Annotated in this window: 53 protein-coding genes and 2 tRNA genes (2 of these 55 running past the window's edge); 27 read left to right on the top strand and 28 right to left on the bottom strand. The window is 46.9% G+C overall.

What is annotated here, in order from left to right; translation table 11 throughout:
- From uvrA to fabF, 3 genes are all read right to left on the bottom strand, one after another.
- Positions 1–1230, bottom strand: partial view of an excinuclease ABC subunit UvrA gene (uvrA, locus tag BMZ54_RS01790; protein WP_089906434.1) — the start only. It extends 1641 nt beyond the left edge of the window; 1230 of the gene's 2871 nt are visible here — the first part of the coding sequence; it begins with the start codon at positions 1228–1230; the stop codon falls past the left edge of the window.
- Positions 1231–1319: 89 nt separating this feature from the next.
- Positions 1320–2591 (bottom strand): alpha/beta hydrolase family protein, encoded by a 1272-nt coding sequence (locus tag BMZ54_RS01785; protein ID WP_089908220.1) that lies wholly within the window; start codon positions 2589–2591, stop codon positions 1320–1322.
- Positions 2592–2722: 131 nt separating this feature from the next.
- The gene (fabF, locus tag BMZ54_RS01780) at positions 2723–3985 is read right to left on the bottom strand and encodes a beta-ketoacyl-ACP synthase II (protein WP_089906433.1); all 1263 of its coding nucleotides are present in this window, start codon (positions 3983–3985) and stop codon (positions 2723–2725) included.
- Positions 3986–4167: 182 nt separating this feature from the next.
- On the opposite strand from fabF, the gene BMZ54_RS01775 reads away from it, so the two are divergent.
- The 4 genes from BMZ54_RS01775 to BMZ54_RS01760 all read left to right on the top strand — a co-directional run bounded on the left by BMZ54_RS01775 (position 4168) and on the right by BMZ54_RS01760 (position 11314).
- On the top strand, positions 4168–4740 hold the full coding sequence (locus tag BMZ54_RS01775) for an RNA polymerase sigma factor (protein ID WP_089906432.1): 573 nt from the start codon (positions 4168–4170) through the stop codon (positions 4738–4740).
- Between the two features lie 190 nt (positions 4741–4930).
- Entirely contained in the window at positions 4931–6118 is a 1188-nt protein-coding gene (locus tag BMZ54_RS01770) for a FecR family protein (protein ID WP_089906431.1), read from the top strand.
- Between the two features lie 250 nt (positions 6119–6368).
- A complete protein-coding gene (locus BMZ54_RS01765) occupies positions 6369–9668 on the top strand; it encodes a SusC/RagA family TonB-linked outer membrane protein (RefSeq protein ID WP_089906430.1) in 3300 nt (1099 codons plus the stop codon).
- Between the two features lie 14 nt (positions 9669–9682).
- Entirely contained in the window at positions 9683–11314 is a 1632-nt protein-coding gene (locus tag BMZ54_RS01760; RefSeq protein WP_089906429.1) for a SusD/RagB family nutrient-binding outer membrane lipoprotein, read from the top strand.
- 94 nt (positions 11315–11408) lie between these two features.
- On the opposite strand, the gene BMZ54_RS01755 is transcribed toward BMZ54_RS01760, so the two are convergent.
- The gene (locus tag BMZ54_RS01755; RefSeq protein ID WP_089906428.1) at positions 11409–12485 is read right to left on the bottom strand and encodes a fatty acid desaturase family protein; all 1077 of its coding nucleotides are present in this window, start codon (positions 12483–12485) and stop codon (positions 11409–11411) included.
- Positions 12486–13031: 546 nt separating this feature from the next.
- A complete protein-coding gene (locus BMZ54_RS01750; protein ID WP_089906427.1) occupies positions 13032–14678 on the bottom strand; it encodes a M28 family metallopeptidase in 1647 nt (548 codons plus the stop codon).
- A gap of 147 nt (positions 14679–14825) precedes the next feature.
- On the opposite strand from BMZ54_RS01750, the gene BMZ54_RS01745 reads away from it, so the two are divergent.
- Positions 14826–14914 (top strand) — tRNA-Ser (locus BMZ54_RS01745).
- Positions 14915–14953: 39 nt separating this feature from the next.
- Positions 14954–15028 (top strand) — tRNA-Pro (locus BMZ54_RS01740).
- Between the two features lie 752 nt (positions 15029–15780).
- On the opposite strand, the gene BMZ54_RS01735 is transcribed toward BMZ54_RS01740, so the two are convergent.
- Complete coding sequence (locus BMZ54_RS01735) at positions 15781–16203, bottom strand: nuclear transport factor 2 family protein (RefSeq protein WP_143080877.1); 423 nt, start codon at positions 16201–16203, stop codon at positions 15781–15783.
- A gap of 655 nt (positions 16204–16858) precedes the next feature.
- On the opposite strand from BMZ54_RS01735, the gene BMZ54_RS01725 reads away from it, so the two are divergent.
- Entirely contained in the window at positions 16859–18337 is a 1479-nt protein-coding gene (locus tag BMZ54_RS01725; RefSeq protein WP_089906424.1) for an FAD-binding oxidoreductase, read from the top strand.
- 132 nt (positions 18338–18469) lie between these two features.
- On the opposite strand, the gene BMZ54_RS01720 is transcribed toward BMZ54_RS01725, so the two are convergent.
- The 6 genes from BMZ54_RS01720 to BMZ54_RS01700 form a co-directional block, all read right to left on the bottom strand.
- On the bottom strand, positions 18470–19168 hold the full coding sequence (locus BMZ54_RS01720; protein WP_089906423.1) for a DUF1826 domain-containing protein: 699 nt from the start codon (positions 19166–19168) through the stop codon (positions 18470–18472).
- A 212-nt stretch (positions 19169–19380) separates the two neighbouring features.
- The gene (locus tag BMZ54_RS01715) at positions 19381–19710 is read right to left on the bottom strand and encodes a hypothetical protein (RefSeq protein WP_089906422.1); all 330 of its coding nucleotides are present in this window, start codon (positions 19708–19710) and stop codon (positions 19381–19383) included.
- Positions 19711–19718: 8 nt separating this feature from the next.
- The gene (locus tag BMZ54_RS33450) at positions 19719–19847 is read right to left on the bottom strand and encodes a hypothetical protein (RefSeq protein WP_262487568.1); all 129 of its coding nucleotides are present in this window, start codon (positions 19845–19847) and stop codon (positions 19719–19721) included.
- Between the two features lie 4 nt (positions 19848–19851).
- Positions 19852–20268, bottom strand: a complete 417-nt coding sequence (locus BMZ54_RS01710; protein WP_089906421.1) for a DUF4267 domain-containing protein — start codon at positions 20266–20268, stop codon at positions 19852–19854.
- A gap of 228 nt (positions 20269–20496) precedes the next feature.
- Positions 20497–22038 carry an FAD-dependent monooxygenase gene (locus BMZ54_RS01705; protein ID WP_089908217.1) on the bottom strand — a complete coding sequence of 514 codons (1542 nt, stop codon included), beginning with the start codon at positions 22036–22038 and terminating at the stop codon, positions 20497–20499.
- A 40-nt stretch (positions 22039–22078) separates the two neighbouring features.
- Positions 22079–22897, bottom strand: coding sequence for a helix-turn-helix domain-containing protein (locus BMZ54_RS01700; protein WP_089906420.1), 819 nt, complete (start codon positions 22895–22897; stop codon positions 22079–22081).
- A gap of 126 nt (positions 22898–23023) precedes the next feature.
- On the opposite strand from BMZ54_RS01700, the gene BMZ54_RS01695 reads away from it, so the two are divergent.
- The 5 genes from BMZ54_RS01695 to BMZ54_RS01675 all read left to right on the top strand — a co-directional run bounded on the left by BMZ54_RS01695 (position 23024) and on the right by BMZ54_RS01675 (position 25582).
- Positions 23024–23404: a DoxX family membrane protein gene (locus tag BMZ54_RS01695; RefSeq protein ID WP_089908215.1), complete on the top strand. Its 381-nt coding sequence runs from the start codon at positions 23024–23026 to the stop codon at positions 23402–23404.
- 81 nt (positions 23405–23485) lie between these two features.
- On the top strand, positions 23486–23803 hold the full coding sequence (locus BMZ54_RS01690) for an ArsR/SmtB family transcription factor (protein ID WP_089906419.1): 318 nt from the start codon (positions 23486–23488) through the stop codon (positions 23801–23803).
- The gene (locus tag BMZ54_RS01685; RefSeq protein ID WP_317043230.1) at positions 23719–24306 is read left to right on the top strand and encodes an SRPBCC family protein; all 588 of its coding nucleotides are present in this window, start codon (positions 23719–23721) and stop codon (positions 24304–24306) included. The genes BMZ54_RS01690 and BMZ54_RS01685 overlap by 85 nt, the downstream gene beginning before the upstream one ends.
- Before the next feature lie 250 nt (positions 24307–24556).
- Positions 24557–25087: a methylated-DNA--[protein]-cysteine S-methyltransferase gene (locus BMZ54_RS01680; RefSeq protein ID WP_089906417.1), complete on the top strand. Its 531-nt coding sequence runs from the start codon at positions 24557–24559 to the stop codon at positions 25085–25087.
- A gap of 168 nt (positions 25088–25255) precedes the next feature.
- Positions 25256–25582 carry a S24/S26 family peptidase gene (locus BMZ54_RS01675; protein ID WP_089906416.1) on the top strand — a complete coding sequence of 109 codons (327 nt, stop codon included), beginning with the start codon at positions 25256–25258 and terminating at the stop codon, positions 25580–25582.
- Between the two features lie 108 nt (positions 25583–25690).
- On the opposite strand, the gene BMZ54_RS01670 is transcribed toward BMZ54_RS01675, so the two are convergent.
- Positions 25691–26170 (bottom strand): lipocalin-like domain-containing protein, encoded by a 480-nt coding sequence (locus tag BMZ54_RS01670; protein ID WP_089906415.1) that lies wholly within the window; start codon positions 26168–26170, stop codon positions 25691–25693.
- Between the two features lie 86 nt (positions 26171–26256).
- On the opposite strand from BMZ54_RS01670, the gene BMZ54_RS01665 reads away from it, so the two are divergent.
- Positions 26257–27120, top strand: coding sequence for an AraC family transcriptional regulator (locus BMZ54_RS01665; RefSeq protein WP_089906414.1), 864 nt, complete (start codon positions 26257–26259; stop codon positions 27118–27120).
- A 41-nt stretch (positions 27121–27161) separates the two neighbouring features.
- Here BMZ54_RS01665 and BMZ54_RS01660 read toward each other — a convergent pair whose 3' ends face one another.
- Entirely contained in the window at positions 27162–27533 is a 372-nt protein-coding gene (locus BMZ54_RS01660) for a winged helix-turn-helix transcriptional regulator (RefSeq protein WP_089906413.1), read from the bottom strand.
- Positions 27534–27662: 129 nt separating this feature from the next.
- Here BMZ54_RS01660 and BMZ54_RS01655 point away from each other — a divergent pair, with 129 nt between their 5' ends.
- Both BMZ54_RS01655 and BMZ54_RS01650 read left to right on the top strand, forming a co-directional pair.
- The gene (locus tag BMZ54_RS01655) at positions 27663–28307 is read left to right on the top strand and encodes a DUF2306 domain-containing protein (protein ID WP_238386456.1); all 645 of its coding nucleotides are present in this window, start codon (positions 27663–27665) and stop codon (positions 28305–28307) included.
- Between the two features lie 145 nt (positions 28308–28452).
- The gene (locus BMZ54_RS01650; protein ID WP_089906412.1) at positions 28453–29034 is read left to right on the top strand and encodes a pentapeptide repeat-containing protein; all 582 of its coding nucleotides are present in this window, start codon (positions 28453–28455) and stop codon (positions 29032–29034) included.
- A 7-nt stretch (positions 29035–29041) separates the two neighbouring features.
- On the opposite strand, the gene BMZ54_RS01645 is transcribed toward BMZ54_RS01650, so the two are convergent.
- Genes BMZ54_RS01645 through BMZ54_RS01635 form a run of 3 tightly spaced genes read right to left on the bottom strand, consistent with a single transcriptional unit; the run spans position 29042 to position 32631 of the window.
- Positions 29042–30073: a hypothetical protein gene (locus tag BMZ54_RS01645; protein WP_143080876.1), complete on the bottom strand. Its 1032-nt coding sequence runs from the start codon at positions 30071–30073 to the stop codon at positions 29042–29044.
- A 2-nt stretch (positions 30074–30075) separates the two neighbouring features.
- Positions 30076–30924 carry a class I SAM-dependent methyltransferase gene (locus tag BMZ54_RS01640; RefSeq protein WP_089906410.1) on the bottom strand — a complete coding sequence of 283 codons (849 nt, stop codon included), beginning with the start codon at positions 30922–30924 and terminating at the stop codon, positions 30076–30078.
- 6 nt (positions 30925–30930) lie between these two features.
- Positions 30931–32631: an FAD-binding protein gene (locus tag BMZ54_RS01635; protein WP_202909111.1), complete on the bottom strand. Its 1701-nt coding sequence runs from the start codon at positions 32629–32631 to the stop codon at positions 30931–30933.
- Between the two features lie 228 nt (positions 32632–32859).
- Here BMZ54_RS01635 and BMZ54_RS01630 point away from each other — a divergent pair, with 228 nt between their 5' ends.
- Positions 32860–34410: a carboxylesterase/lipase family protein gene (locus BMZ54_RS01630; RefSeq protein WP_089906408.1), complete on the top strand. Its 1551-nt coding sequence runs from the start codon at positions 32860–32862 to the stop codon at positions 34408–34410.
- A 10-nt stretch (positions 34411–34420) separates the two neighbouring features.
- Complete coding sequence (locus BMZ54_RS01625) at positions 34421–34819, top strand: GNAT family N-acetyltransferase (RefSeq protein WP_089906407.1); 399 nt, start codon at positions 34421–34423, stop codon at positions 34817–34819.
- 5 nt (positions 34820–34824) lie between these two features.
- Here the strand turns inward: BMZ54_RS01625 and BMZ54_RS01620 are convergent, their stop codons facing one another.
- Complete coding sequence (locus BMZ54_RS01620) at positions 34825–35226, bottom strand: winged helix-turn-helix transcriptional regulator (protein ID WP_089906406.1); 402 nt, start codon at positions 35224–35226, stop codon at positions 34825–34827.
- A 75-nt stretch (positions 35227–35301) separates the two neighbouring features.
- On the opposite strand from BMZ54_RS01620, the gene BMZ54_RS01615 reads away from it, so the two are divergent.
- Positions 35302–36195, top strand: a complete 894-nt coding sequence (locus BMZ54_RS01615; protein ID WP_089908205.1) for an NAD(P)H-binding protein — start codon at positions 35302–35304, stop codon at positions 36193–36195.
- A 46-nt stretch (positions 36196–36241) separates the two neighbouring features.
- On the top strand, positions 36242–37093 hold the full coding sequence (locus BMZ54_RS01610) for an NAD(P)-dependent oxidoreductase (protein ID WP_089906405.1): 852 nt from the start codon (positions 36242–36244) through the stop codon (positions 37091–37093).
- Between the two features lie 44 nt (positions 37094–37137).
- On the opposite strand, the gene BMZ54_RS01605 is transcribed toward BMZ54_RS01610, so the two are convergent.
- Positions 37138–37728 carry a dihydrofolate reductase family protein gene (locus BMZ54_RS01605; protein WP_089906404.1) on the bottom strand — a complete coding sequence of 197 codons (591 nt, stop codon included), beginning with the start codon at positions 37726–37728 and terminating at the stop codon, positions 37138–37140.
- Positions 37729–37880: 152 nt separating this feature from the next.
- Complete coding sequence (locus BMZ54_RS01600) at positions 37881–38867, bottom strand: NAD-dependent epimerase/dehydratase family protein (protein WP_089906403.1); 987 nt, start codon at positions 38865–38867, stop codon at positions 37881–37883.
- A gap of 360 nt (positions 38868–39227) precedes the next feature.
- Here BMZ54_RS01600 and BMZ54_RS01595 point away from each other — a divergent pair, with 360 nt between their 5' ends.
- The gene (locus tag BMZ54_RS01595; protein ID WP_089906402.1) at positions 39228–40391 is read left to right on the top strand and encodes an alginate lyase family protein; all 1164 of its coding nucleotides are present in this window, start codon (positions 39228–39230) and stop codon (positions 40389–40391) included.
- A 90-nt stretch (positions 40392–40481) separates the two neighbouring features.
- Here the strand turns inward: BMZ54_RS01595 and BMZ54_RS01590 are convergent, their stop codons facing one another.
- Positions 40482–41195 (bottom strand): hypothetical protein, encoded by a 714-nt coding sequence (locus BMZ54_RS01590; protein ID WP_089906401.1) that lies wholly within the window; start codon positions 41193–41195, stop codon positions 40482–40484.
- A gap of 90 nt (positions 41196–41285) precedes the next feature.
- Between BMZ54_RS01590 and BMZ54_RS01585 the strand changes: the two genes are divergently transcribed.
- Together BMZ54_RS01585 and BMZ54_RS01580 are read left to right on the top strand one after the other, a co-directional pair.
- A complete protein-coding gene (locus BMZ54_RS01585) occupies positions 41286–42104 on the top strand; it encodes a hypothetical protein (RefSeq protein WP_089906400.1) in 819 nt (272 codons plus the stop codon).
- Between the two features lie 224 nt (positions 42105–42328).
- Entirely contained in the window at positions 42329–44749 is a 2421-nt protein-coding gene (locus BMZ54_RS01580) for an ABC transporter permease (protein ID WP_089906399.1), read from the top strand.
- Positions 44750–44827: 78 nt separating this feature from the next.
- Here the strand turns inward: BMZ54_RS01580 and BMZ54_RS01575 are convergent, their stop codons facing one another.
- Complete coding sequence (locus BMZ54_RS01575) at positions 44828–45643, bottom strand: helix-turn-helix domain-containing protein (RefSeq protein WP_089906398.1); 816 nt, start codon at positions 45641–45643, stop codon at positions 44828–44830.
- Positions 45644–45810: 167 nt separating this feature from the next.
- Between BMZ54_RS01575 and BMZ54_RS01570 the strand changes: the two genes are divergently transcribed.
- A complete protein-coding gene (locus tag BMZ54_RS01570) occupies positions 45811–46215 on the top strand; it encodes a DoxX family protein (RefSeq protein WP_089906397.1) in 405 nt (134 codons plus the stop codon).
- A gap of 3 nt (positions 46216–46218) precedes the next feature.
- On the opposite strand, the gene BMZ54_RS33445 is transcribed toward BMZ54_RS01570, so the two are convergent.
- Positions 46219–46353 carry a hypothetical protein gene (locus tag BMZ54_RS33445; RefSeq protein WP_262487567.1) on the bottom strand — a complete coding sequence of 45 codons (135 nt, stop codon included), beginning with the start codon at positions 46351–46353 and terminating at the stop codon, positions 46219–46221.
- 469 nt (positions 46354–46822) lie between these two features.
- The gene (locus BMZ54_RS01565) at positions 46823–47158 is read right to left on the bottom strand and encodes an SWIB/MDM2 domain-containing protein (RefSeq protein WP_089906396.1); all 336 of its coding nucleotides are present in this window, start codon (positions 47156–47158) and stop codon (positions 46823–46825) included.
- A 440-nt stretch (positions 47159–47598) separates the two neighbouring features.
- Here BMZ54_RS01565 and BMZ54_RS01560 point away from each other — a divergent pair, with 440 nt between their 5' ends.
- From BMZ54_RS01560 to BMZ54_RS01545, 4 genes are all read left to right on the top strand, one after another.
- Positions 47599–48111 carry a DinB family protein gene (locus tag BMZ54_RS01560; protein ID WP_089906395.1) on the top strand — a complete coding sequence of 171 codons (513 nt, stop codon included), beginning with the start codon at positions 47599–47601 and terminating at the stop codon, positions 48109–48111.
- A 466-nt stretch (positions 48112–48577) separates the two neighbouring features.
- Entirely contained in the window at positions 48578–51583 is a 3006-nt protein-coding gene (locus BMZ54_RS01555; RefSeq protein ID WP_089906394.1) for a SusC/RagA family TonB-linked outer membrane protein, read from the top strand.
- A 41-nt stretch (positions 51584–51624) separates the two neighbouring features.
- Complete coding sequence (locus BMZ54_RS01550) at positions 51625–53223, top strand: RagB/SusD family nutrient uptake outer membrane protein (RefSeq protein ID WP_089906393.1); 1599 nt, start codon at positions 51625–51627, stop codon at positions 53221–53223.
- Between the two features lie 59 nt (positions 53224–53282).
- Positions 53283–54389 (top strand): phosphatidylinositol-specific phospholipase C1-like protein, encoded by a 1107-nt coding sequence (locus BMZ54_RS01545; protein WP_238386455.1) that lies wholly within the window; start codon positions 53283–53285, stop codon positions 54387–54389.
- A gap of 9 nt (positions 54390–54398) precedes the next feature.
- Here the strand turns inward: BMZ54_RS01545 and BMZ54_RS01540 are convergent, their stop codons facing one another.
- The 4 genes from BMZ54_RS01540 to BMZ54_RS01525 all read right to left on the bottom strand — a co-directional run.
- Positions 54399–55670 (bottom strand): FAD-binding protein, encoded by a 1272-nt coding sequence (locus BMZ54_RS01540; protein WP_089906392.1) that lies wholly within the window; start codon positions 55668–55670, stop codon positions 54399–54401.
- A 19-nt stretch (positions 55671–55689) separates the two neighbouring features.
- Positions 55690–56886 carry an acetyltransferase domain-containing protein gene (locus BMZ54_RS01535; RefSeq protein WP_089906391.1) on the bottom strand — a complete coding sequence of 399 codons (1197 nt, stop codon included), beginning with the start codon at positions 56884–56886 and terminating at the stop codon, positions 55690–55692.
- 271 nt (positions 56887–57157) lie between these two features.
- Entirely contained in the window at positions 57158–57352 is a 195-nt protein-coding gene (locus tag BMZ54_RS01530) for a hypothetical protein (protein WP_089906390.1), read from the bottom strand.
- 235 nt (positions 57353–57587) lie between these two features.
- Positions 57588–57671: the end of a hypothetical protein gene (locus tag BMZ54_RS01525; protein ID WP_089906389.1), read on the bottom strand. It continues 597 nt past the right edge of the window; only the last 84 of its 681 coding nucleotides appear in the window; the start codon falls outside the window, past its right edge; it ends in the stop codon at positions 57588–57590.

Below are 57671 nucleotides of genomic sequence, written 5' to 3'. Positions count from 1 at the left end.
GTTACGCACGTAGTCAGAGGAGGTATCATTGAAATAGCGGCGTACCATGTTCACTACGCCTTCATATTCGGTAGCGTATTCCCCGCTGCCGTTGGAGCCAAAGTCCATATCCACTTCCAGCTTGCCATTCTCATCGCCGAACAGCAGCACGTTCATGGCTTTTTGCGGAATATCGCTGATGGGTGCAGTGAGGGAGAATTTGTATTTGCGGGAAAGCTGCTGTACCTGTTTAAAGGTAAAGGTATCCCGCGCTTCGCCCAGGGGCGCCAGGCCGCCATCGTTAATTGATACGCTGTAGTCCGGGATCACCTCATCCATATTTATCTGGTAAATGGTGCCCAGGCCTTTACAGCGGGGACAGGCGCCGTAGGGGGAGTTAAAGGAGAATGTGTTGGGAGAAGGCTCTTCGTAGGAAAGGCCGGTATCCTCACACATCAGCTGCTTACTGTACTGGCTTACCTTTTCGGTGTCGTTGTCCATTACAAACAGCAGCCCTTTGCCCATTTGCAGGGCTTTTTGCACGCTCTGGCTAATGCGGGTGCGGGCATCTTCCTGTACCTGTATGCGGTCTATTACCAGCTCAATATCGTGTATCTTATAGCGGTCTACCTGCATGCGCTCTTTCAGGTCCTGGATCTCACCATCTACCCGCACTTTCAGGTAACCCTGCTTGCGCACCTGCTCAAACAGCTCGCGGTAATGGCCTTTACGGCCGCGTACCATGGGAGCCAGTATCACCAGCTTCTTTTTAGCGTAGTGCTTAAACAGGTGGGCCAGTATTTCCTCTTCCGAAAAACGCGTCATGCGCTTGCCGGTGTTATAGGAATAGGCTACACCTATACGGGCATACAGCAGGCGCAGGAAATCATAGATCTCTGTGATAGTGCCTACGGTAGAGCGGGGATTTTTGTTGGTGGTTTTCTGCTCTATGGAAATAACCGGCGAAAGGCCGGTGATCTTATCTACATCCGGCCTTTCCATATCGCCAATAAACTGGCGGGCGTAGGCGGAAAAGCTTTCCATATAACGGCGCTGACCTTCCGCGTAAATGGTATCAAAAGCCAGTGATGATTTGCCGCTGCCACTGATGCCGGTGATCACCACCAGCTTATTCTTGGGCAACTGCAGGTCCAGGTTCTTCAGGTTGTGTTCCCGGGCGCCAAACACTGCAATATTATCATCCGCAGCTACCGGTACAGCAGGAACCGTTGCATTCTTCTTTTTTGACATAAGCTAAAGTCCTCAAAAAGTTCTTGTCTGAACTTTTTCAAACTACTAAACTACGCCATAATTGGTTGCCAACCCTCAAATTTTTCTGATTAACGCATGGCCATATGTTTACCTACAAACTGCAGGTATTGCTCCCAATCGTAGGAGGTAACATCATGTTTGCCGGAGCGGATGTGATAGCGGATAAACTCCCCGGTAGGCTGCTGTACGTGCGGAAAGGTTTCAGTGCCAACGCCTTCTTTGCCAAACAGTTTGTACACCGGTTCGGCATTGCGGGCGCTCAGGAATTCGCCCCGGGGGTCGGACCATTGGTCGCCTTCGGCGCTGGCCACGTATAAGGGGCGGGGGGCAATCAGGGACAGCAGCATGTGCTGGTCAACCGGCAATGCGGCGGTATTATTCGCAAAGGTTTTATAATTGGCTACAAACCAGTGGGGGAAGTTGCGGGTAATGATCTCTATGTTCTCGCCATAGTCCCGTTTAGAGAGGGCGGCTCCGCCTTCGCCGGATTCATTGGAGATCACCATGGCAAAACGTGGATCGCTGGCGCCGGCCCACAGGGCGGCCTTGCCCAGGCGGGAGTGGCCCATCAGCAGCACCAGGTCCTCATTTACCCTGCGGTCCTGCCGCAGGTAATCCAGCGCGCGGCATAACGCCCATGCCCATACGCCCATGGCGCTCCACTCCTGCGGTTCTATATGCAATACATCTTTTAGCTGGGTGCGGAAGCCGGTTTGCCAGCCATCCGGCTTATCGGCTTCCACCTCTCCGTAAAAAAAGGTGGCTACGCCATACCCGCGGCTGATAATATCTTTAATAGGCCATTGGGATGCCTGTGCGCCCCGGGAGGCTTCTGTAGCATGGTTATCAACAATGCCGGGGCCTTTCACGGTATAATGCGGGGTAATGGGAATGGTGGTATCATCCACTACTGACTGGTTACCATAAAAGTTCATGCCCAGGAATACCGGTACCTGGCCCCGTACTTTATTGGGCAGGTATAATAACAGGTGGATCTGTGCATTGGTATCGGCCCGGTTAAAATACAGGGTGATCTGTTTGCAGGTGGCCAGGCTATCCAGCGCATAGGGGTTCAGGCTGGTCACTTTAAAGCTCATTTGCACCGGCGTGCGCGGAAAACGGCCATACACATTGGTTTCAAACAGATGATAGATATACGGGCGCTGCACCTTGTTCCATTGTTGTACGGTGGTAACGGTTTTACCGTCAGCCATTTGTAAAGGATCAGGGAGCGTATAGGCAGGTACGTTAGCTTCAGTGAGATTAGCTTCAGTTCTTTGTGCAAACGCCGTTATGCTGAAAAGGCAGCAAATAAAAAGCAGCGTGGATAAGCGGTGCATAGGCGACATATATGCAAAAGGTACCGAAATTCTGTGCCAAAAAAAAGGAACGGCCGTTAGTTAAACAGCCGTTCCTTTTTTTAAATATAAAGCAGTATGTGAGCCACCACGTTAGTGATAGCACGAAATTTTTATGCTTTTACTTTTGTAAATACTACAATGGCATTATGTCCGCCAAATCCAAAAGTATTACTCATAGCAACATCCACTTTACGCTGCTGCGCCTTACCAATGGTCAGGTTTACATCCGTAGGAATACCTTCACCCAATGCCGTTGTATTAATGGTGGGCGGTACAATATCCTCCTGGGTAGCCTTGATACAGGCAATGGCCTCAATAGCGCCGGCAGCACCCAGTAAGTGGCCGGTCATGGATTTGGTAGCGCTTACGTTCAGCTTTTTCACCTGCTCTCCAAACAGGCCGGTAATGGCTTTCAGCTCGCTGATATCGCCTACCGGGGTGGAGGTAGCGTGTGCATTAATATAATCTACATCTTCCAGGGTCAGCTCCGCATCTTCCAGGGCTTCTTTCATACCCAGCTTAGCGCCCAGCCCTTCCGGGTGGGTAGCGGTCAGGTGGTAAGCATCTGCCGTCATAGCGCCGCCTACCATTTCTCCATAAATAGTAGCACCTCTTTTTACCGCGTGCTCATATTCTTCCAGGATGATGGCGCCTGCGCCTTCGCCCATCACGAAACCATCACGGTCCGTATCAAAGGGGCGGGAGGCTGTTACCGGCTCCTCATTGCGGGTGCTCAGGGCTTTCAGCGCGTTAAAACCGGCAATACCTGCACGGGTAATAGGCGCTTCAGAGCCACCGGCTACAATTACATTGGCCTTGCCTAAACGTATGTAGTTAAAAGCATCTACCAGGGCGCTGCTGGAAGAAGCGCAGGCAGATACCGTACAATAGTTTATACCCATAAAGCCATATTTAATGGCTATTTGTCCTGCTGCAATGTCAGAGATCAGCTTGGGAATAAAGAAGGGATTGAACTTGGGAATAAAGCCACCCTGGGTAAATTCCACGATCTGGTCTTCGAAGGTTTGCATACCGCCGTTGCCGGAGGCCCAGATCACACCAATTTTTGTTTTGTCAATATCCCCGGTGTTGATACCGGCATTTTCAATAGCCTCCTGGGCGGCTACCATAGCATATTGTGTAAAGAGGTCCATTTTACGGGCCTCCTTCTTTTCCATGAACTTTTCTATATCAAAGTTTTTCAGCTCACAGGCAAACTTGGTCTTAAATTCTGTGGTATCAAACCGGGTGATCGGTGCCGCACCGCTGGTGCCGGCTTTGATATTTTTCCAAAAAGTGTTTACATCATTCCCGATAGGCGTTAATGCTCCCAACCCAGTAACTACAACCCTTTTTAGTGAAATAGTACGCATAAAAGTTTAATCAAATATTATAGTAGAGCGCAAATTTAGTTACTTATTCTTATAAAATGTAAAATGTAATATTTTAAATGTAAAATGTAAAGGAAGGGTACGCCCCAATTTTAAGCCGTTTTAAAGGATTACCCAAAAGTTTGCAAATCTATTTTAGTTACCTTCGCCTCCTCTCGTATAACATGTTATCAGGGGCTGCCGCAAATGAGAAGACAGTAATGGCCAATGTGGAGGACCTGCTGCTGAAAGCTTCAGCAGGGGACAGGCAGGCTTTTGCAGACCTGTACACGGCCTGTTTCCCGGCTTTATACCCCTTTGTGCACTTCAGTACCCGCTCCCAGGCCGACGCTGAGGAGATTATCCAGGACATTTTCCTGAAAATGTGGGAGCGCCGGGAAACCCTCACCGGGATCCGCTCCCTGGAAGATTACCTTTTCATTATGGCCAAAAACAAGCTGTTGGACCATTCCCGCCAACAGGCCACCCGTCTGAAAGCTGCACAGGACCTCAGTGCGGGCCAGGTGGAAGCCGGCAGTACCGTAGAAGGCGACCTTATTTATAAGGAATACGAGCGTGCTGCCATGGACGCCATCACAAAACTGCCCAAACGCAAGCAGCAGATCTTTTTTATGCGCACGCAGCAAAGTATGTCCCTCAATGAAATAGCTGCCGCCTTCCATATTTCCCGCTCAGCAGTGAAGAAACACCTGTACGCCTCCATCCATTTTATTAAGCAGCAGCTGCACCTGGAATAAAGCGCCTGCATTCTGCAGGATTGATCAATCCCTCAAACAAAGCTCTCTTAACCTTACGCTGTTGAGGGAATGATTTGTTCAGATTATTGCTGATAACCAATCGTTTAAAAAATTTTCAAAAAAACTTTCCCTTCCGGGTGTCCATTTGAGGCAGGAGTGCGTCTTTACTCCTGTATAGCAGAAACTACCCATGGACCAGCCGACAATCATATTATTACTGGAAAAGTATGCCCGGGGCGCTGCCTCGCCGGAAGAAGCCGCGCAGGTAAACGCCTGGCTGCAGCAAGCTACCCCGGCGGAGTTCGATGCTGTACTACAGCAGTGCGATGTGCCGGCGGAGTTTAAGGCGTTCCCGCCCGTTTCCCCGGAATTTGCATACAGGCTGGAAAACCAGCTGGATGCGCTGGAAGAAGGACCGGCGCCCATACGCCGCCGTGGCGTAGTATACCTGAAAAGATTAGCGGCCGCTGCTGCCGTGCTGGTACTGCTGGCCGCCGGCGCTTTATACTGGTTACGTAAGCCCGCCCCGCAACCGGTAGCGCAGGCAGTACCTAAAGTAGCCACGCCACAGGTACATGCCCCTGGCGGTAACCGGGCCATGCTTACCCTGGCAGACGGCAGCACCATTGTGCTAGACAGTGCACAGAATGGCGTACTGGCGCAGCAGGGCAGCACCCGCATTATAAAACTGAATAACGGACAACTGGCTTATACCCCGCCCGCTGCCGGCAATGGCAGCGAGGCGGTTTTTAACACCATTACCACCCCTGCAGGTGGCCAATACCAGCTTACCCTGCCGGACGGCAGCAAGGTATGGCTGAATGCCGCCTCCTCCTTACGCTTTCCCAACCACTTTAGCGGTGATGAGCGTAGCGTAGAGCTGCATGGGGAAGGATATTTCGAAATAGCGCATAATAAAACCCTTCCTTTCCGGGTGAAGGTGAATGAGGCCGTAGTAGAAGTATTAGGCACCCACTTTAACGTGAACGCCTATAGCGATGAAACAGACGTACGCACCACTTTACTGGAAGGCGCTGTGAAAATGAGCAAGGGTGCAGCTTCCGTATTACTGGCCCCCGGGCAGCAGGCCCGCCTGCAAAAGAACGGAAATATGAACCTGGTAAAGGAGGCGGATTTAGAGCAGGCCATGGCCTGGAAGAACGGTTATTTCCAGTTCAATAAAGCCGACCTGCCCACGCTGATGCGGCAGATAGCCCGCTGGTACGGCCTGGAAGTAGTGTATGAAGGACCGGTAAAAGATTATGAATTTGTAGGCAAAATAGCCCGGAACGTGTACCTGGCAGATGTTTTAAAAGCGCTGGAAGGCAGCGGGGTACATTACCGCATGGAAGGCAACCGCTTAATAATAATGAGTTAATTATAATAATCACAGATAAGGGACAATAACAACACATAGCAAACAAACACGTGTATTGAAAATTTAAATAAACAGGGTTTTCCAAAAAAAAACCGGAAGTGCAGCGAACACTCCCGGCGGGCGTTTGGAATAACTACAAAGATGCGTTGAACAACTTTAATTAACCAAACCAAACAAAGTTATGAAACTACGGGTACATTGTAAAGTGCCGCCCAGGCGACATTTTGCAGCCACCAACCTCATTCTTGTTATGAAATTGACCACACTATTTTTATTGGTTGGCATTTTACAGATCAGTGCTAAGGGATATTCGCAAAAGATAACCCTGGCCGCAAAGAACGTACCGCTCAGCAAGGTGTTTGCCGACATCCAGGCTCAGAGCGGCTTTTCCCTCCTGTACGACAATAACCTGATCAAGCAGACCAGGAACATTGATATTAATGTAAAAGAAGCGTCGGTAGATGAAGTGCTGACCACCTGCCTCAAAGGTTTACCACTCACCTATGAGGTAGCCGGCAAGATCATTATCATCCGCGCAAAGCCCGGCGGGGCCGCCGTTATACCACCGCCGCCCCAGACTGTACAGGGCACCGTAAAAGATGAAACCGGGCAACCCCTGTTCGGCGCCGTAGTATACCTGAAGGAGATAAAACGTGGTGCGCAAACCGGCGCAGACGGCTCCTTTACCATTGCCAATATAGCCCCCGGTACTTATACCCTGGCCATCTCCTTTTTAGGGTATGAGCCGCAGGAACAGCAGCTAACAGTGAACAATGAAACCGTAAACATCACCGTTACCCTTAAACAGGCGGTGAACAAGCTGAAAGATGTAGTAGTGGTAACAGCCCTGGGGGTTAAAAGATCCGAAAGGTCTGTTACCTATGCTACCCAGCAGGTAAATGGCAGTGAGCTTACCAAGGTAAAAACGTCTAACCTGGTAAATACCCTGAATGGTAAGGTAGCCGGGTTAAACATCTCCTCCAGCTCCTCTGGTGTGGGTGGTTCTGCCAAGGTAATTTTGCGCGGTAACAAATCCGGCCTGCAAAGTAACCAGGCATTGTATGTGATTGACGGGGTGCCTATGAACAATACCACCACTAACCAGCCTAACAGCTCTTATGGTGGCGGTACTTCCTATGATGGCGGGGATCCCATCTCTAACCTGAACCCGGAAGATATTGAAAGCATTTCCGTGCTGAAAGGTGCTTCTGCTGCTGCATTATACGGCAGCCAGGGTGCCAATGGTGTAATCCTCATTACCACTAAAAGCGGTAAGGCAGGCCGCCTGCAGGTGAATGTATCTTCTGTGTACACGATTGACAAGGTGGCCACTAAACCGGAGTTTCAGAACAGCTACGGGCAAACAGCCGGTACGCCTACCCAAAGCTGGGGCAATAAGATTTCCAACGGCGGCCACGATAACCTGGATGATTTTTACCAGACAGGCCAGAACTGGACCAACTCCGTGAACCTCTCTGTAGGTACGGATAAAGCACAAACGTATTTCTCTTACGCCAATACCAGCGCTAAAGGTATTGAGCCGGGCAATAAGCTGGGCCGTAATAATATTACGTTTAAGGAAACCGGTCACTTCTTCGATAATAAGCTGACGGTGGAAGGAGATGTGAACTATGTAACGCAAACCATAGACAACACACCTACTGCCGGTTTTTACACCAATCCTTTAACAGGCCTGTACCTGTTCCCACGCGGAGTGGATATACTGCCCTATAAAAATGGCTTTGAGCAGCTGAATGCCGCTACCAACCGGCCTACACAGAACTGGGCCTTCCCGGAAGATATACAGCAGAACCCCTGGTGGATCGTTAACCGTAACACCAACTCACTTACCCGTAACCGGGTGCTGATGAATGCCAGTGTAAAATATGATGTGAAACCCTGGCTGAACATACAGGCAAGAGGGAGCATAGACCGCATTAATGATATTTACGAGCAGAAGCTGTATGATGGTACCAGCACCGTAATTGCACCGGTTAACGGCGCTTACAATTACCGCAACGGCGTGAACACCCAGCAGTATGGTGACCTGATCGCCAACTTTAACTTCCCTGTTAATAAGTTCAAGGTAACAGGCCTGGTAGGTACCAGCGTACGGGATGTAAAAACTACCGGTAACTATTACGCTTCCGGCCAGGATGGCTTGTACCTGCCCAACGTATTTACCCTGCAGAACTTTAAGGTATTAAACCCGCTGAACTCTGCTACCATGCAGGAAAAGCACAGCCAGTGGCAATCCGTGTTCGCCAGCGCCAACATCTCTTATAATGACTGGGTGTACCTGGATCTGACGGCCCGTAACGACTGGGCTTCTAATCTTTCTTATACACCGGATCTGAGCTATTTCTATCCTTCTGTAGGTTTGAACTTTATACTAAGCCAGGTGCTTACCTTACCGCAGGCTATCAGCTATGCCAAGGTAAGAGGCTCGTTTGCACAGGTAGGTAATTCTCCCGACGCATACATGAGTAACCCTGCCGCCTATACGATTGGTGCCGGTGGCGGTGTAATTAACAACACCAAAGCGCCCTTTACTACGCTGAAGCCAGAGCTTACTAACTCGCTGGAACTGGGCACAGAGTGGCGTTTCTTCAACAACCGTTTGAATGTAGATGCTACCTATTATAAAACCAATACCAAGAACCAGACGCTGGAAATCTCTGCCAGCCAGGCCACTTACTACAACAGCTTTTACATTAATGCCGGTAACATCCAGAACAAAGGGGTAGAAGTATCCATAGGTTATGATGTGATCAGCAACAGTAAGCTGAAATGGAATACAGCGCTGAACTACTCTGTAAATGATAACAAAGTAATTTCCCTGGATGACCGCGTGCCTTACTTTACGCTGAGCGGTCAATCCGGCACCAGCTATGCATCACAGTTTGCCAAAGGCGGCTCTTACGGGGATATTTATGGCACCACCTTACAGCACGATGCGCAGGGACGTGTAATGATAGATGCAAGCGGCAAACCCATTGTGCAGGGCGGCGACCTGGTGTACCTGGGCAATGCCAACACCAAATGGCAGCTGGGCTGGAACAACAACATTACTTACGGTAATTTTTCGTTAGGTTTTCTGATAGATGGCAAATTTGGCGGGCAGGTATTATCTGTAACCCAGGCTATGATGGACCAGTATGGCGTGTCCAAAGCCAGTGGTGATGCACGGGATGCAGGTGGTGTGCAGGTGAACGGGGCAGACCCTACCGGTAAAGCGGTGAGCGTAGTAGATGCGCAGAGCTGGTATGCTGTAACAGGCGGCCGTACAGGCGTATCCAGCGAATACATTTACAGCGCCACCGTGGTGCGCCTGCGTGAAGTAGCGCTGAACTACGCAATCCCGGTAAAGCCCCATTTCGTCAAAGGCCTGAAAGTAGGGCTTGTAGGCCGTAACCTGGCTTACTTCTCCAAAAAGGCGCCGTTTGATCCTGAAGTAACTATGTCAACCGGTAACGGCCTGGCAGGTGTAGACATTTTTATGCCGCCGGCAACCCGCAGTTTTGGTCTGTCTTTAAATGCCTCTTTCTAAAAAACTGATTCAACATGAAACGTACTAATAACAATATATACAAGCCCTCCCGGTTATACCGGTTACTGTTTATGACCGGGGTGATCTTAACCGGCGCCAGTGCCTGTACCAAGAACTTTGAAAGGTATAATACGGATAATACCGGTGTAAATACCAACCTCACCTCCCTTATGACGCATGAGCAGATGGCGGTGATCAACTTCTCCGGCGGTGGTGATCCTAACTCTTACCAACTGCAGCAGAATCTGAATGCGGATTGTTTTTCGGGTTATATGATGTCGTCCAACGCCTTCGGCGGCAATACCAACATGAATTATTTCATGATGACCAGCTGGAATGGTGAACCGTTTAAAGTAGTGTACCTGGATGTATTGAGTTATGTAAGCAAGATGCAGGGCATGGGCGTGGATAAAGATTATCCGGCTGTATTTGCGGTAGCGCAGCTGGTAAAGATCATGGCCATGGGCCGGGCCACAGATATTTATGGTCCTTTACCCTACAGCCAGGCTGGCACCGCCAAATCCGGTGTGTCGTATGATAGCCAGCAAGCTATTTACAACAGTTTTTTCACAGAGCTGGATGCTGCTACTGCTACGCTGAGATCCTGGATCAGCAGCGGGCAAAAGCTGCCTTTTGATTTTGCACCCATGGACCTGGTGTATAACGGAGATTTTAACCGCTGGCTGCAGTTTGCCAACTCCCTGCGCCTGCGTTTAGCCATGCACATTGTAAAGATCGATCCTACTACGGCAAGGGCGCAGGCAGAAAAAGCCCTGAACCCTGCTGAAGGTGGCGTGATCACGAATAATGACGGCATTATGAAAGTGAAGGTTTCCGGCGCCGGTTTCAGCAACCCGCTGGTGTTTATAGCAATGAACTGGACGGATATTAATATTGGCGCATCTATCCAGAGTTATATGTCCGGTTACAACGATCCGCGAATTGGCCGTTATATGGACAAGTCTACTGACGCTAGTTTCCCGGTACAGTATAAAGGTATCCGTATAGGCAGCACCGTTAATAAGCCGGCTTACCAGACCTATTCTACCCTTAACTTTAAGGATGGCAGCGCCCCTTCTTTTAGCTTAACTACACCGGTACAGCTGATGACCGCTGCAGAAGTATATTTTCTACGTGCGGAGGCTGCCCTGCGCGGCTGGTCCAATACCGGTGGTACTGCACAGTCGTTGTATGAGCAGGGGATCAATACCTCCCTGGCACAGTGGGGTGTAACGGATGCCGAATATATAAATAACAATACTGCAAAACCAGCTGGTTATACAGACCCGAAGAATGCGGCTAACAATGCAGCTGCGCCTTCTGATATTACTATCCAGTGGAGTGAAGCCGCTACCAACGAACAAAAGCTGGAACGCATCATGACGCAGAAATGGATCGCGATGTTCCCTGAAGGGCAGGAAGCCTGGACAGAGTTCCGCCGTACGGGTTATCCTAAATTATTTACCGTAGTGCATAACAACAGCGGTGGTACTATTGATACCGATATACAGGTGCGCCGCTTGCCTTACCCGCAGAATGAGTACAATACCAACAGAACAGAGCTGAACAAGGGCATTCAGCTGCTGGGCGGCCAGGATAATGGCGGTACCCGGCTGTGGTGGGATGTGAACAAAGCAAATTTCTAATGTTCTTATAGGATCAATTGTTAAGAGGAAACCATGCAAAAAAAAGCACCCGGCTTGCCGGGTGCTTTTACGTTTATAGAAAGTTATGTTATGATCAGGCTACGGCTGCTTTGCTGGCTACTGCCATTGCCGGGAACCTGCGGGTGCGCTGTTTCAGGAAGGAGATCACTTCCGCATCAGAATTATAACGGTTACCGATATTCACAAAATGTTTAGCCAGCAGGTCGTAACGTTTCAGCATCAGGAAAAGAAAGATCTGCATATAGTCAATACCCTCAAACACCACGGCGTCGTTCGCCACATAAACATCCAGGTTCTGGCGGAAGTTGTGCGGGTAGTCTGTCCAGTGCATAGCGGGTTTCAGATGGTGGCCAATATGGTAACCATCATTCCAGCACTGGCGGTTGTAAGTGGAATTAATACAGGTAATACTGTTCTTATAAGGATTATCCGGCTCACTGGCGCAAATAAAAGCATGCTGTGCCCAGTTGCCCATCATCATCACCACACGGGAGAAGGTGAAGGGGATAATAAATACCACCAGGGTGGCTGGCCAGTCCACAAAGCATAGCCCAATACACATTGCAATGAACAGGATCTCGCCTCTTACCGCACGTTTCAGCAGGTTTTTGCGGTTCTTACGGATAAAATAGCTGGCCAGGTGAAAGATGCCGGCAAAAAAGAAGCTGCCGAAATATTTCGCAAAACCCCGCAGGGAATCCCGTTGGAAGAACATGGTACAGCTGTCATCATCCGGCATATTGTTTTCCGGGTGGTGCATGCCGATATGATGGCTATAATAAGTTTCCGGGCTTTGCCCAAAAAAGGGGCCTAGCACCCAGGGCAGGTAATGGTTCAGCCAGTTGTATTTGCGTTCAAAAAAAACGCGGTGGCTGGTGCAATGCAGCATCAGGATATAAGGGCCTTTCAGTATCAGGTTATTGAGCACCAGGTAGGCAACTGCAGCCGTCCACCAGATCCAGTTATTTACACCTGGTATGTACAATAAGATCGCCAGCGGTATTAAGGTGAGGGTAATGCGGATAGTGAGATAGACAAAAGGCATGTCACGCTCATCCTTAATAAGTGATCTGAAAAATTTTTGCAGGCGGGTGTACTCCCGATCCGGTTTTACATACACCGGATCTGTTAACAGTGTAAATGCTTTCATGCTGATTATTAAAACTGGTTTAATAAGGTATAGGCCAAGTTGTAGGTTCGCATATCTCCAACTCTTTAGTTCGCTTATCCCAAGTTCTAACCAAGATAACGTATTACACAGGATAAATTGCATAAAAAACGTTAAATCCGTGTTAGAGGTAGCTCCGGCCTCTTCCTTAGGAGTGTTTGAGCATTTGGCAGTATGGCTTAATAATTAGAAAACGTCTTTAAAGTATATTGATCATTATCCATCACCTACCGGCGATCATACTGTGATATGGGAGCATATTGTTTATAAGAACGGCGCTATCAAGTTTGGTGAATATGTTACACAGTCTACAACAAAACTGGTGGGCTATTCCATCTGGATACCGGTGTCGTTTACTCAGAATGCAAACCTGCGCCTGGATTAATTTCCGGAAAGTGGATCCAATAAAGAAGGGGCTGTATTAATACAGCCCCTTCTTTATTGGTACGTTCCTGGCAATAAAGGATCTTATTAAAAACGGAAACCTGCTTTAAACAGATCTCCGTTTTTTATTTAGCGTTTGTTCCGTTATTTCTTTTCCCTGGCGGCTTTAAATTCAGAGCCCTGTTTCCAGGCCGGGAAAGTAGTTTCATTACTTAAGGTATGGCCTACATCAAATAACAGCTGCGCATCTTCCACCATGCCGGAGTATTCCCAGGTGCTGTCTACCTGGTCAAAAGGGGAGTGGTAGCGGTCGCGACCATATTCCTCTATCTTCGTTTTGGCCCAGGCGGTATCATGTTCCAGCGACTGTGTTCCGCTGCCTGCATACAGGGCAGGGATACCCACTTTTGCAAAATTGAAATGATCTGAACGGAAGAAGTGGCCGGCAGAAGGATTTTCATCCAGGGAAATGGTTCGTCCCTGTTTGGCCGCAGCACGTTCCGCATAATCATCCAGCTCAGACTGACCTAATCCTACAATGGTGATATCTTTTGTGCGGCCATAAGTGTTCAGCACATCCATGTTAATATCAGCCACGGTGCTGTCTTTCGGAAATACCGGGTGTGTGGCATAATACTCCGATCCTAACAGCCCCTGCTCTTCGCCGGTAAGGCCAATGAACAAAATAGAACGGGCCGGGCGCTGTTGTAGTTTGGTAAAGGCTTTGGCAATTTCCAGCAGGGCCACGGTACCGGTAGCATTATCGGCTGCGCCATTGTAAATGGAATCGCCTTTGATGGCTTCTCCAATACCCAGGTGATCCCAGTGGGCAGAGTAAATAATGTATTCATTTGGTTTGGTAGCGCCGGGCCATACAGCCAGCACATTATGAGAGGTAGATTTTTTAAGCTTGTTATTGATCACCACAGAAGCGGTTACCGGCAGGTGCACTGGTTTAAAGCCCGGTTTACGTGCGCTTTGCATCAGTGTGTCGGATACGCCGGCCAGCTGGAATAATTTTTTAGCGGCATCCAGTGTAATCCAGCCTTCCATGCCAGCGCGCGACATATCATTATCTTCCGTTTGCAGGTACAGTTTGGCGCCGGACCAGCCGCTTCTTACCACAGCCCAGGGATAGCTGGCCGGGGCGGTATCATGTATAATAATGATGCCGGCAGCGCCCTGGCGGGCTGCTTCTTCGTATTTATATGTCCAGCGGCCGTAGTAGGTCATGGTGTGGCCTTTGAACAGTGCAGTATCAGCAAATCCCGGATCATTTACCAGCACTACCACGGTTTTGCCTTTTACATCCAGCCCGGCATAATCATTCCAGTTATATTCCGGCGCTACAATGCCATAACCGGCAAATATCAGCTCACTGTTATTCAGCTGCACTTTAGGTGTTACGCGGCGGGTAGTAGCTACATAATCGTCCAGGTATTTGAGGGAGAGCTGTCCGCCCTTGCCTTTAAATACCAGAGGGCCGGCTGGTTCGGAGGTGATCTCCACCATAGGTACTTCCTGCACATAGCTATTACCGTTACCGGGCTGCAGGCCCAGTTGTTTAAATTGCGTTTCGAGGTAGCGGATGGTTTTTTCTTCACCGGCGGTGAAGGGTTTTCTGCCTTCAAAGGAATCGGCTGCCAGCACGTTCAGGTGCTGACGGAAACCTTCTTCGGTAATAGCTTTGAATGCAGTAGAGTCTTCGAGGGCTGCCGCATTTTTGCCGGGCCGGTTACAGGCGCCGAGGGCAAGGGCAGCTATCAAAAGCAGACGATAGCAGGTTTGCATGAAAGGAGTATTTAGCTGCTAAAAATAAATAATTATAAGTGAATGGCCTTATTGTAGTGATTTTTGAGCGGTGTGATTGCAAAAAATGCAAATGCTTTTGGATAATTCTAAATAATTCCTATTTTTGCAACCCCCAACAAAGGGGATGGTGAGGTGCCTGAGTGGCCGAAAGGAACGGTTTGCTAAACCGTCGTACGGGTAACACTGTACCGAGGGTTCGAATCCCTCCCTCACCGCAGAAAGTTTGAGAGGGCTCTCAGGCTTTTTTAAGGGTTCGGGGCGTAGCGTAGCCCGGTTATCGCGCCTGCTTTGGGAGCAGGAGGTCGCAAGTTCGAATCTTGCCGCCCCGACGAAAAGAAAAAGCCGCATCAGAAATGGTGCGGCTTTTTTTGTGTTATTGCGTCCCGATTAGGATCGGGAAGGTTGTGAGTTCGAATCTTGCCGCCCCGACGAAAAGAAAAAGCCGCATCAGAAATGGTGCGGCTTTTTTTGTGTTATTGCGTCCCGATTAGGATCGGGAAGGTTGTGAGTTCGAATCTTGCCGCCCCGACGAGAAGAAAAAAGCCGCATCAGAAATGGTGCGGCTTTTTTGTGTGTTATTGCGTCCCGAATAGGATCGGGAAGGTTGTGAGTTCGAATCTTGCCGCCCCGACAGCTTTAAAGGTCGTTTCAGCAATGAGCGGCCTTTTTACTTTTAGATTAATCAGTAGCGCATCTCGACATTGATCGGGAGGGTCGCTAGTTCGAGTCTAGCCATCCCGACTATATTTTGAAGCCCGCTCTGGTAGCGGGTTTCATTTTTTATTAAATTTCGGCCCAGGTTAAAATATTCAATTTCAAGCCCCCAAAGTTCGAATCCTGCCATCTCATTCATGTTTCATTTAATTAGAGATCCGAAAAATGAGTTTCTCTTAATTGAAGTCAGAATTCCTTTTACTCGTTTATATGCCCTTGCTTGTACTAATGAATGTAGCGAAGACAAGATTAACAAGTCGTAGTAAAAAATATATTTGGATCTGATTTCAATAAGTTCTGCGATATTCTTCAATCCGATCAACTCTTTTTCATTTGCATTTGACCCGCAGGGTTCTTACAAATGCACCTAATTTTCGACAGGCTTGGCCTGACCTGCCTGTTCGATTAGTTTATGGATAGGCTGGCCGTCGTAATCATAAATATATAACCGCACCTCTACAATCTTTCCGCCCCTAAAAGTGAATTGCTCACAAAGAAGTATGTTTCCGTCACTGTGGGCGATCGCTGCCTTGCTGATCGCAAACACCTTATCTTCGTCAGCATAAACATTCAAAAGATGGAAGTGTTTGAAATCATAAAATGTTCTCACCTTGGGGTAGAACTGTTCAAATGCCTTCATTCCCCGATAAGTACCGCCGAAGGGCAGAGAAGAGGGTTCGTAAACCACCATAGAATCGCTTGCCCTATCCGGATAATCCGTCAACTGCTTCTTTTGGCCAATCATCTCCATCACAAATGCCTTGTTCCCGGCCGTATCTTCTTTTTGCATACTATCTGATTTGCAGCCGCTCACTATTCCTACCAGGATAGTGAAGAACAGCCAGATTTCTATTCGCATACAGAAAAGCCTCAAAGTATATGCCAGCGGTTCCGGTAACAGTCTGGCCATGCTGGAGCAACTGGCGGACAGTGACAATTGCGGTGCCAAGTGTGTCTCTACATTGAGGGTAAATCATATTATTGAAATTTATAAAATTATTCTGCGAAAGGCATTTGCTAAAAAGTATAAAATATTCATTTTCAAATCGCTAAGTTGGCCAAACGCCGCAAATCCATTAAGAATAAGTTCGAAAATTGTACAGGGAGACAGCTTTAAAGGTCGTTTCAGCAATGAGGCGGCCTTTTACTTTTAGACTTGATCAGTAGCGCATCCCGACATTGGTCGGGAGGGTCGCTAGTTCGAATCAAGTCTTAGCAATGATTTCTCGCCTGGTTTTATATTGGATTGAATTTCCTTCGATTTTTTATTTTATCACTATCTGGTGGTAAACAAACTGATTTTGAAGTCTGCTTAATTTTGGGATTTTGCGTAATAACAGTTCGCAGGCATATTTTTGCATTAACAAGGCCATGGTAAAAGATTATCTTGTTACGTCTTATGATAACTGAAATGCCTTGAAATTTAAGCATCTTCAAATTAACATATGGAAAAGATAACCTCTGACGACATTCGTTTTGCTGATCTTGCAGAAAAGCGCTTCAACAAACGCTTTACCGGAAAACCTGAATATTTCTACCTTCCGGAATCGACGCAAGATGTGGTAGCAGCCGTACAGGAAGCTGTCAATGCTCAAAAGAGAATAGTCGTCCGGAGTGGCGGCCACTGCCTGGAAGGATTTGTATCTGACCCTTCCGTACAAATACTTATTGATATGTCCCTCATGAATGGTATTTCCTACGATGCTGAAAGGTCAGCTTTTGAAGTGCAGGCTGGTGCAACTGTCGGTGAGACGTACCGCAGGCTCTTCTTAGGCTGGGGAGTAGTGCTACCCGCTGGTGAGCATCCCAACATAGGAATCGGTGGCCACGTACTTGGCGGGGCTTTTGGTTTTCTTTGCAGAGAGTATGGATTAGCTGCAGATCATCTCTATGCTATAGAATTGGTTGCAGTAAATGCATCCGGGAAAGCACACAGCATTATTGCTACACGGGAAGAAAATGATCCCAACCGGGATCTCTGGTGGGCGCATACCGGCGGCGGTGGCGGGAATTTCGGCATCGTTACCCGGTACTGGCTTCGATCTTTAAGAAGCAATGGTTCTGATCCTACTACTGCTCTTCCCCAAGCACCCAAATCTATTACGACGTTTAGAGTATCATGGGACTGGAATAACTTTGACAAAACACTGTTTTCACAGTTAGCTCAAAATTTCGGAACATGGGCGCAAAAGAATAGCGACCCGGAATCTCCCTATAAGAAGCTATTCAGTTTACTTTTTTTGAATCATCGCAACATAGGTAAACTAGAAATGAAAGGTGTTTGCACAGGGGCCAAAGCACTACAGCTTATAGATGAACATCTGGCCTCGATTGCCGATCCTTTAGGCTTATCTTATACGCGGGAAGTGGAAGAAACTGCATGGCTACAATTTGCACTCAATCCTTTTCCCGAACTTTTCCAGCCAGGGTTCGACAAAGTGAGAACTAAGATTAAAGACGCTTTTCTGCGCCGTCCTTTTACAGATGATCAAATTGCGACGATGTACAAATATTTGTCGAATAATGAGCCGGTAGGCGGAGGATTAGGTATGGCAACTTATGGCGGCCAGGTTAATGCCGTAATGCCGGGGGCAACAGCTTCTGCTCAACGAGATTGCATTCTTGATGTTGCTTGCAACACTGGCTGGGGTGATCCTGAAGATGAAACTGCCAGTCTTAACTGGGTTCGCAATTTTTATAAGGATTTGTTTGCCACTTCCGGCGGTGTCCCTGTACCAAATGAGCAGACCGGTGGATGTGTGATCAATCATCCCGATACTGACCTGACCGATCCGCAATGGAACCAATCTGGTATCCCATGGCAAACCTTGTATTACCGGGATAATTACCCACGATTGCAGCAGGTAAAACAAAAATGGGATCCTAAGAACGTGTTTCATCACGCCTTGTCAATTGGTTTGTAGTATTATCCAATTGGAAATTAGTTGTATTGCAATCCTGTGGGCACAATTGCTCAAAAATTGAAACCCTTCAGATCATTTGATTTGAAGGGTTTTTGCGTTTAGATTTATCGTCTTGCTATTAAGGATTTGTATTCAACAGATCAACAACAACCTCTTCTGCCCAGGTTTTTCCTTTGGTGCGCGGTGAAGACAAGGGGGAACCTGGCTTCCAGGATGATCAACTGCCAACCTGCACAGGTGGCCGGGGCCTAAACTTATTGGACGTGCATCCGGTTTAGCTTCATAGTGCAGATCAAAAAAATGTTCACTTAAAAATGATTCAAAACCTTCATCTGCTCCATGATATAGTTTTTTGAGTTCAGCACGTATTTCCGGAATCAGTACTTTCTTCTGACCTTGTGAATTTGGCAATATTTCACTGCACTCGCCATAGTAGGTGCATAAAAAGGTATCGACCGGTATAGGAGAGCGATCTACATGAAAAGAGTAAACATCGGTCGGAAAAAAAGGGTAGGTATTGTCCCGGTCATAATAGCTGATCACATTAAGGATTGGCGATGCACCATGAGCTTTCAATACCTTCAGATCATTTAAAAGAACTTCACGTGCAAGTTGCCCTTGTTCACTCAACTGAAGTTCATGAAGCTCCTCTGGTGTAATTTCCGTTATATTTTCGCTTAGCGCTACTTTTTCAACAATCTCAGAAAAATCACCTGTTAGTTTACGGGTCCAGCAAATCGCATTAATTGCTCCATTAAATGGTGTAGCAACAAGATCCTGAAAATTCGTGACGCATTGAATGTGTTTCTCCGGATAATATAAATCTATCATAATAGATAATGTGAATATAAATCATCTGATAGCGAAGTACGGCTATTTTCGTTTATAACCGAAACTTTCCAATAGGCGTTGAATCTCCATGAACTGGTTCGGAACTTTTCCAGTCATCCCGGCTGGAAAAGAAAAAACCGCATCAGGAATTGTGCGGTTTTTTGTGTTGTGTTATGCGGCACAATTCGTATCACCTCCGCTCATCGCTTTCATCAGAGATAGTTGATCAGGATCAGACTTGTAATCGCTATCAATAGCAATGCCGCCCGCAAGTTGATCACTTTATCCCAGCGCTGCTGCAATTGCCCGATATTATCCACTAACCTGCCGAATTTTATACCTTCCACCATGATGTTATTAACTGGTTTGGAGATGGTAAAGTAAATGAAGAGATGTATCAGCAATGCGGCTAAAGATACTATAGCTAATTGCCCTGAGATGGTTCGAACACCGGCAAAAATAACCTGCAACAAGGTTGTTACTATCGCCGTAATACCGATAACAGGCATGCGGGCGTCAGCCACTTCATGGAAATGGCCCATTAAATCGGCTATGGATGATTCTTTACTATAGCAGCGGCTTTTTTACCTACCAGTGCGAAAAATACATCGGTACCGAATACAACGGCTGTAGCAACTATTGCTAAGCCATTTAATATTTGCAATAATACAGTGTTCATAAGATTAGTTTTTAGATGCTGCTTTGAATAAAAAGATGGTCGTAACAATCATGTACAAGGCAGTAATGCCATGGATAAGTAAATGCGTTACATCTCTCGCGCCATTAACGGCCAGGACTGTAAGACAATCGGATATAGGGATAATTATCGCGGAACCGAATGCAAAGGCCGTAGCGCGGGGTTGCCGCAAGAGGAGGAATATGAGCACTACAATGCCTGCATAAATGTCCCTGATGCCTTTAATCCAGCCATAAGCAATAGCCTCCTTTGTATCTTGCAGTGGAATGCCAAATCCGTCGGCACCAGCGTTAGGCACCAGCATAAACCGCAAGCCCAGTAAAATAATACCCACTGCCACCAGCGCAGTGAGCCAGTACGAGGCTGAACGCGGTCCCCAAAAATTGATTTGTTGTGTTTTCATTTGCTTTAACTTTTTTGTTAAGCAAATTTCCCACAACCAGGTTTTTTATTCATTCACCCAGGTTAATTAATGCTGCCGGGTTGTTTTTTTTCGGATCCGGGATAAAGATTGCGGTTAATGCCTGCGTAAAATTCGATATAGTATGCTACACACACTGACTAATATCTGAGAATGTGTTCAGACAACGCTGATAGCGTGCCTCGGATGAATGTTGTACCTGCTCCTGCATTAAACAAACCAACGCGCAGCAGCCTTCCGTAATTCACTGCAATCAGGTTCGCTATCACAAGCCCAGGCAATAATCCCATCAGGACGGATCAGTACAGCACTCAGGCCTAATTGTTCTTTTGCCCGGCCTGAAACATATTTAATCTGATCTCCGTATTCACCCACCAAAGTTTTAAGTGAAGCATTCATATCAAAATCAAGCAGTATCCCTTTGCCATCATGCATTAATTCGCCAATGCCTGCACCATCTTCCAGCTCAAAGTTAGGAAGGCTGTATCCTGCCAGTGGGTGGCCGCTTCCAAGATCGTAATGTGTGAAAACACCCCATACTCTTCCTGCAAAATAAGTAGCGCCGTCGCGCGTATTCATCAGGTCGCGGATAATTGCATGCAGCGCACGAGCATGTGGATCTGGCCTCATGATCGCCACCTGGGCGCGTGACCAATCCAGCACCTGCACCCCAATTGGATGCCGTTCAGTTTGATAGCTGTCTAATAAGCCTTCCGGTGCTTTCTGCCGGATGGTTGCGGCGAGCTTCCAGCCTAGGTTCATCGCATCGCCCAGTCCAAGGTTAAGCCCCTGGCCTCCTAATGGCGAATGAATATGTGCGGCGTCGCCGGCTAAAAGTACCCGTCCGTTGCGGTAGGTGGTGGACTGCCTTGCACGGTCAGTCCATGTGGTTGCGAAATGCAGGGTGCTGATAGTTACATCGGAGTCCGAGATGCGGCGTAGCACCTCCTGTACGTGCTCACGCGTGACCGGCTTTTCTGAACCATGAAATGCCCCGCCATCAAAATCCTGTATTGCCAGGTAACCTGGCTGCGATTGGAGGTACATACCTCTGGGTGTCAGGTTGCGGCCAGGGTTCAGCTTTTCCGGGTTGGCGATGTCTACTTTAACAGAGTAACCGGTAAATTCCGGCTCCGTACCGGCGAAGTCAAAACCACCTGTCTTGCGAACAACACTACGGGCGCCATCGCAACCCACGAGCCATTTACTTTGAAAAGATTGTTCACCTGACAGCACGGTTACTCCGTCCGCTGTTTGATAAAAGCCGGTAATAGCAAGCCCACGCCTGATTGTTACACCCAGGGATGCTGCACGGCGTGACAGCACCGTTTCAAGCTCCTCCATTTCAGCAATTAAATTGGTGTTGGTGGATCCAGGCAGACGATACTTCCATTGTGTGGCGTCAATATCGCCGTCATGGAATGGAATGCCGGCGAAGTGTCCTGCCTGGCGGCGTGGCCCTTGTACGGCGTTTTGGTGGGGATTTTTAAGACGTTTTGGTACTTCAAGTTCATTTAGTAACCCACGGCGGTAAAGCGCTTCAACAGAAAGTGCATTCAGCCCCCGGATCCCAAAAGGAAGCTGCTTTAATGGTGAGTGCGGATGTGCTGCCTTTTCCAGTATCAGGACGGAACATTTGGCCAGGGCCAGCTCACAGGCGAGAAAAAGACCTACAGGGCCCGCGCCGGAAATAATTACATCGTAAATAGTATGATCTTGTGCGGGGTGCCTGCTTTCAGGTATTGTGTTCATATAAAATAATTGAAACACAAAATTCCGGAATGCTCCTGCATCAGGCTTGTACAAACGCGACAAAATCGTTGCTTACAGCCTGCTTGCCTTTCCTGGCTTTTCGCGCAAATGCCGCCGGCGTAGTGCCGCTGTAACGTTTGAATTCTCTGCTTAGGTGGGATTGGTCCGTATAGCCCAGCTCGTGAGCTAAGCCGGCAACATTGGAATCGGGATGAAGCCATAATTGGTTGCGTACCTGCTCAAAGCGTATCAGGGCTGATACGTCTTTAACAGTATGTCCGGAAGATTGCTTGAACTTTCTTTCCAGTGTACGAACCGTGGCATGAGCCGCCGCTGCTACCTGGCTTACCGGCATACTGCCGTTTGCTTCCCGCATAGCAACTCCTGCTTTGAATAACATACTGTCAGCAGGAACCTGCGACCGTGCATCCAGGAAATATTGTTTTACCTGGGCGATGGCTTCCTCTATTCTGCCGGCCTGAATACACTTGTTCAAGCTGGATTGAAGCTGGGCTACCGGATGCTCAAACACGTGTATGCCACCCTTGCCGGACGGAAGTCCCAGCAGATCGAACACGGTCCAGGGGAAGCACCTGATACCAATGATCTCTAAACGGTTCTTCGAGTAAAAAGTAACCGGCTGATTGAGGAGGCCCACCATGAACGGTGATGGCAACGCTTGCAAAACTCCGTCATAAGAAATGCTGCAGGCGCTTCCGAAATGAAAAATAATTTCAGCGTAACCATCAGGGATTACCTCAAAACCCGATGATTGTTCCCCGAAGTCTTTGGTGTTGTACCAAAAGCATTTTATGGTATCCTGTAGCTCTTCGGGAGCTTCAAATTCCTGGTGCTGCATGTTTGAAAGATAAGATATTTAGGGAGAATGGGCTTCCTGACAAGTTTCTTAAAAATAAATTTGATAAACCGAATGGTTGCGTTTATATTTGCAACCGAATGGTTTATTATAAAAATAACAACAACTATGAAAAGTAAGATCCTTTTTGTTTTATGTCTGCTGGCCGGCCTGATGTTTATAAATGCAGGTTTGGATAAATTCTTCCATTATATGCCAATCCCCAAAGATATGCCTGAAAAAATGGTGAAGGCAGGAATGGCATTTGCCGAAATCGGCTGGCTTATGCCACTGGTGGGGACCATAGAAATTCTGGGCGGTTTGTTATTGATCTTCAGCAGGACCAGGGCCCTTGGCGCCATTGTTATTTTACCTGTATTGACGGGTATTCTGCTTGCTAACATCAGCATGGCCCCAGCTGGTTTGCCCATCGTATTTGCGTTGATCGCAATCGTTCTTTGGGTAATTATTGACAACAGGGAAAAGTACCTGCCGATGATCAGGAAATAATTTAGCGGTTACAGCGCCTGGTTTTATATTCCCTGTGAATGGATCTGGTTAGAAAGCATCACAAATCAAAATGACATTGCCGTGAGAAGAGATATTTTTCAAGCTATTGCCGACCCGACACGAAGGGCCATCCTGGTTTTAATTGCATTACAGTCAATGACACCCAGTGCTATTGCAGAACATTTTGACATGACACGGCAAGCCATTTCAAAGCATATGAAAATTTTAACTGAATGCGAATTGGTGAAACAGGAATACCAGGGCAGGGAAATATATTATCAACTTGAAATTGACAAAATGAAAGAGATAGATAAATGGCTGGAACAATTCAGAAAGATCTGGGAAAGCCGATTTCAACAACTCGATCAACTTTTACTAACGATAAAAAAGAAAAAATAATGAAAAACAATTTGCAATTCGACTTCATCGCTGATAAGGAAAAAAACACACTCACAATCAGACGTGAGTTTTTAGGAGACCGGCCACTGGTTTGGGATTGTTATACTAAAAGTGAATTGCTTGACCAATGGTTTGCGCCCGCCCCCTTAACCACCAAAACGAAATCAATGGATTTTCGTGAAGGCGGCCACTGGCATTATGCAATGGTAGAACCCAACGGAACAGAATATTGGGGTTATACTGAGTACGTAAAAATCAAACCCATTGACTATTACACCTCTTTAGATGCTTTCAGTAATGAAGCAGGTGAAATAAATAAAGACCTGCCCCGCGCAGAGTGGCTGGTAACTTTTACCGACAAGGGAGAAAATGCTTTGGTAGAAACCATCGTTACCTATAAATCTCTTTCAGACCTGGAAACGGTTATTCAAATGGGTATGGAACAGGGGATGATGGCCACACTGGAAAAGCTGGATGCATTATTAATTACCCTGAAAAAGTAACAAACAAGCGGGAAATTACTGCTGTAGTCACAAAAAATACGGATATATACAGATCCTGAATGTATTACAATGAAGCCAGAGAGCTGCTATAAGAAAGCTCAATAATAGCCCGGTTAGCCCGGCAGAAATAAAAAGCCGCATCAGAAATGGTGCGGCTTTTGTATAACCAACGTTTTAACGTAATACCTCCAAAATATTTAACTTGCTATACATAAGCAAGGGCTGCTTGTAAAGTTTAAAACTCATCGCAATGGAACATCAGTATAAATACATGGATTCTCCCGTAGGCAGGTTAACACTTATCGGTAGTGACAAAGGCCTTGCTGCTATTCTTTGGGAAAATGATAACCCGAACCGGGTACATGCAAAAGCTGACGTTGAGGATAATAACCATCTCATATTGCTTGAAACAGAACGGCAGCTAAGAGAATATTTTGAAGGAAAGCGCAGCTCCTTTTCGCTGGAGCTGGACCCGATCGGGACAGCATTTCAGAAAGAAGTATGGAATGCATTGCTGACCATACCTTATGGGGAGACCCGGAGCTATACACAGATCGCTAACCAGCTAGGCAACCCTAAAGCTGTACGTGCCGTAGGTGCTGCCAATGGCCGTAACCCCATTTCAATTGTTGTTCCCTGCCACCGTGTTATTGGCGCATCCGGAGGACTAACTGGTTTTGCAGGTGGGCTTGAGGCAAAAGCCAGCCTGCTCTCGCTGGAGGGTGCAAAAAGTGCGCAAACTCAAATGACAATCCCCTGGCAGGAGCTGAATGTTCCATAAGCAGCCTGCTATTTCTTAAAAATATTTTGGCCCGCTAATCCTGGTATTGGCGGGCTTTTTCTTTCCTCTTCCATACTATTTTTCAAATAATATTCACCTGCGCAGCTAGGTTGCGCAGGTGAATAATTCCTTTGTGATCAAATAATAAACCAATGAAAATTTCAAAAAATGAACAAGTACGAAAGATTGAAATCCGACCTGGAATCAACAGGCAAGGGAAAAATGAAGGCATTTGGCAGCTCTATGTTGCCCATTCTGAAAAGCGGCAGCCAGCTAACCTTTGAAAAGGCGCCTGAATACAAGATCGGTGATATTGTATTCTGTAAAGTAAAAGGGCGATACATTGATGCGCATAAGATCATTAAAACAGATGCGCACAAAGGCTTCCTGATCGCCAATAATCATGGTTTTGAGAACGGCTGGACCAGGACCATTTACGGGAAAGTAACCGTAGGTGAATTTCAAAACCAGGTCATTTACGAAGCAAAACGATGAAACCTTCCCATTAAGTGGCAACGATTTTTTAACAGTTGCCCCACAAAATTTCTCCCGGTCCCCATTATATCCTTCTCTCTATCACCGCATTCCCCCATTAGCTGAAATCTACTTTCTTTTCCAGGTTACTATTGCGGATGCGCCTCCATTCGTGGTGTTGGCCGAGAAAATTCTGAGGACATCTCCGGTTAAGGTATAGGAAGATTTAAGCTCACGCCCTTCCCAGTTTGGGAAAAAGGCATGCTCCACCTGGTAAGTAATGGTATGGTTCTTTTCGTCAATAAGGAATTTACCGAAATGTGAATTGTTGCCTTGCACCAATGCCGCATTCTCTTCCGGTGTTGCCGTGTTTTTATTATTGGAAGCAACTTTCGGGCGGGCGGCTTTCATAATTTGTACGGCATAATCTCCATTCTGCTCAAAAACAAGCAGCCCCTGGGGAGCTTCTCCGTAGGGGAACGTTTTACTGTTGTCCGGATTGGTATTTTCTACAGATACCAATGACCACGCACCGGTGAACTTACTGGTTTGCGCCCATGTAGTAACGGATGCGATCAAAAGGCCTAATAATAAAACATGCTTTTTCATGGTGACGAAGTTTATAGATCAAAATTATACAACCCGGAGTGCCTGATCCTTGTACTATTTTTCATTAATACTGTACTTTTACAACCATGGCCAAACAAAATTTATATAAGCCTTTTGAGATTGAGTTCAAACAGCAGGAGCGGTTTCCGCCATCCGTTAAAAGCAATAATTTTTTTGAGCTGATCTATATTGTAGATGGTACCGGTGTACAATACGTTAATAAGAACAAGTTTAACTACCGGAAGGGGAACCTGTTCTTATTAACGCCTCATGACCAGTATTCATTTGATATTTTAACGGCTACGAGATTCTTCTTTCTCCGCTTCACTAAATTTTACCTGGAGACTAAAAAAGGAAAAGATAAAGAGGCCGTACAGCAGGTAGCCTACATTATTAAAAATGCAAGCCACCGGCCGGGCTGTATTTTAAAGAATAAAGCGGATAAGCCCTTTATAGCCTCCCTTATCGAGAATATTTTGCAGGAGCAAACGAACCAGCAGATCTACTTTGGCAAAATAACAGAGCAAATAGTAGATACTATCATTACAGTTGTAGCAAGAAATATTGCACTAAAGCTTCCCAAAAATGTGAAGGAAAGCACCGGCGAGCCCGTGCTGGAGATACTGCATTATATACAGGAGAACATCTTTGAGCCTAAAATGCTGAAGGCTGAAAACCTTAGCAAACACCTGGGCATTTCATTAAGTTACCTGGGCCGTTATTTTAAAAAACAAACCGGGGAAACACTACAGGACTACATTTTAAACTACAAGGTGCGTATGATAGAAATAAGGCTGCTGAATAGTGATATGCGCATTAATGAAATTGCCCATGAGCTGAATTTTACAGATGAAAGTCATTTAAACAGGATCTTTAAAAAACTAAAAGGAATGAACCCGTCGGAGTACAGGAAAAAGAATGCTTTACCCGGGAACACATTCATCGCATGAAGTTAGAGTTTCTCTAAGCAGTGCGATGTTTTAAAGATCAGTTAGATGCATATAACCCGGTTCTTCTTTTGATGCTGAAGATCATGTACCCCGCTTTTATTTTGTAATCCCCAGCTGTTCATTAAAGCAAGGATGGGCAAAATGCTTTCTCCTTTTTCAGTCAGGTAGTAAGCGGTGTACAGCGGAAAACCGCTGCCGGTTTCTTTATATACAATTCCCGCGGTCTCCAGTTCACGAAGCTGTAAGTCTATCACCCTGGGCGTTGCCTCTGTAATTACCTTGTGCAGCTCACTGGGCCGCCTGAAGCCCTTGTCTATGGCGTCTATAATACAGGGTTTCCATTTTCCGCCAAAGCTTCTCATGGTAATGGTGATGCCGCATTCCAGGTCTTCGGGTAGTTTCTTCTGGTACATTTTTTTTAGCAATTTAATGCTAAAACGGCAATGTATCCATACTGATAAATTTATCAGTATCCGAATAATTTATCAGTTATTGATCCTGGCAGCGCGGTAAAATATGTTTGCATAAAAATTATTATAGCAATGGCAATTCAGCATAAAGTAACCGGAGCGGTACGGGGGAAAAATACACAGGAGCTGTGGAGGCTACTTTCCGGAATCATAGTAATAGCGCTTTCAGCTTATTTTTTAATCAGTGCATCACACTTTTTTACACTGGACCCAGCTGAGCTGGGTAAATATGATAAAACTAAATGGATTTTATTACTGCATATTACCGGCGGTGGAATTGCATTGTTAACCGGCCCGCTGCAATTCTGGGAAAGGTTCAGGAACAAACGCTGGGTATTACACCGGCAAGTAGGAAAAGCCTATCTGCTGGCCATTTTGATCAGCGGTTCCTGCGCTGTTTATTTATCCTTAACAACGGCGTATGCCGTGGGGTGGTCCTATGCTTTTACACTGCAGGTTTGGGTGAGCGTATGGCTAACGGCCAGCTTCCTGGCTTATCGTACTGCGGTGAAGAAAAAATTCAAATTACATAAGGAGTGGATGACCAGGAGCTACCTGGTAACCGTTGCATTTGTTATTTCTGCGCTTTTAAACAAGCTGCCTTATATCCAGGATAAAGGCAGTTTTGCAGAAGTATCCCCCTCTTTATTCTGGTTTGGCTGGGCCGTGCCCTTGTATGTGTATGAAATAATATTGTCGCTGCAAAGAAAGCAATAGGCTTACCATCATCCATGTAAACACCCTTCCGGATAAAAGATGGGTCTTACCACCCTTTTTAACAGACAGAGGAATTCCGGCGAACAGGGATATTTTCGGATAGAACGGACAGGATGATTATCTTTAAGTACAAGCTGCTGCCGTCATGGAACTACCTGTAATAGTTGATATAACATACGACAAGGTTAACTTTACCGAAACACCTTTGGAAGTTGGTGAATATGAGAATTGCACTTTTGTAAGCTGCGATCTTTCCAATGCAAACCTGGCCGGAATAAAATTCCTGGATTGTACATTCACCGGTTGTAACCTGAGTTTGGCTAAACTAAAAGATACCGCTTTCCGGGATATTACCTTTAAGGATTGTAAAATGCTGGGGCTCCGGTTTGATGAGTGTAATAAATTCGGCCTGGCGTTTAGTGTTGATAACTGTACACTGAACCACGTTTCGTTCTTTGAGGTGAAGCTCAAAAAAATGATCTTTAAAAACTCGCAGCTGCAGGAAGCTGATTTTACAGGCTGCGATCTCACAAGCGCTGTTTTCGATAGTTGCGATCTTACCAGGGCTATCTTTGATAACACCCTGCTGGAAAAAACAGATCTCCACACAGCCTATAACTATTCCATTGATCCGGAAAAGAACCGGCTGAAAAAGACCCGTTTTTCTTTATCCGGTATTGCCGGACTGCTAGATAAGTATGATATTGATATTGACCTCAATGCCTAGCATAGCATCAGAAATCAAACACATGCTCTACCTGCACACCCGCTTTCTTCAGCTCCAGCAGCACCCCGCTTAACGCGCTCACCGGCGTAGCAATAGCTACCCGTTTCATAGTCGGGTATGAAGTAATGGGCTGTATAAACACGGTTTGCGCATTGGCAAAATCCGTTTTATGATCTGCAGGTACCCATACGGTTAGCAGGATGGCGGAGTTATTGCCTGCAATTTCTTTAAAGCTGTGTCCCTGCTGCGCCAGTTCCAGGGCGGCAGCGGCAAATTTATCGTAGCGGGGCAGGTAATGCAGGCTGTCATCATCCAGTACCACGGCGGTATTCAGCAATGCCACTTCATATACCTGTTTGGTACCAATGCCGATCAGCTTTCCGTATATAAATTTTACCGCAAGCTCAGTGGTGAGCATGTACCTGCGCTCCCATTTGCGGAAAAAGTGAGGGCCGGAAAGGGAGGTATTTTTCCAAAGGTCTTTTAACCGGCTTTTAAAATCAAACTGGTACCAGGGCAGGTCTTTAATAAAAGCTACATAGTCCTGCGTATATTTTGCATTAAACTGGTCTTCTGCTGTAGCGGGCTGCCCGGTATCCGTTAACCGGCCAACAATATTTTCATACAATGATTTGGCGGTGTATTCCACGGTAGTGCTTACGCCAATTACCCAGATCATAAAATGGTATCCCCAGTTGGTTGGGAAATTTCCTTTGATCTGTTTATTCACAATACGGTAGCTTTTCCATATCTGCGAAGTATGCCGCATGTACGGGAACGTAGTAGCTGTATGCTGCTTAAAATAATTAGCCTGCTCTTCCGGGCTAAAAACCAGGAACCATTCCGGGAAGGTCAGGAATGTCTGATCTGCCGGCCTTACATCCTTGGCAGGCGTTACCGGGTTTTTATTGGTCACCAGCCATTCCTTAGGGATCACCAAACCTTTGCCGGCCGCTATGGTTGATAGCTGCCGCTTAAAAAAGAAAATGCTCATAGATAAACACAGGGAACAAAAAGTGAGAATGTACAACCGTTTCATACTTACAGCTTGATGAATGATACCAGCGTATTATCCGAAGGATCTTTATCCTGCAATATTCTAGCGCCCAGGTCTTTGAAACCGTAAGAAGAAATGATCTTACTCCACTCGTCAATTGATTTAAACGATTTGTATTCGCCGTGATCTGTTTCCCAGCTTACTTTTAAGCCCAGGTTAAAAACAGTATGTACCAGCGATACAAAAGTAGCCATGGCCGGTGTTTTCACATCGTGATCACGGATAATGAACAATCCCCCTTTTCTTAATACACGGTAAATGGATTGCATGAAACCAGCTAACAGCGCATCAGGGCAGTGATGCAGCCCAATGTGGCAGGTTACCAGGTCCAGGCTTTCATCCGGGATCTCTGTTGCTTTAATGGGGGAATAGTCCAGCGGGATGAACGTACCCAGCTTACGCAGCTGCCCGCGTTCGAAAATGTCGCCCGGCGCATTGCTGGGCGCAATATCATTAGTTAAATAAATGTTGCCGCTAAGCGTAATATGCTTGCGCAGCTCACTGATATAGCGGCCGGTGGAACCGATCTCCAGGTAGCCATCAATTTTCCTGCGCTCACCCAGCAGCTGTAATACCTGCCGGGCCATTTCTTTCTTCTGCTTTTTCAGTGCGGGCAAGGCAAACGTAAATTCAGAAAGGAAAGGTTTTATACCCGGCAGCTTTTGCTGCACGGTTTTATAAATTTCTTCGTCGCTGGCTTTTTCCTTTGTGGTGGCAGCTATCAGGTGGTGAAACTTATCTTCCGGGTATAAATGAAAGATCACCTGGAGGAAACGGTAAAAATCATCACTCCATTTAGTGTCTGAAAATACAGCTTTGAATTCAGATTGCATATGAGGTTATTTATAGTAAGTGTCCCAGATCACGTTGCGGAATTTACCCGTGGGATCCAGTTCCTTTTTTAGTGTAAATAATTCTTTTGCTCTTGGGTAGGCGCGGTGAAATTGTTCGCTGGTAGCATGCGGCTGATAGGGAAGGTAATAAGCCCCATCCAGGGAAAGTGCAGCATCTATCAGCTCCCTGGTCCATACAGCTACGCGGCCTTTTTCCGCATCATCCGTATTTTGTTTGTAATACACTACAAAGGCAAATACCTCTTCCCGTGCCCAGGCCAGCAGCGAGCCGCTGTCGGCTTTTGCATGGCGGATGGATACATTTATAACATTCACATTATGCCGGATAAAGATCTCCGACATCAGCGCCAGGAATGCATCAAACTTTTGCACGGGTACAAAATATTCCTGCAGCACATAGGTGCTTTGTCTCCTGGAGGCCGGTTCCAGCTCCATCACATCATACCCCGCTTCGTAGTTGCGGTAATGCACTTTTTTGAATTTGTATAACAGCGGGTCAATGATGAACTCGCGGCGCCATTTACCAAAATGATTTTTGCTGAAGGCGCCCATGAAGTAGCGTTCCAGCGGGTAAGCAGCGGCCAGCGGCATCAGCCTGGTTTTTTCCGTGGGCTTTTCATCGGTGCGTACCCAGCTTACGGCGCGTATATTTTTATAGAACGGCGGATAGATATCACCGTTATGAAAGATCACATCTTTATTCTCCCGCACGTTTTCAAAGAAATACGGCTTATAGGCATGCCCTTTCATTTTCACCTGCTGCCGCTTAACAGCGATGTTATCTTCCAGGTCCAGCGTTACATTTACAATAATAGCAATGGCATTGTAGCATCCCACACAGGCATAAAAGATTTCGGATTTTTCTGTGGGCGATACCTGTATTATGTCACCGTTGGCCAGCAAAACATTCAGGCTACGTACGGACAGGATCAGGGGCCCCAGGCCAATATAACGTCCATGGCAGTTTACGCTGAGCGCCCCGCCCACGGTGAAGTTGGCGTAGGTTTGCATGATCTTGATGCTTAGCCCATGCGGATCAATATAATGTTGTATATCGCACCAGCGGGCGCCTGCCTGCACGGTAATGGTTTTTTGTTCTGCAGAAAATGCAAGCACCTTATTCAGCGCGCGCATATCAATATGAATACTTTGCGGGCTGGCAGTTTGCCCGCCCATGCTGAAACGCCCGCCGCCTACAGAAAGAGGCCTGGTTGCCGTACGTACCATCTGCTGCAGCTCCTCCACCGTTTGTGGTACTACTATCTGCGCTACCAGCACAGGATTCAGCTGTGTAACATCGTTGATCAGCCTTTCTTCCGTTTTCAAATGCGGTATCAGGGCGCCGGTATCATTTTTATAATAATCCGCAGCAGCGCCGGGCACCGTGCCAAAACGGTTCGGGTATATAGTGCCTTTCCGGAAACCTAATAACCACACCAGCCACAGGGGCCCGGCCACAGGTACTAACAGGCAGGCCAGCCACCAGGCGCTTTTATTGGTATCATGCAGCCGTTTAGCCGCTGTAGCAAATAATGCCCAGAATAATAACGGATAAATAATAAAAGTGGCGGCAGGGGTGAAAGCCGCGTTCAGCAGATTATATAACACGTAAAAAGTGCTCCATATAAATAAAGCTGCCACCCAGTAGGTCAGGCGGTTAATCCTTCCACGGGTTGTAAAAAGCAAATAGCTGACAGGCAATTTATCTTTGAATGTCATGGTGTTGTACCAATACTTGTAGAGGTCCCGTACAAATATATTATATTTAAAATAATATTTAAGTGTTGTTTTAAAGCCACTTGCTGTTTCATTCCGCCGTTACCGATTCCCGCTCTTTCTCATTATCTTTAATAAGGAAGCCAGGTGCACGATAGAATCACCTCAAAATATTCACGTATTGAAAAGTTACCCGTTATGAAGCGCTATACACGGTCTGCTTATTTTTTTGCCTTACTGCTTGCCCTGACTGTTTGTGCATTTACAACCGATGCTGCATTTGATAAGATCAAAGTAGAAGGTGGTTATATATCTGGCACAGTTAATACTGCCGGCGATATTCATATTTTTAAAGGCATTCCCTTTGCAGCCAAACCCATAGGCGCATTACGCTGGAAAGCGCCACAGCCGGTAGCTTCCTGGAAGGGTGTAAAAACCTGCGACCGGTTTGGCCCAAGCCCCATGCAAAATAAACCGGTGCCTTTTAGCATGTGGTCTGCAGAATTTCTGATACCGGAAACACCCATCAGTGAAGACTGTTTACACCTGAATGTATGGACGGGCGCAAAGGATGTTAAAGAAAAACGCCCGGTACTGGTATGGATCTATGGCGGCGGTTTTGTGAGCGGTGGCAGCGGGGTGCCGATCTATGACGGTGAGGCCATGGCAAAAAAGGGAATTGTGTTTGTAAGTATTAATTACCGCGTGGGCATTTTCGGTTTTTTAGCGCATCCTGCATTAACTAAAGAAGCCCCGTATCATGCTTCCGGTAATTACGGCCTGCTTGACCAGATAGCAGCGCTGAAATGGGTACGGAAAAATATTGCAAAGTTTGGCGGCGATCCCGCTAATGTAACTATTGCAGGACAGTCGGCCGGTTCTATGAGTGTGAATTGCCTGGTAGCATCGCCACTTGCAAAAGGCTTATTTCAAAAGGCCATTGCAGAAAGTGGTGGCAGCTTTACCAATGGGAATGCATCTTTGCAAAGAGGTGAAGAAGATGGAGAAAAGATCATGAAGCAGTTCCATGTTTCCACTATCAACGAGCTGCGGGCCGTGCCGGCAGAAGAGTTGCTGAAAAAAGCAGAAGGCTTCCGTGGCGCTGTTATTGACGGGTATGTATTGCCGGATGCGATCATAGATATATTTACAGCAGGTAAAGAAAATAAAGTAAGCCTGCTTACCGGTTGGAATGAGGATGAAGGATTGTTATTCAGCCCGGTGAAAAATGCGGCAGATTTTAAACAGCTGGCCGCTAACTGGTATGGCGCTGATGCGCAAACATTCCTGCAGTTTTATCCTGCAACAAATGATTCAGTAGCGGCGCTTTCACAGCTAAAACTTTCCCGCGACCAGATCTTTGGCGTGCAAAATTATACCTGGGCCAATATGCAAAGCAGTCATGGGAATAAAGTGTACGTGTACCGGTTTACCCGCAAACCGCCAGCTACCGGCGGGTATGTGAAGTATGGCGCTTTTCATACGGCAGAAGTACCCTATGCTTACGGCAACTTACAATTTGTGCAACGCCCCTGGGAACCGGCAGACCAGGAGCTGGCAAAGGTAATGTGTGCCTACTGGGCTAATTTTGCCAGCACCGGAAACCCCAATGGGAGCGGATTACCGGTATGGGAAGCCTATACGGTGAACGATAAAAAAATAATGATATTAGGGGAAAAGCAGGAAACCAAACCTATGACTGATCACGCGGCACTGGATTTCCTGTACAACAGATCAAAGGAAAAATGATGACCTATATATGGAATTAGCATACAGATATGATGTAATACCTACGCCGGAACAGGTAATTGAGCTTTATGGAAATGCAGGTTTGCCGCGGCCCATACATGACCGGGAAAGGATTAAAGTAATGTACGAAAGCTCGAACCTGGTAGTAACTGCATGGGATAATGATACGCTGGCTGGCGCAGCCCGTTGTATTACAGATTGGGTATGGAGCACGTACCTGGCCGACCTGGCAATAAGATCAGACTACCAGAAATTAGGTATTGGAAAAAAGCTGGTGGACCTGGTGCAGGAAAAGGTAGGTGAGCAAACGATGATCCTGTTACTGTCTGTACCTACTGCCATGGAATACTATCCCAAAATAGGCTTCACCAAAGAAGACCGGGGCTTTATGATCCCGCGTAAAAAATAATGTCCTCAATTCATTCCCGGGAAGTTTTTCAGGTTCCTGCGGAATGTTTTTGCATTTTCTTTACTGTCCTGCACAGCCCATACCGCCATTTCATAGAGTACCGGCTTTAAGGCCAGGCCCGATTTTGTAAGGCTGTAGGTAACGTGCGGAGGCACTACCGGCATGGCTTTTCGGGTTAGCAGCTGATCTGCTTCCAGCTGTTTCAGGTGCTGTATCAGCACTTTTTCTGTAATGGCGGGAATGGCTTTCCGCAGGTCGCTGTACCGCTTACTGCCGGATAATAGCTGGAATAAAATGATGGGTTTCCAATACCCGCCTATCTTTTCCATTACATAGGTAACCGGGCATTCCTCAAATGCACTCTTCTTATTTTCCTGGATGGTGGAGCTTTCTTTTACCTTGGTCATAGCTACATACTTTAGGGTAAGTACTTGTACAAAAGTAAGTACAAATTTACTTTTGATGCTGTAAAATTTAAAGCTATGAACATTACTATTACAGGATCGCTGGGCAATATAGGCCGGCGCCTTACGGAAACATTAACCGCAAAAGGACACCGGGTAAGGGTGGTAAGTCACGATCCGGCGAAAGCAGCCGCTATTGAGGCCCTGAACGCTATTCCGGTTATAGGCTCTATAGAAGATGCTGATCTTTTATTGCGCGCATTTGAAAAGGCAGATGCCGTATTTACCATGATACCGCCTAACTACACTTCCAAAGATCTCCGGGCTTATATGAAAGCAGCCGGTGAAAGGTATGCCAATGCCATTACGCAAACCGGCGTGCAGCACGTGGTGAACCTGAGCAGCATTGGCGCGCATATGCCTGATGGCCCCGGGCCTGCCGGCGCTAACCATTATGTGGAAGCCAGGTTGAATGCTTTAAAAGATACCCATGTATTACACCTGCGGCCCGGTATGTTCTATACCAACTTCTTTGGCGCAATGGGGATGATAAAACATCAGCATATTATCGGCAATAACTTTGATGCTACGGTAAATATGGTGTTATCGCACCCGGCAGATATTGCAGCTGCTGCTGCGGAGGCATTGGATACCCTGAATTTTAGTGGTAAGCAGGTACGTTATATAGCCGGTGATGAAAAGAATGGCGGTCAGATAGCAGCGGCATTAGGAGAAGCCATTGGTAAGCCAAACCTGCAATGGATAGGCTTTTCGGATGAAGATATGTTACAGGGCATGCTGCAGAACGGTTTGTCGGAGGAAATGGCAAGGGTATATATCCTTGAAATAGGTGTTGCTTTGCGCAGCGGTATTTTACTGGATGATTACCGCAAGCACCGGGATACTGCTTTTGGAAAAGTGCAGCTGGCAGATTTTGCACAGGAGTTTGCAGGCGTGTATAAAAACGTATAGCCATATACAATGCACATTTGCTATCTTTATTTCAAATCAAGGAACAATGGTAGCATTCTTAGGCATGGGCCTTTTAGGGGCCAATTTTGTAAGAGCAATGATCAGAAAAGGCGTACAGGTGCAGGTTTGGAACAGAACGGCATCTAAAGCCACTGCGCTGGAGGCAGACGGCGCCAAAGCATTTGCGGAGGTAGCTGATGCTGTACGCGGTGCAGATGTGATCCATATAGTTGTTAAGGATGATGCCGCTGTAAACGAAGTGCTGGCCAATGCCAGCGCAGGTTTTAAACCAGGCGCCATCATTATTGATCACACCACCACTTCTGCAGAAGGCGCTATACAAAGAACTAAAGACTGGAAGGCGCGCGGCTTTACCTACCTGCATGCGCCGGTATTTATGGGTCCGCAAAATGCGCTGGAAAGCACCGGTTATATGCTGGTATCCGGCGATCAGGAAGTAATTAAAAAGCTGGAGCCGGCTTTGTCACAAATGACCGGTAAGGTGATCAACTTTGGTGCGGAAGAGGGCAGAGCCGCCGGTATGAAGCTGATTGGCAATCTATTCCTGGTAAGCTTTACGGCAGGTATTGCAGATACGCTTTCACTGGCAAAAGCATTGAACATACCGCTGGGCGATATCTCTACATTGTTTGATTCCTGGAACCCTGCGGCTATGCTGCCTGCACGGCTGAAAAGAGTATCGAGCGGCCAGTACGATCAGCCTTCATGGGAATTGAATATGGCCCGGAAAGATACCGGCTTGTTCATGGAAGCAGCTGCAAAAGGCGGTACTCACTTAGCCGTGATACCCGCCATTGCTAAAGAAATGGACCGCTGGATTGAAAAAGGGCATGGAAATGACGACTGGACGGTGATCGGCAAAGATGCCGTTTCATGAAAATATGAAGAAAGCCGTATCTACATTAGATGCGGCTTTCTTCTTTAGGATGGTTTGCCGTATTTCAACAGCACCATACCGCTTTTATAACCTGTAGCAGCAATTAAAGAGAAAGGTAGCGGGCCTGCTAAGCTGCTGAAGACAGATAACCCATCTCCAATAGCGACTGGATTAACCACCAGGTGCAGCTCATCCACCAACCCGGCTTTTAATAGCGAGCCCGCAAAGCTGGCGCCGCCATAAGCAATAAGATTCTTACCTGGCGCCTGTTTGAGCTTATTAACTTCTTCGGAAAGATCTCCCTTGGCAAGTACTGTATTATCCCATTCAGCTCTTTGCAGCGTTTTAGTAAATACCACTTTTTGCGCTTTGGTGATATTACCGGCAAACCGTGCCTGTGAGTTACCGGTTTGTTTTGCCATGCCGGCCCAGTGGTGAATGAAACCTTCCGTTGCCATTTTCCGGCTAAGCAGTATGCAATCAACAGATGCGGTGAGATCCGTATGGTATTGCTGCAGATCCGCATCCCAGTTCCAGTCATTGCCCCAGTTCCATAACATCCAGCTGGCGCCGCCGTCTTTGCCGGCCATGTAGCCATCAACCGATGTTTGTACTTGCAGTATTAGCTTTCTCATGATCAATTTGTTTATGATACAAATGTAGGTTGCCTGCCGGTGTCCCTGGGCGGGTGAATCAGACATTAAAGGGGGGACTTTGTGCCATATATAAAATAGTAAAGCAGCGATAACTGATACCGCTGCTTTGCTTATCATGATGAAAAGAGTCCTTAATGCTGCACCGGGTAAGGCCCTTCAGAAAAAGCTTCTGCATGGTACCCTTTAGCGCCGATCAGCTTTGCCATAGGGCTTCGCAGATCGTCCGTTGTTTTTAAGCGTTCCATCAGGTAATGGAAATCATACTTTGGCTGCCAGCCCAGCTCCCTGCGCGCTTTTTCATTTACATATACACGGTCCAGGCTGGGATGCATGCGCCAGCCGTGTTGCTGGTATAAGGCCGCATACTCCGGCACATACTTTTCTACCACCTGCGGCGCATGATCGCGCAGCGCCTGCATATCGCCGGGCTGGAAAGGGGTAGTGGCGCTGATAATATATTTGCCGAAGCCAATATCCTTTGCACGCGGAGCTGCTGCAATGTGCGCGCTTACGGCATCTTCAATATCTACCCGGCGAAAAAGATATTCGTTTGTTTTCAGGTTAGCGTCCGCATAAGCATCACGCATGCCTTTATGATCATCTTCTTCCGGGAAAAAGCGGGAGGTACGCAGCACCAGGCAGGGCAGCTTATGATTGCGGTAAAACAGCTGGCAAAGATCTTCTGCAGCGGCTTTGGTAACGCCATAAATATTTTTAGGAACCGGTATAACCGTTTCCGTTATCCAGGCAGCCGGCTCGCCTGCCGGTGGTACCAGCGCATCGCCAAAAACACTGGTAGTGCTGGTAAACAGAAAACTTTCCACTCCCGCGGCAACAGATTCCTGTAAGAGATTGAGCGTGCCTGTAATGTTTGTATCAATGAATTGCTGCAGGCTATGGGTGCCCACATGTGGTTTATGCAGGGTGGCGGTATGGAAAACAGTTTGTACGCCCTGCATACAGCTTTTAACGAAATCACGATCCACAATTGAACCGGTATGCGTAGTAAAAGGAGAGGCCAGTATATCCAGGCTAATCACTTCGTACTGCATATCCCGCAGGGTGCGCACCAGCGCTTCACCCAAGTGACCGGCGCTTCCGGTAACTAAAACTTTCATAACTACAATATCAGATTAGGTTTAAAAAATGACGCAGCCTGTAAGATAAAAAAAATCGGAATGGACTTTTAACTGCAGTACTGTCGCAGCAAAATTACTTTAGCATTTGATTTCCAAATATTCATATAAATGAGGAAATATTTGATTTTATCTATACACAAACGATTGCAATTAAAAATATTTGTAAATATTAAGTTGGTTTATTAATTTACGTTGCATTACGAGCGCACTGTGTAAAATTCCATGGATCTTTAATTGTACTGTTTTAGCAATCACGTCATCGCATAAGCCATATCCGTATTAGATCATTCTTTAAACCAAAACCAAATCCTCTAACCACACAAATCCCTTTTTTTTCTTATGAAGAAACACATGAATTCCCGCTTGCTGGGCATCAGCCTGCTGTTGTCTGCATCTACCCTGTACAGCTGTACCAAACAGGGAGCTACCAGTAAAGATACGATCGATAAAATGGAGGTAAGTCCTGTGGCGCTGGCTGCTCCGGCTATTACTTCTTTCGTGCACCCCGGTGTTTTAAACACGCAGGCCAGCCTGGATTATATCGGCGGCCAGGCCAATGGTGGCGATGCTGCCCGTTTAGCGTCTTACCAGAAAGTACTGGACTACGTTAACGGTCAGACTGTACCTACCTCTTTCTACGCCACAGTTGTAGTAGGTTCCAACGGCGCTACATCGCCCTCTAAAAGCCAGATCCGGCGCGATGCGGAATTAGCATATGGTTTAGCGTTGCGCTGGGCTAAAACCGGTACCGATACCTATGCCAAGCAGGCTATCCAGATCCTGAACGGCTGGTCTTATACGTTTAAGAACTACGCCTTATTAAATTCCAGCACCAATGCCCTGCAGCCGGCGCTGGAAGCCTCCTGGACAACGCCCAGCTTCGTAGCTGCAGCAGAGATCATCCGCTATTATAAACCATTCGGCAAATCCTCCGGCTGGTCTGATGCAGACATTGCGCAGTTCTCTAACTACCTGAACAACGTTAAGAATAACTATATCAACAAATGCCCGGTTTACAACAACAACTGGAACGCTTCTGCCGCCTATGCAAAAATGGCGATCGGCATTTTCCTGAACAGTGTTACGGTATACCAGAATGGTTATAACGACCTGGTAAAATACCTGCCTATTATTGTTAAATCAGATGGCTCTATTCCTGAGCTGTGCGACCGCCAGGATTGTGTGCACTTCCAGTATTCCTTAACGGCTTTTGCCTACGGTGCAGAGCTGGCGCGTATCCAGGGGGATAATGGTATTTACACCTACAACTCAAACCTGATCAGCCTGGGGTATAACTTCATGCGCGCGGCTTATAACCGCAGCACCGGCTGTAACTATTGCACTACTTCCAGTCCTGTGTTCCCGGGCACAGAAGTAGCGTACAATTATTACAAAACCAGCAACCTGGAATATTTAAGGAATTTGCAGGACCCGCTGAGCATACCGAATGATAATACCTTCTTAGGTTTTACTACTTATACGCATTTTAACGTACCGCTGTAACCATAAGCGGAGATTAATACATAGTGAAAAAATGGGAATGGTTAGGTGGCGTATGCCGCTTAATTGTTCCCATTGTTTTTTGTAACAAAATTAAAGGGGTGGCAGGTTTATATTTTCACCTGTTGGGTAATACTGATGTTCCAGGAAATAGCAGTACTTCCTCAGGTCTGTTTCCGCGGTAGTTTCGAGGTAATCAATGTAAAGTTTTTCATTGCCGCCATTTGCTTTCTGCATTTCCGGGTCTTGTAATTGCCGTATCCACTCCGGCTTTTGCCGCCACCATTCTTTACATGCTTCATAGGTCCAGTATTGATTACCGTTGCAGGAGTAGCTGTCAAATACTTCAACCGCTGCTGCGTCCATTACACATATAAGCTCCGCAAAATTACGGGGTTGCCGGAATACATATTCGCAGGCATTAGCATCAAAGAGCACATTGAACGGGGCCTCCGGGTTGCCAGTTCCGCATGTATCAGTTTGTCCGGTGTAAAAAGGTCCGGGAAAGTTAAGCGGGTTTTTCTCATGCCAGTGATCGTTATCCAGGAAGTCATGGATCTTTTTATTCTGGTATAACATGGCTATTATCTCCGTTCTTAAAATGTCTGCTATCTGAGCTTGATAAAGGAAAGCATTAAAGTCAATTCCATACCGGGGTATGAATTTTTGGCCCGTTTCTTCAGTCTCTTTCAGGTGAAGGGCAATATAGGTATCCAGGTCATATACAGGCCTTCCCGTTATTGTTGTTATCGGAGCAGCCTGGGTTGGTTTGCGGAAAAGGGACCTTATTTTCTTCAGCAGATTCATATAGAGGAGCGTGAATTTTGAAAGTACAAAATAAGCCCCAAATCCAGGTCTAATTTTTGCTACTTTTCGCTTCAAATCCTAGTCACCAGCATGAAGCATATCCTTACACTTTTTATCATCATTATCCTGGCTGCCAGCTGTAACACATCCTCCAATACCAATGATCAATCAGATACTACCCACACCACTCCTGCACCGGTAACCAAAGAAAAACCCTCCACCTTTACCGGCCCTATGATCGGTGAAAGAATAAACGGCCCTGCCAATATCCGCAGCAGCGCCAATGGAGAAGTGATCTTTTCTTTAAATGATCACACCCTGGTTAACAGCACTACAGGCAAAAATGGCTGGTATAATATTGGGCTGCTTACAGAGCTGCCGAATGATGCTTATGATACGGATACCCTCCGCAAAGGGCACAAGATCATAGTGGATGGTAAGGTGGTAGGTGAAATATTAAAAGACATACCGGTTAGTACCAGCACCACTACGAAGAAAACCTGGGCTGAGCTGACCGGCTATACCTATAAGGATAACCTGTACCCGGAATCCATAATAGAAAATGTACTGGAGGATTATCTAAGCAGGATAACAGACCGTTCCCTCAAAACTATGCAGCCTTTTATCAGCAACTTTGAGCTGGAAAAAGATGACCGCATGCCGCCGTCCATCACCTATTTCAATTATGAGAACTGGATCGATGATCCTTCGCCGTTAATGCGCATACAGCTGGTATTTGAAAAAGATCAGTTAATCGGCATCGTACATTCGCGGAACATTCATATCCCCAATACCACCAATGCAGCACTGGAAAGGGATTTCCAGGTAGCTTTTTATAATGATGTTCCGCGGGGAACACAACAGAAATTTATAAAAGCGTTTAATGCATTCATGCAAGGGGTTGACTAAGCCGGCAACGGTCACCAGCTATGGTACAGGTACATGCATGTTTGGACGAGAGAAGATCCGCCTTCCCCGCACAATCCTACGTCGGTTTAAACTGTTCGCTTCCGGACATGGCCCGTATTACAAACGGACAGTTTGCTGCAGATCTATATCTCCAAGTGATTGGTTTTTAAGTGAATGGGAAGATGGCACTTTCTTGGTGCTCCATCCGGATCAAACCAATAGTTATGCTTGCCACCTATTTCAAAACCACCACACGCAGCCTCTGGAAAAACAAAACCTATAGCTTCCTGAACATCTTTGGGCTGGCAATAGGTATGGCCTGCGCAGGATTGATCTTTTTATGGGTGGAGGATGAAATGACCTTTGACAACTTTCATGTAAAGCAGGACCGGCTGTACATTACTAAGGTAAACTCCGATATGGACAATGGCGTAACGACCCATACCTCTACTCCGGGTGTAATGGCACCTGCCATGAAAGCCGAGCTGCCCGGTATTGCCAATACCTGCAGGTACACGGAGGAAGGGACCAGCCTGCTGTTCACTATTGGCGATAAGCCATTATACGCCACCGGCCGGTATGCAGAAGCTTCGTTGTTTGATATGTTTACCCTGCCTTTTGTACAGGGCAATCCCAAAACCGCTTTTGCGCAGCTCTATTCTTTGGTGATCACAGAAAAAACAGCGCGTAAATTTTTTGGAACAGAAAAAAATGCATTGGGAAAAACTGTGCGGGTGAACCGGGAGCAGGATTATGTGGTTACCGGTGTATTGAAAGACCTGCCTGCCAATTCCACGCTGCAGTTTGAATGGATAGCACCCTTTGAGATCTATTACCGCAAAAGCCCCTGGGCGCAGCGCTGGGAAAATAGCTGTCTTACAACTTTTGTAGAATTAAAACCCGGCGTAACCCAGGCGTCTGTAGATAAGCTGCTGTATAATTATATAAAACAAAGAGTACCGGGCGCCATCATACATCCCTTTCTATTCAATATGCGCTACTGGCGTCTGTATGGTGAATTTCGGAACGGCAAGCCCACCGGCAGCGGCCGTATTATGTATGTACGTCTGTTTACCACTATTGCCTGGATCATTTTGCTTATTGCCTGTATTAATTTCATGAACCTGGCTACTGCCCGCAGTGAAAAGCGCGCTCGGGAAGTAGGTGTACGCAAGGTGCTGGGCGTAGGTAAGAGCGGACTGGTGCTGCAGTTTATGAGCGAAGCCTTGGCAATGGCCTTTATAGCGGCAATAGCAGCGGTGTTGATCATGGCGCTGTTCTTACCTGCATTTAACATGCTGGTGCAGAAAGAGCTGGTATTAGGACTGCAGCAGCCATTACACTTAACAGCTTTACTGGGTATTACCCTGGTATGCGGAATAGTGGCGGGCAGTTATCCGTCTTTTTATTTATCGTCCTTCAACCCGGTAGCAGTATTAAAAGGATTGCAGGCCAAAACAGGCAGCGCCACGTTTATCCGCAAAGGGCTGGTGATCATGCAGTTCGCGATGTCTATTATGCTGATCATTGGTACTATTATCATTTACCAGCAGATCCAGCATGTAAAACACCGCAATCTGGGTTTTAATAAAGATAACCTGATCCAGATGAATTTGCAGGGCGATATGCTGAAGAGCTTTCCCGTAATTAAACAGGACCTGTTGAATACCGGTGTAGTGACCAATGTTTCGCTGGCTGATCATGAAACCATTTATAGCGGTAATAATACAACGGATCTTGACTGGGCAGGTAAGCCACCGGGCAGCCAGATCCTCGTATCCCAAAGAGTGGTAAGCCCGGAGTATATAAACGTAGCAGGTATGCAGCTGGTTGATGGCAGGGACTTTAAACCTTCAGACATAGTGGAGATGACGGAGGATGCTACTCCCAGGGATTCTACCGTAAAATACCTTAATGTGCTGGTAACGGCTGCTATGGCCCGGTTGCTGGGGGAAGGCAGCGCTATTGGCAAGATCATATCAATGCCTGGCAATGTGCCCAATCAAAACTTCACCCTGCGTGTAATAGGCGTAGTAAACGATTATGTGTATGGCAATATGTATGGCAAGCCCGATCCGGTAATATTTTTCTGCCTGCCCCAGGCTGCCACGTTCATGTATATACGTATTAAGCAGCAAAGTGATACAGAAGCTGCGCTGGATAAAATTGCCGGCGTAATGAAAAAAGATAACCCCGATTATCCTTTTGAGTATGGTTTTGTAGATGCGCAGTTCAATAATATGTTTATGAGCGAAATGCTGGTCAGTAAGCTGTCCAGGGTATTTGCAGTATTAGCCATCCTGATCTCCTGCCTGGGATTGTTTGGATTAGCCGCTTATACTGCGGAACGCCGTACCAAGGAAATAGGTGTACGCAAAGTACTGGGGGCCAGCGTATTTAATATTACCCGCCTTTTATCCAAAGACTTTTTACGGCTGGTGATCGTAGCGGCTGTAATTGCATTTCCGGTAACCTGGTGGATCATGAGCAGCTGGCTGCAGCAGTACAGCTACCGCATCAGCATTCAGTGGTGGGTGTTTATAATGGCCGGAGTGCTGGCTATGATCATTGCGCTGGGTACTATTAGTTTCCAGTCTGTTAAAGCTGCATTGGCCAATCCCATAAAAAGCTTACGCTCCGAATAGATCGGCCTGTCATCCTTAAAGAAAATGCCCGGTATCCGTCAGGATCACCGGGCATTTAAATATATACCTGTTGGATGATTACAAGAGTAGCTCCGTTAAATTATCTATCACTTCCGGGCCCAGTTTCTGGTACTGGAAAGGAGAGCAGCCTGCAAACTCTTTAAAGGAGCGGATAAAGTGCGACTGATCCGCATAATCATTTTCAAAAGCAATATCAGATAGTTTATCAAACTGGTTACGCTTCAGCTGTTCCAGCGATGCCTGGAAACGTGCAATACGGGAGAACAGCTTGGGCGGTATGCCCACATGCTGTTTGAACTTACGCTCAAAGCTTCTTTCAGACAGCTGTAATGTTTCCCGTAAAGTAATGAGTGATACACTGCCTTTTGATTGTATAATGCTGGTCAGCGCAAATTGCATGGCATTATCCGCATCGCGGTTTTGTTTACGGAGCAGCGCAGTAATATAGGAGCAGATAACCTCCACCTGGCCATAGATACCGGCTGCATTTGATACCTGGTTAAGCAGGGAAAAACCATGTTCGCCCGCCAGCTCATCCAGGTTTAAACAGGTATCTGTTAAGGCTTCTGCATTCAGCCCGAATATCGCGTTTAATGCATTCGGCTGAAAGAAAATACCGATGGTGCTGAACTGCCCTTTCAGGCTAAGCGCCGCGTGCGTAGTTGCCTGTCCGTATAAGATGATGTTAGGCAGTTGCTTATCATTCTGGTAAATAACACCCTTTTCCGGTTGCTGGAACAGCAGCCCGGGACAGCCATCCGCCATGGTCCGGAATGATTTGGAACTATCATCTGCCGCATCACTTTCCAGTGCCCAGAACGTGCGTATATAGGCTTTCAGATGGTCGGGAGGAGGTATTTGCTGGAATTGCATTTAGTTCAGAATAGGCTTATACAAATGTAATAATTCCAGGGGTAAAATGGAATGTCGTGATCTCCCCCTTACAATGTCGTATTCACAGACCTTTTAATTTCAGCCGGCAAAGTAGCTTTACATCATCAAACCAAACGAAAATTTTTAAACTTTTAAAACATACTAACATGACAACTTTAACAGCCACCACGAAAGCAAAAAGCATCCGTAAAGACAAAGTGATCTACTGGATCTTCACTTCCTTATTTGTATTGCTGGATTCCGTACCGGCGGCCGTATGGTTCAATTCACCCATGGCAAAAGAAGGTATCCGCAGTATGGGCTTTCCCGCATACTTTGGCGTGGAATTAAGTATTGGTAAGATCATCGGCGGCATTCTGCTGATACTGCCTATGATCCCTGCACGTTTTAAAGAATGGGCTTATGTAGGATTTGGTATTTCACTCATCTCCGCCATGATTGCCAATATTGTTGTAATTGGGCCGGCAATGGGTATTATGCCGCTGATAGGTTTAGCCATCCTCACCGTGTCTTATATTTATTTTCATAAGACCCGGGAAACTGGTTTTTAACATTCAGCCATCATTCTCCATTATTAATTTCATATAGTCTACTCCGTTAGTAAAGCCTGGTATTTGGTGCCAGGCTTTTCCATTGAATGAGCTTTCCAGGCCACCCATCAGCTGCGCATTGGTTATGCCTATGATCATAGTATCTCCAACTGGTGAAATATAACCAGGGCACATAGGAGATCATGCTCCGTTTTGAATTTGGATGGGATGATGGGAGAGTATTTTTGCTGCTACCCCTGTTCATGCAGGTGAAGGCTACGCTGGTATCCAGGGCGATAAAGCTTTCGGGACCTACGCTATATAGACGCTATTGATCTTTACCTCCGGTATGCCTGGGGGCTGGAGGGTGGATACAAAGCCGTAGCAGCGCCACAAAATGCAGGGGCGCCAGTGACAGCCGCCGTAATGATTTTGGCGTGCTGCTCTATGATCATGATAGCCGGGGATATTTCAGCTCAGACAGGCGGGGGAACGATGATAGTTACAGGTTTCGCCCGTGAGCAGTGCGCAGTAACGCAGGAATACTGCCTGTACAAATGACAAACAGCAAGGCTGAACAGCGGCGCAAAGCCGTAGCCTGCGCCCGCTGTTTAACCTTATATACCTTTTAGCTTACATGTTTGCCTACAACTTTTGCCAATTCAAACATAGAGATCTGGCTCTTACCTTCAAAGATCCCTTTCAGCTTATCATCGGCATTGATCATGCGTTTGTTCTGCTGATCCTGCAGGCCATGCGCCTTTATATAATCCCAGATTTTTTTGATGATCTCTGTTCTTGGCAAAGGTTGGCTGCCTACAACCGCAGCTAATGCAGGGCTGGGCGTAAGCGGGGCCATTAAACCTGTATTGCTTTTCTTGGCGGCAGTTTTGGGGGCAGCAGCTTTCGCTGTCGCTTTTTTAGCAGGCGTTTCCTTGGTAGCTGATTTAGCTGTTTTTGCCATGGTAATATTTAATTTAAGCGTTAATAATTAAAAACCGTTCAATAATTAAGACAGCCGGCTTTTCTATAAACTAGCCTGTGCAGCTTAAATTATGCCAATTAACCATTTATCGGCGGAAATAACGAAAGCGGTGGTTATCATCGTCCATAATAAAAGCATCTTCTTCACTGATAAAACCGGGCTGATGGGCTGTTAGCTCAATACCGCCGGGATCTTACCCGGAAAGGGGCCATCTTTTGCAATCACCGGGCAATGTACCCGGAATTTATACATGTCTGTAAAGGAACTATTACATTACAACCCTTTTTTTGATCTTTTGTTGAGGTCACACCACAAAAAAATTTTAAAATTATTCCTGCGCATACTGACATAAGGCTGTCACTCCCCCTGTGTTACTTCGTATTGTCAAACAGATTATTAAACTTTAAAACCCTTTAATCATGGCAACCAATACCACTATTTCCGCTCCTGCACAGGTTATCAGCCCCGAAGAGCTGCTGCAGCACTGGCAGGGACACCGTCAATTGACCCGTCGCGTCATTGTTGCATTTCCCGAAGATAAGCTTTTCAACTATTCCATTGGCGGTATGCGCCCATTTGCCGGCCTGGCAGAAGAACTAACCGGCCTGGCAAGCGGCGGAATTAAAGGTGTTGCCACGGGTAAATGGCCCCGGATCAATGAGCTGGAGCACCATTCCGACAAACCCTTACCAGCCACCAAAGAGGAAATATTAAAGCAGTGGGATGAGGTGACCGAGGAAATAGAAGCGCTCTGGCCGCAGATCTCCCCGGAACGCTTTCACGATGTGGAAAAAGCTTTTGGGATGTACGAAGGGCCCATTTACGCTAACTTCTTATACCTGGTGGATAATGAAATTCACCACCGCGGGCAGGGTTATGTGTACCTGCGATCCCTGGGCATTGAACCGCCGCCATTCTGGGACCGTTTTTAATATATCCTAAAACACCGGGTTTATCGCCCGGTGTTTTTTTTATACCCAATATTATTATCCGGTTGCACTTTTTTATCTAATATTGCCCTGGCCAGTAAAATACCGGTAAAACCTATAGAAAGACCCAGCCGTTATGGATCACGGATAAAAACTGCGCCGCTAACTGTACCCGTATGAAAAACAAAGCCACATAAACCAGGATCTTAAAACGCATGCTGTAGCAATAATCCGGAAACAGGAGCCAATACAAGTAATCATGTCCGGGGTGATCATGTGTGTCATATGCTTATCCGGTCATCCTATAACAGGTCTTTCAATGTGAAGGAATTGTTAAGGCTGGGGGATAGCTTTTCGGGGCACGTATTACCATAGGGGAAAATGACGACAATTAATATTATTAGCTACTGACCAAAAACGGACCAACAAGATCTATCAGATTCAAAGCAATCCTTAACAATTAAATGAAATGAAGAAAATGTACGCTTTATCATTAAAGCCATTTTGCCATACAGCTATCAAAGCAGCCTTTGTGTTGTTATGGGTAATGCTGTTGGGAATTACATCCTATGCCCAGCGCACAGATGGCACCATTAAAGGTATCGTTACGGACGAAAACAATGCACCGCTGCCCGGTGTAACCGTGTCGGTAAAAGGCACTAACCGGGGCACCACCACCAACGCCAACGGCGCCTACACGCTTACTGTGAACGGGCCCGATGAGGTGCTGCTGTTCTCTTTAATGGGATCCGTACCCAAAGAAGCAAAAGCAGAAGATAAAAAAGTAATTAACGTTACCCTGGTAACAGATACCAAACAATTAAAAGATGTAGTGGTAATTGGCTATGGTACCGCCAGCAAAAAAGATGTAACGGTATCTATTACCACCATTAAGTCGGAAGAGTTTAACCAGGGCGTATTAACCAGCCCCGCAGAATTACTGCAGGGTAAAGTAGCCGGTTTGAACGTAACCAAAAGCGGCGACCCCAACCAGGCGCCTGCCGTGGTGTTGAGGGGCCCTTCCACCATCCGTACTACCGGTGGCGCTATGGAACCCTTTTACGTAATTGATGGTGTGCCCGGCGCTTCTATTGACCTGCTGGCGCCTGCAGATATTGAAAGCATTGATGTGCTGAAAGATGCCGCTGCCACTGCTATTTACGGTGCGCGTGCCTCCAACGGCGTAATTATGGTAACCACCAAAAGAGCCAAACCCGGACAAACAAGGCTGAACTACAGTGCCTACGGCGCTATGGAAGAAGTTTCCAAAGAAATTGATATGCTGAGCGCCGACGAGCTGCGTGCTTACCTGGCCAAGAACGGCCAAACCCTGATCCCGGTCCTGAATGATGATGGCTCCAGCACCGACTGGCAGGCCCTCACCAAAAGAAAAGGGTATTCAATGAACCATAATATTTCCTTTGGCGGCGCCACTGCCAACACCGATTACGGCGGCAGCGTAAACTACCTGAAAAATAATGGCGTGCTGAAGAATTCTTCCCTGGAACGTACCACTGTAAGAGGTTTTCTGACACAGCGGTTCTTTAATAACCGTTTAAAGTTAGGCGTTACCGTTACTAACAGTCATACCAAGGGCAACGACATCGTACAGCCACAGGTATTATCCAACCGCCTGTTTTACCTGCCAACAGTAAGCCCCTTCAATAAAGACGGTTCTTATAAAGAATATTATGCCCGTACCGGTAGCGGCACTTTAAACCCGCTGTCCCTGATCGATAATAACTTCATTAAAACAGATGATAACAAAACACTGATCAACGGACTGGTGCAGGTAGACATTATAAAGGGTCTGAAATATACCCTGTCCGCATCTACCCAGCGGGATGAAAACAACTATAACAGTTATTACAACCGCTTTTCCGGCCTGGCAGTGAACTTTAACGGTTTGGCTACCCGTAAGTCATACCTGAACACCAGCACCGTACTGGAATCCTATTTCAATTACGACCGTGAATTCGGCCAGCATACCCTGCGGCTGTTAGGTGGGTATACTTATCAGCAGGACCGTAGCAATGATGGTTTCGGGATCACTACGCAGAACTTCTCCAATGATAACCTGACGTATAATAACCTGTACCTCTCCAACCCGTCCAATACGTCGCAGATCGCATTTGATAACAACCCGATCTCCACCCTGCGCCTGATCTCTTATTATGCGCGTGTGCAGTATTCCTATGCAGATAAATACCTGTTCCAGGCATCCCTGCGTAACGACGGTTCTTCTGCATTTGGTGTGAACAACCGCTGGGGTTACTTCCCGGCTATCTCTGCCGGCTGGAATATCAGCAATGAAGAATTTATGAAGAATATACGGGCCATCAGCTTCCTGAAATTAAGGGTCGGCTACGGAGCTTCCGGTAACAGCGCCGGCTTCAACGCCTTCTCTTCCCTGCTGGTATATGGTTCTTCTGCCAGTCCCAAGTTCCTGTATAACGGTAATGTTACCAATTCCATTGGCCCGGTACGTAACGACAATCCTGACCTGAAATGGGAAAGCACCGCTACTACCAACATCGGCCTGGACTTCGGCATCCTGAAAGACCGCATCAATGGTTCTGTGGATTATTACATCAAGAAAACATCTGACCTGATCTATGATCAGTACCCGGTTTCCACTACCCAGTATTTTGTGCCCACCTATACCGCAAACGTAGGCAGCATTAAGAACAGTGGTATAGAGCTGGTGATCAACGCCGTGCCGGTAAGAACAAAGAGCTTTACCTGGAAAACTTCCGTTAACCTGGCGCACAACAAGAATACGATCGAAAAATTATCGAACGATAAATTCACCATCAACTACATTCAAACTGCGCAGCTGGGTGGTAAAGGCCAGTCAGGTAACTACAGCCAGATCATTAAGCCCGGGGAGGCGCTGGGGACCTTTAACCTGTGGCATTATGTAGGTAAGAATGAGAATGGCGTAAGCTCTTATGAAAATGCAGACGGGAAAGTGATCTCCACTCAACCGCTGACCACTGATGCAAGGGTGGCCGGTAATGCGCAGCCATCCCTCATTTACGGCTGGACCAACACCTTCTACTACAAAAGTTTTGACCTGAACTTCCTGGTGCGCGGCGTAACTGGTAACAAAATACTGAATGCTACCCTGGCAGGTTTGAATAACCCGGTAGATTCCAAGATCCAGAACATTCCCACTTTTACCCTGCAGGAATCTTACAAGGATATTAATGCCTACCTGATCTCTGACCGTTTCCTGGAAAGTGGTTCCTACCTGCGTATGGATAATGTTACTTTAGGTTACACCTTCAAACCGCATACACAATCTGTAAAAAGCATCCGCTTTTATGTATCCGGTAATAACCTTTTTGTGATCACCAAATACCGTGGTGTGGATCCTGAGATTAACATCGGCGGCGTTACCCCCGGTATTGATAACAACAACTTCTATCCTAAAACACGCACTTATATCGTAGGGGTATCCGCTGCTTTTTAACGGAGGCAGATTAAAAAAAGTAACTACAAAAATATTAACGGATGAAAAGAATATATTTGATCATAACAGCACTGGCGGCGCTTGTATCCATCAGTGGCTGCCGTAAGCTGGATGTGGATGTTGAGTCGCAGTATGTAGGCGGCAACTTCCCGGAAACATCCTCAGATTATGCTGCTTTGCTGGGTACCATGTACTCCAACCTGTCATCTAACTACGCCATTAACTACTGGCGTATGCAGGAGCTGTCAACAGACGAAGCGATTATTCCTGCACGTGATGGTAACTTTGATGATGGTGGCCAGTACCGCCAGTGTCACTACCATACCTGGACCATTGACCACCCATACGTAACCGGTATATGGCAATGGGGTTTTGGCGGTATCAACAACTGTAACCGCCTGGTTAGCGTGCTGGCCGGCTCCAAGCTGGATGATGCCTCCAAAACAGCTTTAACGCTGGAAGTAAGAGCTATGCGCGCATTGTACTACTATTTTATGATGGATACCTATGGTAATGTGCCGCTGATCACTACCTTCCCGGTAGATACCCTGCCCAGTACACAGCCGCGCGCTACCGTATTTGCCTATATTGAATCAGAGCTGAAGGCCATTGCATCATCACTGCCTTCCAAAAGCAATAACGCAGCTACCAACCTGCTGCAGTATGGCCGGCCTACTAAAGCCATGGCATTTGCGCTGCTGGCAAAACTGTACCTGAACTCTGTAGTATATACCGGCGTAGACCGTTATAAGGATGTAGTGGCCATGGCCGACAGCATTCAGGCTAACACTAACTACAAGCTGGATCCCCGTTTCCGCGACATCTTCCTGCCCAATAACGGTCCGCAGATCAACGAAACCATTTTTGCGGTGCCTTATGACCAGCAGATCCCCGGCAACCAGTTCACCCGTTTTGGTTTTTATTATTACCTGGTACAGGCATACGGTTTTAATGTAGGCTTAAGTATTGCCATGAGCACTACGCCTGAGTTTTATGACCGCTTTAATATACCTGGCGATGCCCGCACTCAAACCTGGCTGGTAGGCCCGCAGTTTTACCCGGATGGTGCAGGTGGTTTCACAAACCAGCCGGTATTGTATCCTGATGACGGAACGCAGATCGTAATTTATAAACCACTTATCCTGGTACCCGGCAAACCTATGGACATTGGCAACACGCGTCTGAGCCAGGCCTCCGGCGTACGTTCTCTCAAATATTACCCGGATCCAGCTATCACACAGGCAACCCGCCTGAATGGGAATGATGTACCGGTGTTCCGCTTAGCCGATGTGCTGCTGATGAAAGCAGAAGCTATTTTACGCGGTGCACCTGCAACGGCGGTGAACGGGGAAGTACAAACGCCGCTGGTACTGGTGAACAAGCTGCGCACCCGCGCCGGCGCCCAACAGGCTACCAGTGTAGACCTGCAGGGTATACTGGACGAGCGTGCACGCGAGCTTTCATGGGAAGGCTGGCGCCGCCAGGACCTTATCCGCTTTGGCCAGTTTGAAAAGGAATATCCTTTGCCGAACGATAACCTGAGCATGAATAAAGATGCAACCCGTCGTATTTATCCTATACCTATCACGGAGATCAGGTTAAACGGTAACCTGAGACAAAATCCGGGATATCCTAATTAACTTTGTTGAAACCTGTAGCCGGCCTGTAACAACAGGCCGGCTTTTTTAAAACCATGATTATGTTGAAAACATTAATAAGCCTTAGCCTGGCGCTGGCCTTGCCGGTGCTGCATAAAGAAGGGCTGCCGGACGAGCTGCATATGAACAGGATCCAGGTGATAGGCTCTCACAACAGCTATAAAAAAGCCATTGACCCCGCGTTATTTAAAGTATTTCAGCAAAAAGATTCTGTTTCCGCCAGCAAAATAGATTATGAGCACATTCCCTTAACAGCGCAGCTGGACATGGGTTTGCTGAACCTGGAGATTGATGTGTATGTAGATGAAAAAGGCGGAAGATATGCGCATCCCAAAGGGCTGGACTGGGCGCCTGGTCAGCCGCCTTTTGACCCGGATGGGGTGATGAACCAGCCTGGCTTTAAAGTATTTCATATCCCTGACCTGGATTTCCGCAGCTATTGCCTGACCCTTAAACAGGGCCTGCAGGACCTGAAAACCTGGTCGGATAAACACCCGGATCATTATCCCGTATTCATTACCCTGGAAGTAAAAGGAGGGGAGCCCCGCAGCAAAGCCAACTCCATGCTTACAGAGCCGGAACCTGTAACAGAAGCCACTTTTCAGGCGCTGGATAAAGAGCTGACGGATTATTTAGGCGCAGAAAATATTATTACACCCGATAAGGTACGCGGTAATTACAATACGCTGGAAGAAGCTGTGCTGCATGATAGCTGGCCCACCCTGAAAGCAGCGCGTGGTAAATTTCTTTTTGTGCTGGATGATCATGACCGTAAAAGAGCCATGTACATTGCCGGCCACCCGTCTTTAAAAGGCCGGGTATTATTTGTAAATGCAGATCCCGGCACACCTGAAGCAGCCATGATGATCCGCAACAATCCCAGGATGCCGGAAATAAAAGACCTGGTAGCCAAAGGTTATATTATCCGCACCCGTGCAGATGCAGATACCAGGGAAGCCCGCCTGAATGATAAGTCATCTTTCCAGGCTGCCTGCAATTCCGGTGCGCAGATCATTACTACGGATTACTATCGTAAAAGCACGCACTTCAGTTCAGATTATGAAGTGAGCTTTGATGGGAGCAATAAGTATTTGCGGATAAATCCTGTATTCAGCAGCAGCAGCACTACTGCCGCAGGCGCGCGCTAACACAAAGCGCTAAAAAATATACCGGTCCACAAACGCATTCCTGAACTTTCCTCCGGGATCATACATTTGCAAAAGCTGCCGGAACTCCGGCAGCTTTTTGTATAAGAGCTTTATTCGTTCCGGCGCCATGGTAAATACTTTGCCCCAGTGAGGACGGGCATCAAAAGGCGCCAGCTGCATTTCAATTAATGGTAATACCTGCTGTACGGCCTCCCAGTCCTGCTGCCAGGTAAAGTGAATGGCGAGGCAGGGTTGTTTGTAACAGGGGCTCATCCAAAAGCCATCTGCATCAATAGTACGTATCTCTGAAATTAACAGGTGCGGTGCAATATGTTCCCTTATCTGGTCTATAGCCAGCAGCGCATCATACCCATCATCCAGCGATACAAAATACTCTGATTGTAATTCTTCGCCGCTGCTGGGAGTAAAGTTCATACGGAAATGCGGCAGGCGTTCAAACCAGTCACCGGGAACACCCATTTGTTCCGTACAATGTACCGCAGATAATTCTGCAATAGGATGTAATGCTTTTGTGGCCAGTGTTGCGCCAAAGAAATCAGCGGGCATTTTTACCTGCTGGCCCGCTTCCACCCGGCGTTTCAGCCATACCTGGCTAAAGGTGCGGCGTTTCCAGTCAGTGAACAGGCTTACACTATACGCGCTGGAAAAAATAATTTCCAGCCGGTTTTCCAGCGCAGTAAAAGGCAGGTGCTCATAAAGATCCTGCTGTATGGAATAGGAAGGAACAATGTCTAATGTTAGCTGGGTTACTACACCTGCGCTGCCCAGGCCTACCACGGCGCCCCGGAATGCAGCGCCATCTTTTTCCCGCGATAGTGTAACCACCTCTCCGGAAGCAACCACCATTTCCAGCGCGGTAACAGCTGTAGCCAGGTTGCCATTCCCGCTGCCCGACCCGTGTGTAGCAGTAGCGCAGGCGCCCGCTATTGAAATATGTGGTAAGGATGCCAGGTTATGTAAAGCAAACCCGTTCTTTTGCAGGTAAGGGCATAGCTGCCCGTAGTTAATGCCTCCGCCTACCGTTACCGTTTGGTTTTCGGAGTCAAGGGATATTACCTGGTTCAGCTGCTGCAGGGAAACTAAATGTTCCGTAGAATCAGCAATACTGTTAAAACAATGCCGGGTGCCCAGCACTCTTAAATGCGGCAGCTCTTTTACCAGCTGCTGCACGGCGGCCACTGAATCCGGACAGTGTAAGTTTTGCGTACTGTACGTATAATTGCCTGCCCAGTTGCGTAAGGTGGTATCAATATCCTGCATGTTGGTGCTCGTTTATCTTTTAAAGATAGCTCAACCATTGCTTTTCCCGGTGATTCCTTTTGTAAGTATCATACCATTTACATAAAGGATACAGGCCAATGATCACCACTAGCCATAAAAGATACACAATGCCCAGGCTAAAGCCGTAGTTCTTCAGCTCCGGGCTGGCAGTTACCCAGTTGCTAAGGATCATATCCGTCCATTGATGGCCGGATATTTCAGCGCCTATAAAACCCAGCGCGTGTATAACCGCAATATGCACCAGGTAAAAGAACATAGGCACCCGGCCAATGACCACCAGCTTTTCCGTAAGGCCGTTCAGCGGCTTTTCCGTAAACGCCAGGAACAGGAATGCAGGGCCCAGCGTAACTAAGGTATATAACAGGGATGGCGGATACTTGGTAACATTCAGGAAAGAGAGGAAGGTGAACACCGGCTTAGGTTGCGTGCTCCAGGCATTCGGATCGCCATAGATGTTAATGGCGCGGATAATAATAAACAAAGCGATGGCACCCAGCCCCAGGTAGATGAGCGTTTGTTTTCTTTTAGCCGCATCAAACTGCGGGGTATATAGCTTACCCAAACAATACCCCGTGGCCATAATACCTATCCAGGGCAGAATAGGATATCCCACAAACAAGCCGGTAGCGCCCAGCTGGAAGTAACGCTGATCATGCAGGAAAGCCCAGAAAATGCTGCCTTCCTTATGTACGCCATCCAGCAGGTTATGCCCGAAAATAAGGGCAAGCCCGATCAGTAAAATAGCCCTCCAGGGTAAATAGATCAATGCGGATAAAACGATCATGCTTACACCCAGCGCCCAGATCACCTGCACCAGGAACACTTTATAGGCCGGGTTGAACGTCCATTCAAAAGTTACAAAGGCAAATTCCAGCAGCACCAGCCACAGGCCACGTGTTAACAGGAAAAAGGAAAGCTCCTTTTTAGTTTTCCGCGTGCCGCTGATGTAGGCCGAAGTGCCGGCCAGGAATGCGAAAACAGGCGCGCAAAAATGCGTGATCCACCGTGTAAAGAACAGGAACACCGTGGTTTGTGATAGATCCGTAGGATCAAAAATGTAGGCACTGCCGTGAAAGTAATCCCGTACATGGTCTAATGCCATGATGATCATTACGGTACCCCGCAGCAGGTCAATAGATTCAATACGTGTACGTTTAATAGCGGTATTAGGCAACGCCATAGTTGCTGTGGACATATGAAAAGGCTTTAGATGGTGGCGAACATCAAACGACTTAGACCTGGTGAAGTATAACGGCTGCAAGGTACAAAAAATAATAAACTACCCTTGTTACTGCTTGGTGCCTATAGCCTCTATATTGGGATTGTGGAGGGATAAAGTATCCATCATCCCGGCCTGCTTACGGAAAAACGGGCGCGGATGAAAACACTGCTGCTGGATGCAGGTAAAGACCTGCCTATGAAAAAGATCAATGCTATTTTAAAAGAAGTGCCGGCGTTATAAATGCTCAGGAAGGTTTGTCCTTGGTATTTTTGATCAGCCCTATGCCGGAGAAAAAGAAGATGGCGCCCAATAATGCAAAAATAATGATGCTTTTAACGCCCCGGGTACCTTGTGTGCCGTTTATAAACTGCACCGCTGCTATAATTAGCCCTACCACGCCCAGCAGGGATAAAACAATACCTAAAATGCGTTTTTCCATAACTGTTTTTGGAGTGGGGTGCAAATAATGTGCCGTTACGGTTTACTGGAAGTGCCCGCCTTATGGGAAGCCGCAACAGTAGTGTATCATACCTGATACACTACTGTTTTTATTTTATACCCATTGCAGATCCTTCACCGTTCTTTCATGATCCACATTGCCCGTATGTAAAGTTGCTTTGGGCTCTATCAGCATAATCCATACTTCTCTCTGATGTTTATGCTATCCATGAATATTAATTTAACAGGCTTAGATCTGCACGGTACGCCAGCGTTTCAGAGGTAATGCCGGTAATAGTGTGCAGCTTCAAAGTGCTTTC

The organism is Chitinophaga rupis, from assembly GCF_900109685.1.
Classification (GTDB): domain Bacteria; phylum Bacteroidota; class Bacteroidia; order Chitinophagales; family Chitinophagaceae; genus Chitinophaga; species Chitinophaga rupis.
Note: the sequence above shows the minus strand (reverse complement) of the source record. Positions and strands in the feature narration are given on the sequence as shown.

What these genes read in the sequence shown, in the direction of transcription:
- BMZ54_RS01765 (WP_089906430.1), top strand. Translation starts at nt 6,369, where the DNA reads ATGAAATTGACCACACTATTTTTATTGGTTGGCATTTTACAGATCAGT.
- BMZ54_RS01785 (WP_089908220.1), bottom strand. Translation starts at nt 2,591, where the DNA reads ATGCACCGCTTATCCACGCTGCTTTTTATTTGCTGCCTTTTCAGCATA.
- BMZ54_RS01750 (WP_089906427.1), bottom strand. Translation starts at nt 14,678, where the DNA reads ATGCAAACCTGCTATCGTCTGCTTTTGATAGCTGCCCTTGCCCTCGGC.
- BMZ54_RS01545 (WP_238386455.1), top strand. Translation starts at nt 53,283, where the DNA reads ATGTTGAAAACATTAATAAGCCTTAGCCTGGCGCTGGCCTTGCCGGTG.
- BMZ54_RS01555 (WP_089906394.1), top strand. Translation starts at nt 48,578, where the DNA reads ATGAAGAAAATGTACGCTTTATCATTAAAGCCATTTTGCCATACAGCT.
- BMZ54_RS01550 (WP_089906393.1), top strand. Translation starts at nt 51,625, where the DNA reads ATGAAAAGAATATATTTGATCATAACAGCACTGGCGGCGCTTGTATCC.
- BMZ54_RS01700 (WP_089906420.1), bottom strand. Translation starts at nt 22,897, where the DNA reads ATGCAGCACCAGGAATTTGAAGCTCCCGAAGAGCTACAGGATACCATA.
- BMZ54_RS01585 (WP_089906400.1), top strand. Translation starts at nt 41,286, where the DNA reads ATGAAGCATATCCTTACACTTTTTATCATCATTATCCTGGCTGCCAGC.
- BMZ54_RS01735 (WP_143080877.1), bottom strand. Translation starts at nt 16,203, where the DNA reads ATGCAAAAAGAAGATACGGCCGGGAACAAGGCATTTGTGATGGAGATG.
- BMZ54_RS01755 (WP_089906428.1), bottom strand. Translation starts at nt 12,485, where the DNA reads ATGAAAGCATTTACACTGTTAACAGATCCGGTGTATGTAAAACCGGAT.
- BMZ54_RS01770 (WP_089906431.1), top strand. Translation starts at nt 4,931, where the DNA reads ATGGACCAGCCGACAATCATATTATTACTGGAAAAGTATGCCCGGGGC.
- BMZ54_RS01660 (WP_089906413.1), bottom strand. Translation starts at nt 27,533, where the DNA reads ATGTACCAGAAGAAACTACCCGAAGACCTGGAATGCGGCATCACCATT.
- BMZ54_RS01715 (WP_089906422.1), bottom strand. Translation starts at nt 19,710, where the DNA reads ATGGGCCATTTCCATGAAGTGGCTGACGCCCGCATGCCTGTTATCGGT.
- BMZ54_RS01675 (WP_089906416.1), top strand. Translation starts at nt 25,256, where the DNA reads ATGAACAAGTACGAAAGATTGAAATCCGACCTGGAATCAACAGGCAAG.
- BMZ54_RS01620 (WP_089906406.1), bottom strand. Translation starts at nt 35,226, where the DNA reads ATGACCAAGGTAAAAGAAAGCTCCACCATCCAGGAAAATAAGAAGAGT.
- BMZ54_RS33450 (WP_262487568.1), bottom strand. Translation starts at nt 19,847, where the DNA reads ATGAACACTGTATTATTGCAAATATTAAATGGCTTAGCAATAGTTGCT.
- BMZ54_RS01605 (WP_089906404.1), bottom strand. Translation starts at nt 37,728, where the DNA reads ATGAGAAAGCTAATACTGCAAGTACAAACATCGGTTGATGGCTACATG.
- BMZ54_RS01610 (WP_089906405.1), top strand. Translation starts at nt 36,242, where the DNA reads ATGGTAGCATTCTTAGGCATGGGCCTTTTAGGGGCCAATTTTGTAAGA.
- BMZ54_RS01720 (WP_089906423.1), bottom strand. Translation starts at nt 19,168, where the DNA reads ATGATAGATTTATATTATCCGGAGAAACACATTCAATGCGTCACGAAT.
- BMZ54_RS01645 (WP_143080876.1), bottom strand. Translation starts at nt 30,073, where the DNA reads ATGAAACGGTTGTACATTCTCACTTTTTGTTCCCTGTGTTTATCTATG.
- BMZ54_RS01590 (WP_089906401.1), bottom strand. Translation starts at nt 41,195, where the DNA reads ATGAATCTGCTGAAGAAAATAAGGTCCCTTTTCCGCAAACCAACCCAG.
- BMZ54_RS01540 (WP_089906392.1), bottom strand. Translation starts at nt 55,670, where the DNA reads ATGCAGGATATTGATACCACCTTACGCAACTGGGCAGGCAATTATACG.
- BMZ54_RS01580 (WP_089906399.1), top strand. Translation starts at nt 42,329, where the DNA reads ATGCTTGCCACCTATTTCAAAACCACCACACGCAGCCTCTGGAAAAAC.
- BMZ54_RS01665 (WP_089906414.1), top strand. Translation starts at nt 26,257, where the DNA reads ATGGCCAAACAAAATTTATATAAGCCTTTTGAGATTGAGTTCAAACAG.
- BMZ54_RS01625 (WP_089906407.1), top strand. Translation starts at nt 34,421, where the DNA reads ATGGAATTAGCATACAGATATGATGTAATACCTACGCCGGAACAGGTA.
- BMZ54_RS01565 (WP_089906396.1), bottom strand. Translation starts at nt 47,158, where the DNA reads ATGGCAAAAACAGCTAAATCAGCTACCAAGGAAACGCCTGCTAAAAAA.
- BMZ54_RS01630 (WP_089906408.1), top strand. Translation starts at nt 32,860, where the DNA reads ATGAAGCGCTATACACGGTCTGCTTATTTTTTTGCCTTACTGCTTGCC.
- BMZ54_RS01685 (WP_317043230.1), top strand. Translation starts at nt 23,719, where the DNA reads ATGGCTGGAACAATTCAGAAAGATCTGGGAAAGCCGATTTCAACAACT.
- BMZ54_RS01560 (WP_089906395.1), top strand. Translation starts at nt 47,599, where the DNA reads ATGGCAACCAATACCACTATTTCCGCTCCTGCACAGGTTATCAGCCCC.
- BMZ54_RS01655 (WP_238386456.1), top strand. Translation starts at nt 27,663, where the DNA reads ATGGCAATTCAGCATAAAGTAACCGGAGCGGTACGGGGGAAAAATACA.
- BMZ54_RS01670 (WP_089906415.1), bottom strand. Translation starts at nt 26,170, where the DNA reads ATGAAAAAGCATGTTTTATTATTAGGCCTTTTGATCGCATCCGTTACT.
- BMZ54_RS01775 (WP_089906432.1), top strand. Translation starts at nt 4,168, where the DNA reads ATGTTATCAGGGGCTGCCGCAAATGAGAAGACAGTAATGGCCAATGTG.
- BMZ54_RS01615 (WP_089908205.1), top strand. Translation starts at nt 35,302, where the DNA reads ATGAACATTACTATTACAGGATCGCTGGGCAATATAGGCCGGCGCCTT.
- BMZ54_RS01535 (WP_089906391.1), bottom strand. Translation starts at nt 56,886, where the DNA reads ATGTCCACAGCAACTATGGCGTTGCCTAATACCGCTATTAAACGTACA.
- BMZ54_RS33445 (WP_262487567.1), bottom strand. Translation starts at nt 46,353, where the DNA reads ATGATCATAGGCATAACCAATGCGCAGCTGATGGGTGGCCTGGAAAGC.
- BMZ54_RS01680 (WP_089906417.1), top strand. Translation starts at nt 24,557, where the DNA reads ATGGAACATCAGTATAAATACATGGATTCTCCCGTAGGCAGGTTAACA.
- BMZ54_RS01725 (WP_089906424.1), top strand. Translation starts at nt 16,859, where the DNA reads ATGGAAAAGATAACCTCTGACGACATTCGTTTTGCTGATCTTGCAGAA.
- BMZ54_RS01530 (WP_089906390.1), bottom strand. Translation starts at nt 57,352, where the DNA reads ATGGAAAAACGCATTTTAGGTATTGTTTTATCCCTGCTGGGCGTGGTA.
- BMZ54_RS01600 (WP_089906403.1), bottom strand. Translation starts at nt 38,867, where the DNA reads ATGAAAGTTTTAGTTACCGGAAGCGCCGGTCACTTGGGTGAAGCGCTG.
- BMZ54_RS01695 (WP_089908215.1), top strand. Translation starts at nt 23,024, where the DNA reads ATGAAAAGTAAGATCCTTTTTGTTTTATGTCTGCTGGCCGGCCTGATG.
- BMZ54_RS01760 (WP_089906429.1), top strand. Translation starts at nt 9,683, where the DNA reads ATGAAACGTACTAATAACAATATATACAAGCCCTCCCGGTTATACCGG.
- BMZ54_RS01710 (WP_089906421.1), bottom strand. Translation starts at nt 20,268, where the DNA reads ATGAAAACACAACAAATCAATTTTTGGGGACCGCGTTCAGCCTCGTAC.
- fabF (WP_089906433.1), bottom strand. Translation starts at nt 3,985, where the DNA reads ATGCGTACTATTTCACTAAAAAGGGTTGTAGTTACTGGGTTGGGAGCA.
- BMZ54_RS01595 (WP_089906402.1), top strand. Translation starts at nt 39,228, where the DNA reads ATGAAGAAACACATGAATTCCCGCTTGCTGGGCATCAGCCTGCTGTTG.
- BMZ54_RS01570 (WP_089906397.1), top strand. Translation starts at nt 45,811, where the DNA reads ATGACAACTTTAACAGCCACCACGAAAGCAAAAAGCATCCGTAAAGAC.
- BMZ54_RS01575 (WP_089906398.1), bottom strand. Translation starts at nt 45,643, where the DNA reads ATGCAATTCCAGCAAATACCTCCTCCCGACCATCTGAAAGCCTATATA.
- BMZ54_RS01705 (WP_089908217.1), bottom strand. Translation starts at nt 22,038, where the DNA reads ATGAACACAATACCTGAAAGCAGGCACCCCGCACAAGATCATACTATT.
- BMZ54_RS01640 (WP_089906410.1), bottom strand. Translation starts at nt 30,924, where the DNA reads ATGCAATCTGAATTCAAAGCTGTATTTTCAGACACTAAATGGAGTGAT.
- BMZ54_RS01650 (WP_089906412.1), top strand. Translation starts at nt 28,453, where the DNA reads ATGGAACTACCTGTAATAGTTGATATAACATACGACAAGGTTAACTTT.